This is a genomic window from Xenorhabdus santafensis, assembly GCF_033949405.1.
Taxonomy (GTDB): Bacteria; Pseudomonadota; Gammaproteobacteria; order Enterobacterales; family Enterobacteriaceae; genus Xenorhabdus; species Xenorhabdus santafensis.
Genome location: NZ_VCDN01000027.1, coordinates 1 through 57,671, shown reverse-complemented (window position 1 = coordinate 57,671; position 57,671 = coordinate 1). Strand labels below are relative to the sequence as shown.

The 57,671-nt window shown below is 43.8% G+C and carries 45 protein-coding genes and 1 tRNA gene (1 of these 46 running past the window's edge); 26 read left to right on the top strand and 20 right to left on the bottom strand.

The window, feature by feature from the left end:
* On the bottom strand, positions 1-1,071 hold the 5' portion of the coding sequence (locus tag FE392_RS08380) for a tyrosine-type recombinase/integrase (RefSeq protein ID WP_319929778.1). It extends 144 nt beyond the left edge of the window; 1,071 of the gene's 1,215 nt are visible here — the first part of the coding sequence; the start codon lies at positions 1,069-1,071; its stop codon lies off the left edge, out of view.
* 151 nt (positions 1,072-1,222) lie between these two features.
* Positions 1,223-1,317, bottom strand: a tRNA-Sec gene (locus FE392_RS08375).
* A 227-nt stretch (positions 1,318-1,544) separates the two neighbouring features.
* Here FE392_RS08375 and prlC point away from each other — a divergent pair.
* The gene (gene prlC / locus FE392_RS08370) at positions 1,545-3,587 is read left to right on the top strand and encodes an oligopeptidase A (protein WP_319929777.1); all 2,043 of its coding nucleotides are present in this window, start codon (positions 1,545-1,547) and stop codon (positions 3,585-3,587) included.
* Positions 3,588-3,592: 5 nt separating this feature from the next.
* On the top strand, positions 3,593-4,336 hold the full coding sequence (gene rsmJ / locus FE392_RS08365; RefSeq protein ID WP_319929776.1) for a 16S rRNA (guanine(1516)-N(2))-methyltransferase RsmJ: 744 nt from the start codon (positions 3,593-3,595) through the stop codon (positions 4,334-4,336).
* Between the two features lie 52 nt (positions 4,337-4,388).
* Here rsmJ and FE392_RS08360 read toward each other — a convergent pair whose 3' ends face one another.
* Genes FE392_RS08360 through FE392_RS08350 form a run of 3 tightly spaced genes read right to left on the bottom strand, consistent with a single transcriptional unit; the run spans position 4,389 to position 6,432 of the window.
* On the bottom strand, positions 4,389-5,069 hold the full coding sequence (locus tag FE392_RS08360; protein ID WP_319929775.1) for a hypothetical protein: 681 nt from the start codon (positions 5,067-5,069) through the stop codon (positions 4,389-4,391).
* Positions 5,069-5,794: a hypothetical protein gene (locus FE392_RS08355; protein ID WP_319929774.1), complete on the bottom strand. Its 726-nt coding sequence runs from the start codon at positions 5,792-5,794 to the stop codon at positions 5,069-5,071. Before FE392_RS08355 ends, FE392_RS08360 begins: the two co-directional genes overlap by 1 nt.
* A complete protein-coding gene (locus FE392_RS08350) occupies positions 5,791-6,432 on the bottom strand; it encodes an ABC transporter ATP-binding protein (protein WP_319929773.1) in 642 nt (213 codons plus the stop codon). The genes FE392_RS08355 and FE392_RS08350 overlap by 4 nt, the downstream gene beginning before the upstream one ends.
* A gap of 243 nt (positions 6,433-6,675) precedes the next feature.
* On the opposite strand from FE392_RS08350, the gene FE392_RS08345 reads away from it, so the two are divergent.
* Positions 6,676-6,915, top strand: a complete 240-nt coding sequence (locus FE392_RS08345) for a hypothetical protein (protein ID WP_319929772.1) — start codon at positions 6,676-6,678, stop codon at positions 6,913-6,915.
* A gap of 270 nt (positions 6,916-7,185) precedes the next feature.
* Here FE392_RS08345 and gdhA read toward each other — a convergent pair whose 3' ends face one another.
* Entirely contained in the window at positions 7,186-8,529 is a 1,344-nt protein-coding gene (gdhA, locus tag FE392_RS08340; protein WP_319929771.1) for an NADP-specific glutamate dehydrogenase, read from the bottom strand.
* Positions 8,530-8,801: 272 nt separating this feature from the next.
* Positions 8,802-9,233 (bottom strand): universal stress protein UspA, encoded by a 432-nt coding sequence (gene uspA / locus FE392_RS08335; protein WP_092509913.1) that lies wholly within the window; start codon positions 9,231-9,233, stop codon positions 8,802-8,804.
* Between the two features lie 668 nt (positions 9,234-9,901).
* Here uspA and uspB point away from each other — a divergent pair.
* A complete protein-coding gene (gene uspB, locus FE392_RS08330) occupies positions 9,902-10,231 on the top strand; it encodes a universal stress protein UspB (protein WP_319929770.1) in 330 nt (109 codons plus the stop codon).
* Between the two features lie 119 nt (positions 10,232-10,350).
* Here the strand turns inward: uspB and pitA are convergent, their stop codons facing one another.
* Positions 10,351-11,841 (bottom strand): inorganic phosphate transporter PitA, encoded by a 1,491-nt coding sequence (pitA, locus tag FE392_RS08325; RefSeq protein ID WP_319929769.1) that lies wholly within the window; start codon positions 11,839-11,841, stop codon positions 10,351-10,353.
* Positions 11,842-12,139: 298 nt separating this feature from the next.
* On the opposite strand from pitA, the gene FE392_RS08320 reads away from it, so the two are divergent.
* On the top strand, positions 12,140-13,342 hold the full coding sequence (locus tag FE392_RS08320; protein WP_319929768.1) for a BaiN/RdsA family NAD(P)/FAD-dependent oxidoreductase: 1,203 nt from the start codon (positions 12,140-12,142) through the stop codon (positions 13,340-13,342).
* 86 nt (positions 13,343-13,428) lie between these two features.
* Here FE392_RS08320 and FE392_RS08315 read toward each other — a convergent pair whose 3' ends face one another.
* Genes FE392_RS08315 through FE392_RS08305 form a run of 3 tightly spaced genes read right to left on the bottom strand, consistent with a single transcriptional unit; the run spans position 13,429 to position 15,015 of the window.
* Positions 13,429-13,683: a hypothetical protein gene (locus FE392_RS08315; protein ID WP_319929767.1), complete on the bottom strand. Its 255-nt coding sequence runs from the start codon at positions 13,681-13,683 to the stop codon at positions 13,429-13,431.
* 17 nt (positions 13,684-13,700) lie between these two features.
* Positions 13,701-13,844 carry a hypothetical protein gene (locus FE392_RS08310; RefSeq protein ID WP_319929766.1) on the bottom strand — a complete coding sequence of 48 codons (144 nt, stop codon included), beginning with the start codon at positions 13,842-13,844 and terminating at the stop codon, positions 13,701-13,703.
* A complete protein-coding gene (locus tag FE392_RS08305) occupies positions 13,819-15,015 on the bottom strand; it encodes an MFS transporter (RefSeq protein WP_319929765.1) in 1,197 nt (398 codons plus the stop codon). The genes FE392_RS08310 and FE392_RS08305 overlap by 26 nt, the downstream gene beginning before the upstream one ends.
* Before the next feature lie 950 nt (positions 15,016-15,965).
* Here FE392_RS08305 and FE392_RS08300 point away from each other — a divergent pair.
* The 5 genes from FE392_RS08300 to FE392_RS08280 all read left to right on the top strand — a co-directional run bounded on the left by FE392_RS08300 (position 15,966) and on the right by FE392_RS08280 (position 22,718).
* Positions 15,966-17,096: a LuxE/PaaK family acyltransferase gene (locus FE392_RS08300; protein ID WP_319929764.1), complete on the top strand. Its 1,131-nt coding sequence runs from the start codon at positions 15,966-15,968 to the stop codon at positions 17,094-17,096.
* A gap of 1 nt (position 17,097) precedes the next feature.
* A complete protein-coding gene (locus FE392_RS08295; protein ID WP_319929763.1) occupies positions 17,098-19,509 on the top strand; it encodes an acyl-CoA reductase in 2,412 nt (803 codons plus the stop codon).
* A 15-nt stretch (positions 19,510-19,524) separates the two neighbouring features.
* Positions 19,525-20,769, top strand: coding sequence for a phenylacetate--CoA ligase family protein (locus FE392_RS08290; protein ID WP_319929762.1), 1,245 nt, complete (start codon positions 19,525-19,527; stop codon positions 20,767-20,769).
* Between the two features lie 11 nt (positions 20,770-20,780).
* A complete protein-coding gene (locus FE392_RS08285) occupies positions 20,781-21,710 on the top strand; it encodes a GNAT family N-acetyltransferase (RefSeq protein ID WP_319929761.1) in 930 nt (309 codons plus the stop codon).
* A 312-nt stretch (positions 21,711-22,022) separates the two neighbouring features.
* Complete coding sequence (locus FE392_RS08280; protein WP_319929760.1) at positions 22,023-22,718, top strand: pirin family protein; 696 nt, start codon at positions 22,023-22,025, stop codon at positions 22,716-22,718.
* 70 nt (positions 22,719-22,788) lie between these two features.
* Here FE392_RS08280 and pckA read toward each other — a convergent pair whose 3' ends face one another.
* The 4 genes from pckA to FE392_RS08260 all read right to left on the bottom strand — a co-directional run bounded on the left by pckA (position 22,789) and on the right by FE392_RS08260 (position 28,213).
* Positions 22,789-24,408 (bottom strand): phosphoenolpyruvate carboxykinase (ATP), encoded by a 1,620-nt coding sequence (gene pckA, locus FE392_RS08275; RefSeq protein ID WP_319929759.1) that lies wholly within the window; start codon positions 24,406-24,408, stop codon positions 22,789-22,791.
* A 259-nt stretch (positions 24,409-24,667) separates the two neighbouring features.
* Entirely contained in the window at positions 24,668-25,540 is an 873-nt protein-coding gene (gene hslO / locus FE392_RS08270; protein WP_319929758.1) for an Hsp33 family molecular chaperone HslO, read from the bottom strand.
* A 59-nt stretch (positions 25,541-25,599) separates the two neighbouring features.
* The gene (gene hslR / locus FE392_RS08265) at positions 25,600-26,019 is read right to left on the bottom strand and encodes a ribosome-associated heat shock protein Hsp15 (RefSeq protein WP_319929757.1); all 420 of its coding nucleotides are present in this window, start codon (positions 26,017-26,019) and stop codon (positions 25,600-25,602) included.
* 88 nt (positions 26,020-26,107) lie between these two features.
* Entirely contained in the window at positions 26,108-28,213 is a 2,106-nt protein-coding gene (locus FE392_RS08260; protein ID WP_319929756.1) for an IgaA/UmoB family intracellular growth attenuator, read from the bottom strand.
* Between the two features lie 356 nt (positions 28,214-28,569).
* Here FE392_RS08260 and nudE point away from each other — a divergent pair, with 356 nt between their 5' ends.
* Positions 28,570-29,133 carry an ADP compounds hydrolase NudE gene (gene nudE / locus FE392_RS08255; RefSeq protein ID WP_319929755.1) on the top strand — a complete coding sequence of 188 codons (564 nt, stop codon included), beginning with the start codon at positions 28,570-28,572 and terminating at the stop codon, positions 29,131-29,133.
* A gap of 454 nt (positions 29,134-29,587) precedes the next feature.
* The gene (locus tag FE392_RS08250) at positions 29,588-36,778 is read left to right on the top strand and encodes a Tc toxin subunit A-related protein (RefSeq protein ID WP_319929754.1); all 7,191 of its coding nucleotides are present in this window, start codon (positions 29,588-29,590) and stop codon (positions 36,776-36,778) included.
* 118 nt (positions 36,779-36,896) lie between these two features.
* Here the strand turns inward: FE392_RS08250 and mrcA are convergent, their stop codons facing one another.
* Positions 36,897-39,428 carry a peptidoglycan glycosyltransferase/peptidoglycan DD-transpeptidase MrcA gene (gene mrcA, locus FE392_RS08245; protein ID WP_319929753.1) on the bottom strand — a complete coding sequence of 844 codons (2,532 nt, stop codon included), beginning with the start codon at positions 39,426-39,428 and terminating at the stop codon, positions 36,897-36,899.
* A 190-nt stretch (positions 39,429-39,618) separates the two neighbouring features.
* Between mrcA and pilM the strand changes: the two genes are divergently transcribed.
* From pilM to trpS, 11 genes are all read left to right on the top strand, one after another.
* On the top strand, positions 39,619-40,467 hold the full coding sequence (pilM, locus tag FE392_RS08240) for a pilus assembly protein PilM (RefSeq protein ID WP_319929752.1): 849 nt from the start codon (positions 39,619-39,621) through the stop codon (positions 40,465-40,467).
* Positions 40,467-41,015, top strand: coding sequence for a PilN domain-containing protein (locus FE392_RS08235; RefSeq protein ID WP_319929751.1), 549 nt, complete (start codon positions 40,467-40,469; stop codon positions 41,013-41,015). Before pilM ends, FE392_RS08235 begins: the two co-directional genes overlap by 1 nt.
* Positions 41,005-41,646, top strand: a complete 642-nt coding sequence (locus FE392_RS08230) for a hypothetical protein (RefSeq protein WP_319929750.1) — start codon at positions 41,005-41,007, stop codon at positions 41,644-41,646. Before FE392_RS08235 ends, FE392_RS08230 begins: the two co-directional genes overlap by 11 nt.
* Entirely contained in the window at positions 41,643-42,752 is a 1,110-nt protein-coding gene (gene pilQ, locus FE392_RS08225; protein ID WP_319929749.1) for a type IV pilus secretin PilQ, read from the top strand. The genes FE392_RS08230 and pilQ overlap by 4 nt, the downstream gene beginning before the upstream one ends.
* Positions 42,753-43,328: 576 nt before the next feature.
* A complete protein-coding gene (gene aroK, locus FE392_RS08220) occupies positions 43,329-43,850 on the top strand; it encodes a shikimate kinase AroK (protein ID WP_038237472.1) in 522 nt (173 codons plus the stop codon).
* A 45-nt stretch (positions 43,851-43,895) separates the two neighbouring features.
* The gene (aroB, locus tag FE392_RS08215) at positions 43,896-44,993 is read left to right on the top strand and encodes a 3-dehydroquinate synthase (RefSeq protein ID WP_319929748.1); all 1,098 of its coding nucleotides are present in this window, start codon (positions 43,896-43,898) and stop codon (positions 44,991-44,993) included.
* 151 nt (positions 44,994-45,144) lie between these two features.
* Positions 45,145-46,125 carry an SPOR domain-containing protein gene (locus FE392_RS08210; RefSeq protein ID WP_319929747.1) on the top strand — a complete coding sequence of 327 codons (981 nt, stop codon included), beginning with the start codon at positions 45,145-45,147 and terminating at the stop codon, positions 46,123-46,125.
* Between the two features lie 85 nt (positions 46,126-46,210).
* A complete protein-coding gene (gene dam / locus FE392_RS08205; protein ID WP_319929746.1) occupies positions 46,211-47,029 on the top strand; it encodes an adenine-specific DNA-methyltransferase in 819 nt (272 codons plus the stop codon).
* A 60-nt stretch (positions 47,030-47,089) separates the two neighbouring features.
* The gene (gene rpe, locus FE392_RS08200) at positions 47,090-47,764 is read left to right on the top strand and encodes a ribulose-phosphate 3-epimerase (protein WP_319929744.1); all 675 of its coding nucleotides are present in this window, start codon (positions 47,090-47,092) and stop codon (positions 47,762-47,764) included.
* Positions 47,764-48,486, top strand: a complete 723-nt coding sequence (locus FE392_RS08195) for a phosphoglycolate phosphatase (protein ID WP_319929743.1) — start codon at positions 47,764-47,766, stop codon at positions 48,484-48,486. Before rpe ends, FE392_RS08195 begins: the two co-directional genes overlap by 1 nt.
* A gap of 4 nt (positions 48,487-48,490) precedes the next feature.
* Entirely contained in the window at positions 48,491-49,528 is a 1,038-nt protein-coding gene (trpS, locus tag FE392_RS08190) for a tryptophan--tRNA ligase (RefSeq protein WP_319929742.1), read from the top strand.
* A gap of 79 nt (positions 49,529-49,607) precedes the next feature.
* On the opposite strand, the gene FE392_RS08185 is transcribed toward trpS, so the two are convergent.
* The 4 genes from FE392_RS08185 to sodA form a co-directional block, all read right to left on the bottom strand.
* Positions 49,608-50,834 carry a glycosyltransferase gene (locus FE392_RS08185; protein WP_319929741.1) on the bottom strand — a complete coding sequence of 409 codons (1,227 nt, stop codon included), beginning with the start codon at positions 50,832-50,834 and terminating at the stop codon, positions 49,608-49,610.
* 179 nt (positions 50,835-51,013) lie between these two features.
* A complete protein-coding gene (gene yiiM / locus FE392_RS08180; protein WP_319929740.1) occupies positions 51,014-51,685 on the bottom strand; it encodes a 6-hydroxyaminopurine reductase in 672 nt (223 codons plus the stop codon).
* 114 nt (positions 51,686-51,799) lie between these two features.
* Positions 51,800-52,213 carry an Exc2 family lipoprotein gene (locus FE392_RS08175; RefSeq protein ID WP_319929739.1) on the bottom strand — a complete coding sequence of 138 codons (414 nt, stop codon included), beginning with the start codon at positions 52,211-52,213 and terminating at the stop codon, positions 51,800-51,802.
* A 122-nt stretch (positions 52,214-52,335) separates the two neighbouring features.
* Positions 52,336-52,962 carry a superoxide dismutase [Mn] gene (sodA, locus tag FE392_RS08170; protein ID WP_319929738.1) on the bottom strand — a complete coding sequence of 209 codons (627 nt, stop codon included), beginning with the start codon at positions 52,960-52,962 and terminating at the stop codon, positions 52,336-52,338.
* A gap of 372 nt (positions 52,963-53,334) precedes the next feature.
* On the opposite strand from sodA, the gene acs reads away from it, so the two are divergent.
* From acs to actP, 3 genes are all read left to right on the top strand, one after another.
* Positions 53,335-55,290, top strand: a complete 1,956-nt coding sequence (gene acs / locus FE392_RS08165) for an acetate--CoA ligase (protein ID WP_319929737.1) — start codon at positions 53,335-53,337, stop codon at positions 55,288-55,290.
* Positions 55,291-55,472: 182 nt separating this feature from the next.
* Entirely contained in the window at positions 55,473-55,784 is a 312-nt protein-coding gene (locus FE392_RS08160; RefSeq protein ID WP_319929736.1) for a DUF485 domain-containing protein, read from the top strand.
* Positions 55,781-57,442: a cation/acetate symporter ActP gene (actP, locus tag FE392_RS08155; RefSeq protein WP_319929735.1), complete on the top strand. Its 1,662-nt coding sequence runs from the start codon at positions 55,781-55,783 to the stop codon at positions 57,440-57,442. Before FE392_RS08160 ends, actP begins: the two co-directional genes overlap by 4 nt.
* The last annotated feature ends 229 nt before the right edge of the window (positions 57,443-57,671 follow it).

Genomic DNA, 57,671 nt, shown 5'->3' with positions numbered 1-57,671 from the left:
AACATGGGCAAGCTGAGTTTCAATCCAAGCAGTGTTATAGCCTTGTTCATGTAAGATAGTGCTCATGGTATGGCGGAAGCCGTGGCCTGTAAGCCTTCCTTTGTATCCCAAAAGCTCTATTACCTGATTGATACTTTCTTTACTTATCGGTTTGCTGCGATTATTTCGGCCAATAAACACCAACGGATAATCACCTGTAATCAGCTTCAAGGCTTTAAGCAATACAACACATTGCTGAGATAATGGAACAATATGAGGCCGTTTCATTTTCATAATATGCTCAGGGATTTCCCAAATAGCATTATCAAGATCGATATCTTCCCATCTCGCATAACGCAATTCCTGCGTTCTGACTCCTGTAAGCATAATAATTCGTGTCGCTGTTTTTGTGATTACACTACCTGTATAAGCCGATAAATCTTTCAAGAAAAAAGGTAATTCCTGTGCGGTCAAAAAAGGGAAATGCTGTTTTTTAGGCGAAGCCAGTGCACTGGCAAGATCGGGAGCGGGGTTATATTCCGCACGTCCCGTAACAATGGCATATTTAAAAACCTCGCCACTACGTTGACGAACTTTCCGCATTTTTTCTAATGCACCTCTGACTTCCAATTTTTTCAGTACTTCAAGTAATTCCAAAGGTTTAATTTCTGATATGGGACGATGGCCGATATAAGGGAAAATATCCTTTTCAAAGGTATCAATAATTTCATCACGATAACGCAATGACCATCTGTCAGCCTTAGATTTATGCCACTCTCTCGTGATGGCTTCGAATGTATTATTTAGTTTGTGTTGGCTGGCTAATTTCTTCTGCTTTTTATCAATACTTGGATTTTGTCCCTCTGCAATCAGTTTCTTGGCTTCTTCACGTTTCTTTCTTGCCTCAGCCAAAGAAACCTCAGGATAAACGCCCAATGCAAGTAGCTTCTCTTTGTGATTAATTCGGTACTTCAATCGCCAATATTTTGAACCACTTTGCTTAACCAACAGATACAAACCACCGCCATCAGATAACTTATAGTCTTTTCCCTTTGACTTACAGGTATCTACTTGACGAGCAGTTAATTTCATTTGGGGTACATTTTTATACCCCTATATGAGATGCCCCCAATTGATAATGGATTTCAATAGATTCAGTTAGACCAAAAAAGACTAACAACCCACTCAATCACCTGAAATTAATGGTTTTTATTGAAAGAAAAAGACGACTCTGGACAACTTATGGCGGAAGATCACAGGAGTCGAACCTGCCGAGGGCCGCTGGCGGCCCCATCTGGATTTGAAGCCCAGCCGCCCCACCGGGGACGATGATCTTCCATTAAGGAAATTAATGAGGGACAGGGATTATAGCGCGTCTCGCGAGATATCTAAACTTCTCTGTTACTTCACAGATATCTGATATAAAAAGAGCTGAATTACTCGCATAAAAGTGCGGCATTAGCATTGAACTCACTGTATCTTATCCCCATCTATCGTCAACAACCCATTGGGATATCAATGGCTGGTTTCAGCCTATACCCTACTACACATATAAGGCGCTCATTATGACTAACCCGTTACTGACACCTTCTGCATTGCCTAAGTTCTCTGCAATTGAACCAAAATATGTCGTGCCTGCTGTGAAAGAGACGTTAGCCAACTACCGTCAAGTAATTGAGAAGATTTTGTCAGAAAACTCCACTTTTACTTGGGATAATCTATGCCAGCCAATTTCTGAAGAGAAAGATAAACTTTCCCGTGTCTGGTCTCCTGTCGATCATTTGAATGCAGTCAAGAATAGCCCTGAGCTGCGCGAAGCCTATGAGCAAAGTCTTCCTCTGCTTTCTGAGTTCGATACTTGGGTCGGGCAGCACAAAGGGTTATATCAAGCCTATAAGTCATTGAAAGCAAGTGAGGCTTTCGAAACGCTTTCCCAACCACAAAAAAAGGTGGTTGAAAATACGCTGCGTGATTTTGAGTTGACGGGTATTGGCCTGCCAGAAGAAAAGCAAAAACGTTACGGCGAAATTACTGCCCGTTTATCTGAATTGGGTGCGAAATTCGGCAATAACGTGCTGGATGCCACAATGGGATGGACAAAGCTGATTACTGATGAGTGTGATCTGGACGGTCTGCCAGAAAGTGCTAAAGCCGCAGCCAAAGCTGCCGCAGAAGCCAAGGGGCAGGACGGGTGGCTGTTCACGCTGAATGCGCCAAGCTATTTGCCTGTCATGACTTATGCAGATGATAGCGACCTGCGCGAAGAAATGTATTACGCCTATACAACCCGTGCGTCCGATCAAGGGCCTGATGCCGGGAAATGGGATAATAGTGAAATCATGGCAGAGCTACTCGCTTTGCGTCATGAACTCGCTCAATTGCTGGGATTCAAGAACTATGCAGAAAAATCCCTCGCGACCAAAATGGCTAAAACACCTCAGCAAGTGCTCGATTTCCTGAATGATTTGGCTAAACGCGCCCATCAACAAGGCAAAGATGAGCTGGATGATTTGGCTGAGTTTGCGGAATCACATTACTGGGCTGATGAGCTGGAAGCATGGGATCTGGCTTATTATGGCGAAAAGAAAAAACAGCATGATTTCTCCATCAATGATGAAGAGCTGCGCCCTTATTTCCCTGAACAACGTGTATTGGAAGGGTTGTTTGAGGTCGTTCATCGTATTTATGGCATCACCGCCAAAGAACGCCAAGGGGTAGATACATGGCACCCTGATGTGCGTTTCTTCGACCTGTTTGACGATAAGCAGACATTGCGCGGCAGCTTCTATTTAGATCTCTATGCCCGTGAGAACAAGCGCGGCGGTGCATGGATGAATAGTTATGTCGAAAGAATGCGCCACGCTTCCGGTGAAATGCAAACCCCAGTTGCTTATCTGACATGTAACTTCAATAAACCCGTCGGCGATCAACCTGCTTTGTTCACACACAGTGAAGTCACAACACTGTTCCATGAATTTGGTCACGGATTGCATCAAATGCTGACTCAGATTGAAACGCTGGACGTTTCCGGTATCAACGGCGTGCCGTGGGATGCGGTGGAATGCCCAAGTCAGTTTATGGAAAACTGGTGTTGGGAGCCTGAAGCGCTGGAATTTATCTCAGGCCACTATCAAACCAAAGAACCTCTGCCGAAAGAGATGCTGGATAATATGCTGGCAGCCAAAAATTATCAGGCCGCGATGCGTATTCTGCGCCAGCTTGAGTTTGGTTTGTTTGATTTCCGTCTGCATGCGGAATATGACCCGGCTAAGGGTGCACAAATTCTGGAAACACTCCGCTCAGTGAAGAAACAGGTTTCTGTTATATCATCGCCTGATTGGGGCCGCTTCCCGCACTCCTTCAGCCATATTTTCAATGGTGGCTATGCAGCAGGTTATTACAGCTATCTGTGGGCTGATGTTCTGGCTGCTGATGCCTATTCCCGCTTCTCTGAAGAAGGAATTTTCAACCGCGCAACGGGCCAGTCGTTCCTCGACAATATTTTGTCCCGTGGCGGCTCAGAGGATCCAATGACGCTGTTTGTACGTTTCCGTGGCCGCGAACCAAAACTGGATGCTATGCTGAAGAGCTATGGCATCGGTGGATAAAACTTGTGAAGATTTGTTTGATTTGTGAAGAAGGCGCTGACAGCAGCGCCTTATCGTTATTGGCTGAACGCTGGGGTTTGCTTCACGATGAAGATTCAGTGATGGCTCTGGTTTTGACTCCCGAGCGGCTGGAATTGCGTAAGCGCGATGAACCCAAGCTGGGCGGGATTTATGTTGATTTTGTTGCCGGAACGATGGCTCACCGCCGCCGCTTTGGTGGTGGCCGAGGTGAGGCAGTTGCCAAGGCTGTCGGCATCAAAAAAGATTATTTGCCCACAGTGGTGGATGCAACGGCTGGATTAGGCCGCGATGCTTTTGTGTTGGCCAGCATTGGCTGCCAAGTCAGAATGCTGGAACGTCATCCGGTGGTCGCAGCATTGCTGGATGATGGCCTGCAACGCGGCTATCAGGATGAGGAGATCGGCAGTTGGCTAAAAGAGCGCATGACGCTGATCCATGCATCAAGTATTACGGCGTTGACGGACATCAATCCGCCACCGGATGTGGTTTACCTTGATCCCATGTATCCGCACAAACAAAAAAGTGCACTGGTCAAAAAAGAGATGCGGGTTTTCCAATCGCTGGTAGGCGCCGATGAAGATGCGGACAGTTTGCTGGAACCCGCCCGCGCGCTGGCGAAACGTCGGGTTGTGGTGAAACGGCCGGATTATGCCGAACCGCTGGCAGGCGTTAAAGCCTCGGCCTCCATTACAACCAAAAATCACCGTTTCGACATTTATCCTTGCTGAGCGAATCTCTGTTATCGATTCAAAAAATAGCTCTGTATCTGCTTATATGGAGCTATTTTCTAAAATACATTCGACCAGCAGGCTGGCATCCCTTATAAATTAAAAACACTGCAATAGTCAGATAACAAGCTAATTTCAATAACTCAATAATAAAATCGTTCATGGATGAAACGTGTTGAGGAAAAATGAGGGATAGAAATGGTGATAACCCACTATTTATTGGTATCGCTATACCTGGCATCATAGAGAGTAGCCAAATACTCAAGTGATTAATATTATTTAATGACTTTTCAGAATTGAAACCATAAGACAAAGCAAAGCCAATACCAAGTAACCCCATTACCACCATTAAGAGTAAAATATGGGCGACACCGTATAAACTTTCACCCAAAATAATAAATAACAAGATAGAAAAAAGAGTAATTGGCAGCATTATCATCACAAAATAGAGGGTTCTTGAAAGGATTAATTTATGTGGTTTTGAATGCATATAGGGATAAATACCCGCATAGATCTCGATATCCCAAGATAACAAACCAGAAATAAAAGATTGAGATGCAAATAAATAAGGGTATTTATCTAAAAAGACATTGATGAAAGTATCTTGTTTTTCGGCAAACACCATAATTAAAATAACAACACTGAGCGGGACGTGAATAAACGCCATGATGAGGTATTCTTTAATAGTGACTTGTCTCAAATAGTTTTTGAAAACCAAAGCACTTATTCTCATCAACTCATCCTCATTCTACCATCTTGCAAATATTCCTCTAATTTATGACTTATTTTCTTATTCAACCAATACACACCAGAAAGCCAAACAAAGAGAGTTAAAAAAAAGAAAGAAACGTTGGTATAAGTAATATCTTGCAGTAGCCAATATGAAGGAAATAGCATTGATAATGCATTGAAATAAGGAATATTGAACAAATCCAATCCAATAATAAACATTATGTAGCCAAACCACGGTAACGCCAAGGCAGGTTGTTTCCATAAGTTAATGAAAAAAGAGATAACAAAACAAAAAACACAGGCAAACAACAATTCGCCAATCATATAGAAAATAATTTCAACATGAAAATTAACGTCACGCATCAAATAGCCAAGAAAAGGAATAATAATGGCAGGTAAGCTGATAAGGCCGTTGGCGGCTGATTTTAATAAAATTATTTTATAAAATGGCGTTCCTGATGAAATAACATACGAAATAGTTTCAAATTTAAATTCATTTGATATGTTGGACATGGCAGAAAACAGTAATATGCCAATGCACGTAAATAATCCTGCCCTTATGGTAAAAAATAATGCACTATTATTTTCGCCATTATACAGATAACAACTAATTGCAAAAATAACACTTTGCAGGCTAATCCCTATCAAGAACGATGAGGTGACAATCCGTTCTTTCCATTGGATTTTCGTAAAAAAGACAAGTTCGCTTATAAAATTGTTTTTCATTGATTATTAATTCCATGCTTTAACAATTTAATCTCTTGGTGACGATGATTTGCGATAAAATCTTTATTATGAGAAACACAGATGACCATACCATTATTGGCACAATGTGCCTTTATTTTAGAACTTAAAAAAGCTATTCCTTCACTATCCAGGCCATTGGTAGGCTCATCTAAAATCCATAATGGATAATATAGCTGACATGCCCTTGCTAAATGTAACCGTTGGCGCATTCCCAATGAATAATTAGCATAAGGTTTATCAATATCAGGTTCTTTAAGCCCGGTATCCAAAGCTAATTTTTTGGCTTCCTTCGCTGTTAACTTATTGCCTTTTAAAAAAGAAAACAAAACGAGATTGTCTATTGCATTTAAACGAGGATAAAAACCGGATGGAGCACCAAAAGAAATGCCTATTTGCCTTCGATACCAAAACAGATCGCTATACACGTCCTTGCCACGAAAAAATATCTGACCACTTGATGGTTTAAGTACCGTTGACAGTATATTGAGTAATATTGATTTCCCACTTCCGTTTTCACCGGTGATTGCAAGAAATTCCCCATCTTTTAATGCAAAAGATAGAGAATTAATAACATTGAGATTTCCATTGTTATAATAAACATCGGTAACTTCAAGCATCCTTTATCCTTTTATATTAAATAGCCACTTTTACTATCAAATTTACCTTATTTTTTGAGACATATCCGTCAACCAATATCCAATTGTCCCCCTTACCGACAATGAACAACATACATTAAATGCGCTTCTTAGCTCCTTAAGGGCAGTAACAAGGTATATTTTCTAGCATCATTGCACCCGAGCTACTTTATAAAGTTTGGCATTGTTTTTCGGCTGCAGGCTGCATATAGATCTGTTGAGTTAATGTTTAAGGACGAATATGACTTCGGCCATTTTACCACGGCTATTAGTGCTACTGCTGTAGCTTCCGGTGTTTTTGTGGTTGGTGTAGCGGTTGCTTACGGTTTAATGTGGTTAGATAATGAATTTAAAATCAGTGAAACTATAATTAGAAAATTAAAGAAAAATAAGGTGAAACCTCCTGCTGCACCTTATCATCCTGACCAATTCTTCAACATGTGGGGTAGGTATTCTCGTGGGTAATGAAAATATTCCATCCTGAATAAAGATATTTATTTTTTCATTGATTTTCATGGGTATTTCTGTATTTGGTGGACTTTAATCTATAATTGATTACACCAATTTATTAACTAGACAAAAAGCTCTTGTTTTATTTGATTCAGCCCATTTTGTATGTATTTTTCTATATTATTATTTAAATATCTTTTAACTCAAAAACAGGTTAAGAATATGTCTTTGTGTAAATAAGCATAGCATTTTGCTATGCCTATTTCGGACTTCTGATAAACCGAATTACACAACACCCTGCGATAACATCGCATCGGCGACTTTAACAAAGCCTGCGATGTTTGCACCTTGCACGTAATTGATCTGTTTGCCCTCTCCGCCATATTCTACGCAAGCGTGGTGGATATCGAGCATAATGTGATGCAGGCGAATATCCACTTTTTCCGCTTTCCAGCTCAGGCGCGCTGCGTTTTGCGCCATCTCCAGACCAGATGTTGCCACGCCTCCCGCATTAGCCGCTTTACCCGGCGCAAACAAAACGCCCGCTTCGACGAATGCATCCGTAGCAGCAATGGTTGCCGGCATGTTGGCACCTTCGGCAACAGCTTTCACCCCGTTTTTAATGAGTATTTTCGCAGCTTCCAAATCCAACTCATTCTGAGTCGCGCAAGGCAGGGCGATATCAACCGGAATTTCCCACGGGCTTTGATCCTTGAGGAAAGTTAAACCGCGCTCTTTGGCATATTCTTCCACTCGCCCGTAACGCTGGTTTTTAATCTCTTCAAGATGGGCAAGTTTTTCCGGCGTGAAGCCGTCTTCATCCAATACAGTACCGCCAGAGTCTGATGCTGTAATCACCTTCGCGCCGAGTTCCATGCATTTTTCGATGGTATATTGGGCGACGTTTCCTGCACCAGATACTGAAACTCGCATTCCTTCAAGCCCCATGCCATGACGTTTAAGCATTTCATGGGTGAAATAAACCAGCCCATATCCGGTCGCTTCAGGGCGAATTAAGCTGCCACCAAAAGAAAGCCCCTTTCCCGTGAAAACACATGATGTATCGTTGGACAGTTTTTTCATCATGCCCGCCATAAAACCAACTTCACGCCCTCCCACGCCAATATCACCCGCCGGTACATCCGTATCTGACCCCAAATGGCGGTAAAGCTCAGTCATCAAAGCCTGACAGAACCGCATGACTTCCCCGTGGCTTTTGCCTTTGGGATCGAAGTCAGAGCCGCCTTTCGCGCCTCCCATTGGCAACGTAGTCAACGCATTTTTCAATGTCTGCTCAAAGCCCAAGAATTTCAGGATAGAAAGATTTACAGAAGGGTGAAAACGCATTCCCCCTTTAAATGGCCCAATGGCCGAACTGAATTGTACCCGCCATGCGCGGTTAACTTGTACCTTGCCTTGATCATCAACCCAACAGACCCGAAATTGAATCACTCGTTCCGGCTCAACCAAGCGTTCCAACAATCCTTGCTCACGATATTGCGGATTTTGCTCAAGAAAAGGCCAGAGAGAAGTAAATACTTCACGCACTGCCTGTAAGTATTCTGGTTGATGTGGATGATGATATTGGATTGAATCTAGAAACGAGACTAAAGATGATGAAACATTCATTTAAAGCTTCCTTCTGTCATACAGATGTGATGACCCTCGACTATTTTCATATTATTTTTTTATCGAAAATGTGAGGTGATTACGGTTTGCTTTCTGAATATATCACTATTTTATGCTTAAATTTCAACAACTATTTTTTATTAATTTTCTCAAAAATAGTTTTGACAATTTCTAAGTCAGTTTCATCATCTTTGTTACAGGCAAAAAAATCACCTGCATAAGCAGGCGATTTTATAGAATAAATAATCAACCGAAGATTATTCTTCGTCGTATCATTCTTCATCACGTAAAGGGACGATCAACATATCAACATGAACGGTGTTAATAAGCTGGCGGGCTGAAGACATCAACTTGCTCCAAAAATCTTGATGGTGACCACATACGACTAAATCCATATCGTATTGCTTGATGGCATCAACAAGAACTTGAGCTAAATCACCACTACCACTTAACGTTTCTTGAACAGGATAACCTGCGCTGGCAGACAACTCTTTCAAAGAGTTACGGGTCTCATCCGCGATACGTTCCTGCATATCACCAAGATTAACGTCAATCAGGCCGGTATAAAGATCTGAGTAGTTAACATCAACATGGATCAGGGAAACTTTGGCGTTGTACGGTTTAGCCATTGAGACAGCTTTTTCCACCAATATCCGACTTTCTGGGGATAAATCAACCGCAACAAGAATATGTTTGTAAGCCATAAGAACTCCTTCCATAACGTCGATTAAAATAGACTGGCAACATTAAACGCCATGATTTGATATTTATACTATAACGTCTCAAGCACTCTCTTGAGTGTTGTTTTGATCACAACTTATTGTTTTACTTCTTTAACCGGTTGAAATTCCTCATGTCACCGACAAAATTTATTACGCGGTTTAACTGAACAAAGCCTAAATGACGCGCCAATTTTCACTTGAACATAAATACGCAGGACGCTGTATTTCTGCCTAATATTTAATATAGTGACTATTCAAATAGGAATTTTTCCAATTGATTTATACCCAATGGATTTCGAGTTGCATCGCGGCGACAAGGGAATTCATCCCGAGGAACATAGAGAACCGTATGTTTATAAAAACGGTGACAGGGGTGAATGGGCACAGCCAACAAAGAGACAACTTGAAAGATGAAGGGTACACACTTCTTGGCGGCGGTTGCAACCGCCACAACTAGGAGAATAATTACGCCAGTGTCAGGCCCCATTGATGGCATTTCACTGTTACCTATTAACCTTCAACGATAAAGGGTGAATGCAGAAAGGTTGCTGAGACAACAGTAGTCATGAAAAAGTGACTATTTATGACGAGGTTACTCTTCATGACAAATGACTATTGCCTTACAAACGGGATGTATTCATATAGGAAGTATGTTTAATACTATGGCATTCTTTTGGGCCATTGGCCTCATCTGCATTGTGAACATGCTACGCTACTTCTCTTCACTCCGAGTGCTCCTGTCACTTTTACGCCAGTCTGATCCCATGTTGTATCAATCCGTTGGTGGCAACGGTTTTTTCACGGCCAGTGGTCAATTCAGCAAACAAATTCGGTTAGTGCGCTATATCAATTCACAAAGTTATATCAATCATCACGATCCCGATGTCGTTTCTCAGTGCGAAAGGTTAAGGAGGCAATTTATATTGACGGGAATATTATGTGGAGTCGTTGTGCTGTCTCTTATCGTCAATGTCATTTAAACAAACAGACTGACAGAATATGTTGATAATCCAGGAAGTTAACGTGGAAAGAAGGCAAATGAAAATACAAAAGGGTTGGCTTGCAATCATGCAATAACCAACCCTTTTTTATTACGTTATTAGATCAATTTCAGGGCAAACCAGTACAGCAGGCCTGACAATCCGATAGAAATAGGCAGCGTCAGTACCCACGCCAGCATGATGTTTTTGATGGTCTTGCTTTGAACACCACCGCCATCAACCAGCATTGTACCTGCAACCGCAGAAGAGAGTACCTGCGTTGTAGACACGGGCATCCCCGTGTAACTGGCAACACCAATGGAAACCGCCGCAGTAACCTGAGCAGAAACACCTTGGGCATAAGTCATGCCTTTTTTGCCAATCTTCTCACCGATGGTGACAGCTACACGCTTCCAACCCACCATCGTTCCCAAAGATAAAGCGAATGCCACCGCAACAATGATCCACAACGGCGCATATTCCACCGTATTCAATAGATCTTTACGCAGCGTATTCAGGAAACGGGAGTTTTCAAGGCTGGTTTCCGGCAACTTAGCCACGGCACTTGCTGTATCTGTGATGCACATCAGCATACGACGCATGCTGTTACGTTGATCTGGCGTCAACTCGCTGTAATTCTGGATATTTCCCAGCATGGATTCAGCGCTATTCAAAACCTGCTCAGCACGTGAACTATCACAATGGAATTCCATATCCAATTGATTCTCCACTCCAGGAGCCGCTGGGTTCAATTCAATTGCATGAGCCAGCGCGGGAGCATTCTGAGCATAATACTGTTTCAAATGAACAATGGCATCTCGGGTACGGGCAATATCATAGCTGGTTGAATTCATGTTGACGACGAAGCCCGCAGGCGCGACACCAATCAGAACCAACATGATCAGACCAATACCTTTCTGGCCGTCGTTTGCACCGTGGGAGAAACTCACCCCAACAGCGGAAAGGATCAGCGCTGTACGTGTCCAGAATGGAGGTTTACGTTTACCATCCTGTTTTTCACGCTCAGCAGGTGTCATGTGAATGCGACGACGTTTCTTTGTGCTGCTCCAATAACGACGCAACAAAAATACCATCGCTCCGGCAATCACCAGACCAACCAGAGGAGACAGGATCAAGGACATGAAAATCTGTATCATCTTCGGAATATTCAGCGCATCCACCACAGAAGAGCTGGTTACTATCGCATTGGTCAGGCCAATACCGATAATTGAACCAATCAACGTATGGGAGCTGGATGCTGGAATGCCGAAATACCATGTGCCTAAATTCCAGATAATTGCCGCCAGCAGCATGGAAAAGACCATAGCTAACCCGTGAGAGGAACTGACATTCAGCAGAAGATCCGTAGGCAACAGATGCACAATCGCGTAAGCGACACTCAATCCACCAAGGAGAACACCCAAAAAGTTAAAAACGCCAGCCATAACAACGGCAAGCTGCGAGCGCATCGCCCGGGTATAGATAACAGTTGCTACTGCGTTTGCGGTATCATGAAACCCATTGATGGCTTCATAGAAAAGCACGAACAACAGAGCAAGTACTAACATAAGGCCGGTATAAAATTCCAGGCCAGTAAACAGATGTAGCATAAACGTTAAGCCAGTTAGTAGGACATGAACGCGCGCATTATCAGTGACAAACGTTAGCGGGAAAAGAGAAATATGACCTTTTTTTGATTTAATGACAATATGCGGTCAGCAAAATATTTGCATTTGTCAATAATATCAATTGATTATCTTCTTTTGATGTTTTGATATTTTTTTAATGAAAAATTACTTTTCAGTGTGAAAAGTTAAACTAAGTATGCATTTTTCTCCGTAGTTCGTGAACGCTGCCCCCACTATGCAGTCATTTCCTACAAAAAACTCGGCTAAAAGAGACTAATTAATGGAAAAATTTGATGTAATTATTATCGGTGCTGGCGCTGCCGGTCTGTTTTGTGCGGCTCAGGCGGGGCAAGCGGGGTTAAACGCTCTGGTATTGGATAATGGCAAAAAAGCGGGCCGCAAGATTTTGATGTCCGGTGGCGGGCGCTGCAATTTCACCAATATGTATACCGAACCCGCGGCTTATCTTTCTGCCAATCCTCATTTTTGTAAGTCAGCACTTGCTCGCTATACACAGTGGGATTTTATCGATCTGGTGCAGCGCCATAATATTCCTTATCACGAAAAGACGTTGGGGCAGCTTTTCTGTGACGATTCGGCACAACAAATTTTGGATCTGTTGTTGAAAGAGTGCGAAAAAGGACAGGTGACGATTCGATTGCGCAATGAAGTCACGCATGTTGAAAAGAAAGAGACAGGCTTTGTCATTACCGCAGCAGGAAAAGAAGTAAGCACACACTCACTGGTAGTGGCATCCGGTGGGTTATCCATGCCGGGCTTAGGAGCTTCTCCCCTTGGTTATCGCATCGCAGAACAATTTGGGCTTAATATCCTGCCGACGCGTGCGGCACTCGTTCCTTTTACCCTGCATAAACCGCTACTGGAGCAGCTACAAGTCCTTTCCGGTGTTGCCGTTCCTTCTGTTGTCACAGCAAAAGATGGCACTGTATTCAGGGAAAATATCCTGTTTACCCACCGTGGCCTTTCTGGCCCAGCCGTTTTGCAGATCTCCAGCTATTGGCAGCCCGGAGAATATGTGAGTATTAACTTACTTCCTGATGCAGATTTGGAGGGCTTTCTGGAACAAGAGCGGAGTTCTCATCCAAATCAGAGCTTGAAAAACACGCTGGCAAAACTATTGCCGAAACGTTTAATTGAATGTTTGCAATCTCTCGGGCAATTACCGGAAATATCGCTCAAGCAATTGAACTCTGCCCAGCAAAAAGAGCTGATCACCACCCTGCAATGTTGGCAGGTACAACCAAATGGCACCGAAGGCTACCGCACAGCAGAAGTAACTCTGGGTGGAGTGAATACCAATGAGCTATCTTCCAAGACAATGGAAGCGCATAAAGTGAAGGGGTTGTATTTTATTGGTGAAGTGGTTGATGTTACCGGCTGGCTCGGTGGTTATAACTTCCAATGGGCCTGGAGTTCGGCATGGGCTTGCGCACAAGCATTGGCGTCTGAGAAGCAAAAATAAAGCCGCGGGATGCTCACTTTGACAGATGGAGTTAGTGAGGACTAACACCATCTGTCTGCACGCTGAGAAGTATGTTGAAAATAACGTTACCCTTGAGACAACGCTTTTACAAAACCGGATAAGCGCATTGTTCTTTTACACTCAGTCTGTAGCGATTTCAGAGTTTCAGAATCTGGTGAATGTATGAACCGGGAAAAATTCCTCAGCATGGTCGCGTGTTGCCGCTCCGGCAAAGAGAGCTTAATACTTTCACGATCGACCAAAGGCTTCATGCCGTGTTCAATCTCAAGGCACATATCTGGCGATAGGTTGCCATAAACAAATGAGCCACAATAAGGCATAACAAAGTCATTCAGGATTAACCTGCCAAGAGTGCCGGAAATTTCACATCGTTGTTTAACAACGGAACCACTCCTATAAAGGTAATATTATCCTCTGTATGGCTACTGACGTTCATTTCCACAATCGCATTAATTTCACTCATTTTTTGCGGATCTTGCATAATATTCACGCCTTTGTTTAGAGAAATAAAATACATAGAAAAATGCCATCAATAGAACAAACAAACTAATGCTGGTCAGTTTAAAAGTCACATCCAGAGAGTACAGGCTGGCAATATAGCCGCCTATCATTGGCATCAGTATAGCGACCACTGAAGACAGTAACTGAATCGTCCCTGTTGCTTTTCCTACATTTTGATATCCAATAATTTCCCGGACACCAAGCCTTATGGCAAAAAAAGTAACGCCAGACGATATCCCTATCAGAATTATGCCAAAATAGAACACATAAACAGCTATCAAGTCGGGATTCAGGAATCCGAATATAAAAAATGCAATTGAGTTAATCAGCATTGAAGCCATTAATATAATGACTGGGCGTAGCTTTTTATTTAATAAGGACGCCAGCTTTGTGCCAATAATGCCCCCCACGCCAAGTAATGATATAATTATGCCGATGCTGTTTTCGCTCTCACCGGCATATTTAAAAAACAGCCCTAGCATGTCATTACTCAGGTAGAAGGCAAAATTAGCAATCGTGTATCCAGCCACCAGATAAAAAAGATCTTTGCTCGCTCTCATTTCATTAAAGAACGAGTATTTGGTTCCCGATTTTCCAGAAGCATCAGCACCCTGAGCATGCATGCCATCCTGCAACCTGAGATCTATCTGTGAGGTTAAGATACTGAGGAGGTTCAGGGCCGATGAAAAAATGATGATAGTCCAAACCCCTATTAAATTATAGAGATATACCACTGCCAGAGGGACTAATACCCTGCTGATATTAATCAAATAGCCATAAATTTCAAAAAACCTTTTTGAGTCATCATCATTTTTATTAAGCTTGATATTAGAAATACTCAAACCGCATCTTGACCCGGTTTTTATGAAAGCGATTGCGAACAAGCCATAAATATTTCCTGTCAGAAACAACAATGGCGTGGTGATGGTATTTATTGTAAAAAGAAGGGTTCTCCATTGATGAATGTTGCCTTTATCAAACAACTTACCAAAAAAATGGCTGGAAAATAAAAATGGCAAGGCAAAACAGGCTCCAAGCCCGCCCATTTCTACAGGGGTGGCGTTATAAAGATAGATAGCAACTATGCTCAAGAAAGCATAATCAAGATAAGTATCAAATTCATTAGCTGCTATACCAATATATTTCAACATAACAATTCCCCAAGTTGCTAAAGTAAACAGGATAAGCTGCCTAATTAACTTATGCCTGTTAATTTACACCAGTGGTTGATAATCCATAAATCCTCCTGTTTGGATGTTGATTTTTAATTATCCCTCCTAAAATGGATTTAAACATAATATCACCCAAAATTAATGTAAATAGATTGCCCATTAAATGTTTCTGATATGTGACTTAGGTTTTGGTTTATTGACTTTTCCCATAAATAAAAAATTTATGCATTCTGATGTAGTTGAAATACAGTTTAATCTAGCTTTTTAGGGCTGAATTATATTAATTTCACTATTTAGGCTGATAGTTATAGATATTACTTATTTTTTATTTCCATATGATTTATAGCTTTTAACATACATCAATAATAAATTCATTTATCTAACAACCAAGTTTTAATTTTATAACCTGATTAATACAAATAAATAAAAAAACGCCAACAATAAGATTTTATTGATTTACATTAACCATAGGTTATTAATTTAACGCTAATTTCTTCTGTAAAAACAAAAAGGTAATCCATACCTTCCCTGACATAATAAATAATAAAAATATATATTAAAAAATGATACTCATAATCTCCTTATTCCGCACAAAACATTAGCAAAATGATTTGATTGTTACCATGCGGTTTGGAATAATGCGCACCGCAAATACCAAACTGACATTGACTACAAAAATAGAAAAATTCGATATCAAATATCGAAATATGGCAAATGTATTAAATTACAGCCTTAATTACTGTCAGTAATGCCAACATCATCCTCCAACAATGCTCAAAAATTAAGTGTAAATAAGTCATTTGTTTATTAGCCATAATAATAAATAAATCTTGTTAAAACTTATTACACCCCTATACGCACAAACAAACTAATTAAATTTATTTTAAATAAGAATTTGACATAGTTGTTACTTAATAATGAGTATTAATATGCAAAATTTACCTCACGTCAAAGCACTGTGTTCCATCGCACATCCTTACCGTGCTTGTGCCGAATATGATGCATTATTTGATGCCGCCATGCGTGAACTGACGCTGTACCACTGTGAACATACCCCTGGTTATGAGCAGTGGTTAATGGAACATGGGTTGGATAAGCAGACAATAATGGAAGTGGATGATTGGTCAAGCCTGCCGCTTTTATTTGCCAATTACTTCAAGCGCAATCTGATCCTCAGTGACAGTGCAAAAGATGCCCTGGAATTGACGTCGTCCGGAACAACCGGCCAGAAAAGCCGCATGCGCTACGACTCTGAAAGTATTACCGCAGCCCAATATATGGTGGACTGCATTTTCGACTATTATGGCTGGAATATACCGGATCAACCGTGCAATTATTTGTTGCTCAGTTATGAGCCTGCCGGTGCTGTCACGCTCGGAACAGCCTACACCGATCAGTTCCTCTGCAAATATGCCCCCGTCAATCGGGCTTACTATGCTTTGCGTCATAATGGGCAAGGCAACGAATTTGATCCTTTCGGTACGATTACCGCGCTCCAGCAATTTGCGCAGGAAGGGTTACCCGTACGTATTTTCGGTTTCCCGGCCTTTTTGTGGTTTACCCTGCAAAGAATGGAGCAAATGGGGCTGCCTGCACTGAAATTGCACCCAGAATCACTGGTTTTTCTCGGCGGAGGTTGGAAGACACACGCCGATAAATCCATTCCCAAAAAAGAACTGTATCAACGCCTGACAGAGCAATTGGGTATCCCTGATATTCGCTGCCGTGATGGTTACGGCTCAGTAGAACATCCCGTGCCTTATGTGGAATGCTCTCACCATAATTTTCACGTGCCTGTTTATGCACGGGCTTATGCACGCCACACCGCCGATTTATCGCGCCAGCCTTATGGGCAACCGGGCTTTTTGCATTTTACTTCGCCTTTTATCACCTCCTGCCCGGCTCACAGCATTGTCACGAGCGATCTGGCAGTGATGCATCCCGCTGAAAGCTGCGGCTGTGAACTGAATACGGATTGGTTTGAGTTGCTTGGCCGTGCCGGCACCAGCAAAGGCCGTAGTTGTGCGATTGCCGCTTCAGAATTGATTAAGAGATCTTGATATGTCTTCCACAAATACTGTTTCCATAGAACAATTGTCCGTAGAGCAAAGAATCGCAAAATTACGTGAGCAACTGCCAGCATTGTTGGCTCGTCCCCATACAGCCGAGCAGGTGCTGGATTGTGCACAGGGTTTTGCCGATTATCTGTCCAATCTGGATTTTCATCCGTTGTTGGATGCAAAAGCCCGCGAAGCGCTCAGCGCATTCTGCCAACGTGAAGCACTGGAAGCTAAACTGGAGCGGGAGCTGGGCCAAAATGCCTTTTCTCTGCGCCGATTCGATTATGACCAGAATCGATATGAAACGTGGAAACCTTTAGGGTTAGTCGTCCACATTACCCCTTCCAACGCAGAATTGCTGCCTTTTATGGCAGTGATAGAAAGTCTGTTGGTCGGCAATATCAACTGGCTGCGCCCCAGCAGCAGCGATAATGGATTTAGTGCGCAACTTCTGGAAGCATTTTTGGCCCACGATATTTCCGGCAATTTAGCTGATCGGGTAGCGGTATTAGCCTTGCCTGTTACACAACTGGCCGAGTTGATGAGCCAGGCTGATGCCGTTTCTGCTTGGGGCAGCAATGCCGCGCTGGAGTCTATCCGCGCTCAATTGCCATCGGGTTGCCGCTGGATAGATTGGGGCCATCGCATCAGTTTTGGCTGGTTAAACCCCAACACTATCGATGATGCCCAGTTGGATGCCTTGGCTGATGATGTTTGTCTGTATGATCAACAAGCTTGTTCCAGCCCGCAATGTTTGCTGGTCGATAGTGAAGATCCAGAAGTACTGCAACATATCGGGCAACGTATGGCCGCAGCATTGCAACGCCGCGCTGGATTGCATCCGGCACTCAAACCGGATGTTCAGGAAGCCGCAGAAATTACGACTCAAACGGCTTTCCAGCAGCTCGATTTTGCTTTTACTCAGGTACAAGGTGAAGTCTGGCAAGCTGAGGGATGGCGGGTAATATGGCGACATGAAGAAGAACTGGCCGCTTCCCCGCTTTTCCGTACATTGCAGGTGCGCCCGGCACCCCGTCAGCGTTTGTGTGCCATTTTGCAACCTTGGCGCAACCATCTGCAAAGCTGCGCCTTGATGACCCATCAGGACGATATCGTCGAAATGAGTCATGCCCTGTTCGCTGCGGGTGTCAGCCGCATTTCCCCGGCAGGCCAAATGCATGGCGGTTATAGTGGTGAGCCACATGATGGTGTTTATGCGCTGGCACGTCTGGCCAAGCGAGTTTCTGTCAGTCTTGCTCCCGACTTAATGACGGGTTGCGCTCACCTTGATGTTCCGCCAGCCCGACCACAGGGATTGGAAAATCTTCCTGTGATGAATAAGACGGATTTTCAGGCCTTGGTTCCAAATGAAAAATCCCGCCTGTTTTTCCGCAGTGGCGGCAGCAGTGGCACACCCAAGCTCGCAGCCTATAGCTATCAGGATTATCACCGACAAATGCAGGCAGCAGCCGATGGTGTGTTCTCATCGGGGCTTGAACCTTCAACGGATCGGGTCATGAACCTGCTGTACGGCGGAAAACTGTATGGCGGAATGATGAGCTTTTTCACCATTCTGGATAAATTGAATGTTGCCCAATATCCAATGGGCGGGCCAGCCGACAATGATTTCAGTGAAATTGCCGACATCATCGTCAACCAGCGCATTAATACATTGGTGGGCATGCCAAGTACATTGCATCGCCTATTCCTGAATGAAGAAGCCAAACTGCGTGAGTACGGTGGCATCCGTAAGCTGTTTTTGGGTGGTGAACACCTGAATATGAACCAGCGAACTTTCCTGACCGGCTTTGGCATTTCTTTGATTCGCTCAACGATCTACGGTTCGGTGGATGCAGGCCCAGTAGGCCATGCATGTGCTGCCAGTGAGGATGGTGTTTTCCATTTAATGGCCGATACCCAATGGCTGGAAATTCTCAATATTGAAAACGATCAAACCGTGGCTGAGGGTGAAACAGGCCGCCTGATCTTTACTTCTTTGCATCGCAAAGCCCAGCCGGTTCAACGCTACGATTTGGGCGATCTCGGCCATTGGATAGATGAGCCTTGTTCTTGCGGCCTGTCGGCACCCCGCTTCCGCCTTAAGGGACGTCATGGATCTCTGTTACGTATAGGCAGCATTTTTGTCAATCTGGCCGATTTTTCTGAGCAGCTAAAGTTACCGGTACAGTGGATTATCGATCATGACGATCACGGTGTTGATTGCGTGCAATTGTTGGTTGATCACGCTGATCCGGACGCTGTCCGCCAGCACTTATTGCAAGACGATAAACTCGCCGAAGTTGTTGAAGGTCGCTTGCTGGGCCTGCATGTTATTTCTACTTCAGCCGCTGATTTTCGCCGCAATTCACACAGCGGAAAAACCCCTTTGTTCATTGATTTGCGTAAATATTAATTGAGTGAAATTAAGATGATGACCAGAACGACATTAATTGATTTGTTCCATCATGCGCGCGAGCATTCTGCTTATTATAAGGATCTCTACAAATCCATTCCGCAGAATTGGACGTTGGAAGATTTACCCCTCGTTGAGCCCGGTCATTACTGGGCACATTCCAGCGAATTGCAAACGTGGCCGGTTTTAACTGCCCCATTGGAAGGTGGCCATGTCTATAAAACCGGCGGTTCCACCAGCGACGGGCGGCTGTCCGTTTTCAGCCAGCAAGAGTGGAAAGCGTTTATTGGCAGCTTTGGCCAAGGGATTGCCCATCAATTGAAACAAGGTGATCGGGTAGCAAATCTATTTTTTGCCGGCGACCTTTATACCAGTTTTATCTTCATTCATGGCGCACTGTCGAATGTGCCTTTTCCGATTCTGGAGTTTCCTTTCACCTGCAAAGTGGAAGACGAGCTGCTGGTCAATAATATTCGGCACCACAACATCAATGTATTGGCGGGTGTGCCAGTGCAATTAATCCGCTTTGCCCACTATCTGAAAGATACCGGACAAACGTTGCCAATGGTGGAGACCATTCTTTATGGCGGGGAAAGTCTGTTTGATTCCCAGTCCGCCATTATACAGCAGGTATTTCCTCACGCTCGTTTGGGCTCGATCGGCTGTGCCAGCGTGGATGCCGGCTTGATAGGCTTTGCTGATACCGAATGCAGGCAGGGTGAACACCGAGTATTTGATAACGACACGATTATTGAGATCTTGGATGAAGTCACTCACGAGCCAATCACAACGCAGGGGCGCAAGGGCTTATTGGTTGTTACCAACCTGCAACGCCAGCTTATGCCGATAATTCGCTATCCTACTGGCGATCTGGCGTGCTGGAGCGAATCCGATCAGGCTGGACGTAAATTCGCCCTGCAAGGGCGCGCTAATCTGGGCTACCGTATCCGGGTTGGTACGCTTTCATTATTCCCTGACGATTTGGCGAGCCAACTCACGCAGCACTCGGAACTTCTGGCCTGGCAATTAGAGTTATCACAGCAGGCAGGGAAAGACAAAATCAGGTTGTTAGTGGCAAGCCAGCAAACAGTCGATCTCGATAAAATACGCCATACGGTACTGACTGCTTTTCCTAATCTGGGCAAAGAATGCATGGTTCAAAATATGTTGGAAATCTTTCAAACCAACATTGATGGCATGTATACGCATCCACGTTCAGGCAAATTGCAACGAGTTGTGGATCTGCGTAGCTATAATTAAGGTTGAAATCGATGACAATCTCTTCTTCAGCTATTCAGATTCGAAGCTACCAGCCGGGTGATGACAAAAGGATCAGCCAGTTGTTCCGTGAAGTCTATGGTGATTCGTATGTCTATCCTGATATCTATCTACCAAGGTTGATTGATGGTTATCAAGTCACTGGGCAATGGTATTCGGCTTTGGCATTCCATCAAGGACAGCTCATTGGCCATGCTTCATTGGTTAAAGATACGGTGCAACAACATTATGCGGAATTGGCGCTTATTGCCGTGGACCCCAATTTTCAGGGCTTCGGCGTGGCGAAGTCCCTTGGGGGTCATCTGTGTCATTATGCCAAAGAGCAAGACTATAATTTATTGACGATAAAGCAGGTTTGTTCACATCCTAAAAGTCAGTTTATTGCCCGAAATTTAGGCTTTTATTCTACCGCCCTGATGCTGGATTATGTCGATTCCCCATTCGGGCTGCCGGAACCTGAAAGTATTGTGCAAGGGATTTTGCCGCTTAAGTCGTTACCGTTGCCTAAACTGAACTGGCCGCAGTCTTGGCAAAGCTGGATTGGTCAGATAAGCCAGCATGTTGGTGAATCCGCATCAAATGAGCAGCAGATATGTCGTCGTTCTTCTGGCTCTGCACCATTTACCATCAAAAAAACCGGGCGACGGCTGGATATTACGCTGTACGATATTTCGTCGGATTTTTTGTCAGAGGTCATTGATTTTCCAACCGGACAGCTCATTTATTTGAAACTGCCTGCGTGTGAAGCATCCCTGAAATGGTGTTCACCGCTCAAGCAGGGTGGATTCCGATTTGCGGGGCTATGCCCGGATAGCCATGACGGTTGGTTTTTGTTGTGGTTAAGGGGCTATCAATTGGCACCTTATCAATTTCACGATACCGGTACGCAATATCTCTATCAGATGGAATTGGGGGTTAATTAATCTGTTTCTTAAAAAAACATCAAATATTGATTAAAAAAACACTTTACAAATGATATTGAGAACCATTATCATTATTAACACTTTCAGTGCACCACCTTCAGGGTTCATGTGAAAGTACGACATTGCTCACATTGCTTCCAGTGTTTATTTTATAGGCCAGCTTGATGCTGGCTTTTTTTTTTTGCCTGCTATCGCCTTATTTCTTACTCACCTGTTTTTTGTTCAAATGTTTTGAACTCCACGGTTAAATTTACAATCTTTTATATTTCACTTCCTTGGCTAAACTACAAAAAAACATTGAGGGATTTTGAAATGATCTTCTTACGTCGAGCCTTAGAGCGGGGTCATGCCAACCACGGTTGGCTGGACAGTTGGCACACGTTTTCATTTGCCAACTATTATGATGCCAATTTCATGGGCTTTTCTGTACTCAGGGTTATCAATGAAGATGTGATTGATGCGGCTCAGGGGTTCGGCATGCACCCGCACAAGGATATGGAAATATTGACCTATGTATTGTCCGGAACCGTAGAGCATCAAGACAGCATGGGGAATAAGGGGCAAATCTCCGCTGGAGAATTTCAGATCATGAGCGCCGGCACCGGCATTCGTCATTCCGAATATAACCCACATCATGATAGCTCGTTGCACCTTTACCAAATCTGGATCATGCCAGAAAAAACCGGTCTGGCTCCACGTTATGAACAACGCCGTTTTGATACTTTCGAAAGCCGCCAATTAATCCTTTCTCCCGATGCCCGCGCAGGTTCGTTAAAAGTTTTTCAGGATATGACATTATGGCGCTGGGTATTAAGGCGTGACGAACACAGTGAATACGTTATTGAAAAATCACGCAATATCTGGGTTCAGGTTGTGAAAGGCGAAATCGTGATTAATGGAACCCTTGCCACCACCAGTGACGGTATTGCCATTTGGGATGAATCCCACCTTCAAATCAGCGCAAACCAAGAAAGTGAGATTTTGATTTTCGACCTGCCATCCCATTAAACACATCGGCGATGGCAAAAAAAAACCCTGTCTGATCAGACAGGGTTTTTTAGCATTCTTTAAAGCGGTATTACAGTTTAGGGCCGGCTTTCACCAATGCCGCTCCCGCAGCCGTATCCGTGTATTTATCGAAATTATCGGTAAAGCGTTGCGCCAAATCTTTTGCTTTCAGCTCCCATTCGGCTTTATCCGCGTATGTGTTGCGAGGATCTAAGATGCCCGTATCAACACCCGGCAATGTCGTCGGAACAGCCAAATCAAAAATCGGCAATTGGATGGTATCTGTATCTTCAATATCACCATTGAGGATAGCATCGATAATCGCACGGGTATCTTTGATGGAAATACGTTTACCCGTACCATTCCAACCTGTGTTGACCAGATAGGCTTTCGCACCGGATGCCTGCATGCGTTTAACCAGAACTTCCGCATATTGTGTCGGGTGCAGTGACAGGAATGCCGCGCCAAAACACGCTGAGAAAGTCGGGGTGGGTTCTGTTACGCCGCGCTCGGTTCCCGCCAGTTTTGCCGTAAAGCCAGACAAGAAATGATACTGCGTTTGCTCTGGCGTCAGTCTGGATACCGGAGGCAATACACCGAAAGCATCTGCCGTCAGGAAAATCACTTTAGTGGCGTGACCTGCTTTTGATATTGGCTTAACGATGTTTTCAATGTGGTAGATAGGATAAGAAACGCGGGTATTTTCTGTTTTGGAGCCATCATTGAAGTCAACGCTGCCATCGGCCAGTACGGTGACATTTTCCAGCAACGCATCACGGCGAATGGCGTGATAAATATCCGGCTCAGCTTCTTTCGACAGGTTGATGGTCTTCGCGTAACAACCCCCTTCGAAGTTAAACACGCCGTCATCATCCCAGCCATGTTCGTCATCACCAATCAATTTACGCTTCGGATCTGTAGAAAGTGTGGTTTTACCCGTCCCCGAAAGGCCGAAGAAGACCGCAACGTCCCCTTTCTCGCCCACGTTGGCGGAACAGTGCATGGAAGCAATGCCTTTCAGTGGCAGCAGGTAGTTCATGATGGAGAACATCCCTTTTTTCATTTCGCCGCCGTACCAGGTACCGCCAATTAATTGCATCCGTTCTGTCAGGTTAAAAGCAACAAAGTTTTCAGAATTCAGACCCTGTTCTTTCCATTGTGGGTTCGTGCATTTTGCACCGTTCATCACAATGAAATCCGGCGTGAAGCCAACCAATTCTTCATCCGATGGGCGGATAAACATGTTTTTCACAAAATGAGCCTGCCAAGCCACTTCTGTGATAAAACGCACTTTCAAGCGGGTATCCGCATTGGCTCCGCAGAAGGCATCCACGATAAACAAACGTTTGCCTGAAAGTTGCTGAGTAACCAATCCCTTAAGATGAGACCAAGTTTCCTGACTGAGCGGTTTGTTATCGTTCTTGCCTTTTCCCTGATCTGCCCACCATACGGTATCGCGTGTCACATCATCGCGGACAATGTATTTATCTTTTGGAGAACGCCCCGTGAAAATACCAGTATCTACTGCAACAGCGCCAAGGCCAGTTAATGTGCCACACTCATACCCTTGAAGAGAGGATTGAGTTTCTTCAGAGAATAACAATTCATAACTTGGGTTATAAATGATTTCACCTGCATCACGAATACCATAAACCGCAAGTTCCTGCTCAGTAATACCTGTAACGCTCATTTGTTGCTCCTGGTCAGTTATACCTTATACCTGTCTCTGCGCGGGATAATAAATAATTATGACTAATTAACAGCGATTGCTATCAAAAAATTGGAATTACATTATTTTTTTTGGACTTTTATGAGACACAGGGCACGAAATGGAAGGAGGATTCATAGTAAAAAGGGCGTTAATTACGCCCTAAAAAGAGTCCTGCACATGGCGGAACAGGAAGAAACAGGGAAAAGGTGCAACCGCCAAAACCTGCAATTACATAAAGTTAGTGCAACTGTGCTGTTTTCGTCGCTTGTATTGCGCTGACATCATTCTCATCAAAAACATAATGCTTGCCGCAGAACTCACAACCCATATCAATCTTGCCATCACTATGCAAAATTTCCTGTAGATCAGCCTCCGGCAGCGTCATGAGGGTATCAATGCAACGCTGTCTGGAACAAGTACAACGGAATGCTACCTGCTGGGGTTCATAGAGTGTCACGTCTTCTTCATGATAAAGACGATGCAGGATCTCTTCTACACCCAGTGTAAACAACTCTTCTCCCTTAATGGTTGCAGTTAGTTGCACCAGATGTTCCAGCAGCTCTTCATTACCGCCTTGCTCACTCGGTAATACCTGCAATAACATGCCTCCGGCTGCCACTTTTCCATCCTGCATGCCCGTGCGGATAAACAGGCGGGTAGGCAACTGTTCGGACTGTTTGAAATAGGCTCCCAGACACTCCTCCAGCGTTTCACCTTCCAGCGCCACGATACCTTGATAGCGCTCACCTTCTGTTGGCGTAATGGTAATGACCATATAACCATTGCCGATCATGTCCCGCAGGCTGCTTGCCGTATCCACATCACCATCAATGCGGGCAGTACCACGCATTTGTTGCTGATTGTTACCGTTAATCACCGCCAATTTAACCGGCCCATCTCCCTGGATTTGTACCGTAATATCACCCTGGAATTTCAATGTCGCCGTCAATAGGCTGGTTGCGACCAACAATTCACCCAATAGCTGCTGTACAGGTTGAGGGAAGCTGTGATTTTCCAGCATCTGCTGGTAGGTTTCACTGACGGAAACAAGTTCCCCTCTGACAGAATGGCCTTCAAACAAAAATCGGTGTAATTGGTCATGCTTGATCATAAATTTCTCTCATTTCACTGAGCCGGTTATATGCCCTTCATATTTCGATGCGAAATCGATTAGGTATTTTCCAACTCATTTAATTTTGTCTGCTTAAATTTAATTAGTGTACGCCGTTCTTTTTTGTTCGGTCGGCGATCAGGATGTGGCATCATCAGCGCATTCATTTTACGGGCCGAGGCCATTTTTTCCCGATTGGCAATACTTTCTGCCGTTTCCTGATAAAGTTGTTGAGCGTCAGCCGCACCACGCCTGTGCTCACTCAACGCCAAGACTATCACTGTTTTCTCATCATTTCCCTGACGCAGTTTGATCTTCGCATTCAACTCAACCAGCTTACTTGGCTTGCTCCGTTGTCCATTATAATGGATTTTTCCCCCTTCAATCATTTCACGGGCGATAGCACGGGTCTTATAAAAACGCGCCGCCCACAACCATTTATCAAGGCGGACAGTCTGAGTTGTGTCTGAATTCAGCATGGTAAGTTCTCTCTCTAGCCCAAATTCAAATTGTTAATCAGCGCAGGCAAGAAACGGACTGAGGGTAACACAGCGCAACAGTTCCCCGCTAATCAATAGGTGTTGTTGAAGAAGATGCGAAACAGTTGTCATAATATTGGGTGATGTATTCAAGGCGCCGCTTGTTTTTGTATTTTTTCATTATTATCAACATAGCATTGATGGTAAATACTACCAACAACATAGCCATCAACAAACAGCTGCCAAGATAGCGAATAAGGGTTGTGGTATCCGGTTCACGGTGCAACATGATATTGAGTGTCCCATTGGGATCCTCAAACAGTTCCGTTACAATGCCGCCCGTTTCAAAAGGCGTTCTCATCAGCAGCTCGGAAATATGCTGTAATTCCAGCCACCGATCCATTGGGGTGTTTTCAAACATATTGTTTATCCGCATCGGATACTCAAGTAATTGCCGGCTCTCATCGCTGCGGAACAACACTCCCCCCGGCAATGGGCTATTCATGGCAGATGCGAATTTGTTGATCTCCGCATAAATAAACTCTTCGGTGGTCGCATCAACCAACTTTTCCAGCGCATCCGCACTACCCGCCCGCATGAGCACCCTATTCCCCTGAACAACTTTCACTTTACTGTCCGCCAGCAACTGATCCCAAGTCGTGGCGCTTCCCAGATTAACCAACGCATTTTTCAAACGGATGCAGTCCGTTTCTTTTGGGCACAATTTGTGTGCTTTCAAAACAATTTTTGCATAATTCTCAACCGGAACCAATCCGGACTTTGCAATCGCTTGATTCAGGCTGGGGCTGCCCCTGCCTTTGCGTCTGGACGAATGCAACTGTTCATAGACCGTGGTGAGCAGTGCCGATGCATTGTTAATGATATCGGACTCCAACATGGGCAGTGGTGTTTCTTTATTCCAATAAATGCCGCCGCAATTAAATGGGGCAAACAAGGTGACTTTATACTCCGCCAGAAAGTTAGGCGGCTTATAACACATTCCAACACCTTTGACTTTCAGTACATCCCCTTCCTTCAAATCGACACTTTGCAGCTCGGAAACGCTATTGATAACTTTTGTATTGCTGCCATACAGCCAAGCCAAACTGAGCCTCATGGAGAGGCTGGCGGGTTGGTATAAATAAAGCAGCAACATGGTAATCACAGAGAAAATCACCAGCACCAAGTTTTTTCTATAGCGCTGGTACGGGTAGTGTTTTTCTTCTTCATGCAAGGAAAGATAACGCCCCTGCCGAATAACGTTGTTGTTGGTATACATATCTATGTCGGTGTCCTGATCCAAATCGTAGGAAATATAGGGTTCCCAATGAGTTGGATAAACAAGATCAATGCCACCGAGAGAGATATTTTTTCTTTTCTCCGGGGCAAATTCACTGAACACCCCCCAACGTTTCGGTATTCCGTTGAAACAATTAATATTTAATAGTTTCCGGCTAGCAGGCAGCCGGAAATGTGACCAGAAACTGACCAGCATAAACAAGAACGATACCAACATGAACCAGGGCATCATCGAAATCGGTAAGAAAAGAGCCACAAACCATACCAATAGCCCAATCCCCATCAACACGCCTTCCATAATGCCGGCTGCATAGCGCAGCCTGTATTCTTCCGGCGTTTCCTTGCGGACATGCCGTAATTTCGCACTGGAATTGCCGTTTTTCTGAATGGAAGCCTGTTCCGTTTTTGCTGTAACGCGCGCAGAAAATAGATTTTGCTGATAGTCTTTCAAAAAATGGCCATTGACAGCGATAACCATCGGCATGGGAGTTGTCTGGATAATCTCAATGGTATTTTTTGGCTTTATAAACGGTTCAAGCCACACCGGGAAGTGTATTTCTGTATCATCAATATAATAGCGCCAGTGCTGTAACTCTTCCTTGACCGCAGAGAAGCGGGTAATGGCATGATTAATGGTATAAACATTATCATTTTTGATAGGCAATACCGGGTAGCCTGACAAGGGTCTATTGTCCAATTTAACCAGTTGACTTACGTTTCTCAGGTAATGTTCAATAGATTGAAGTTCATCGGTATTCAGTTTACGCCGACTTGTTTTAGCTATTGATGATAGATAACGCGCGTTATCAAGTCGCCTCCATCTGAAAATCAGAAAGGAAGCCATTATAATCAGGCTAATGATAAAAATAGCCAATATAATGACTAAAGAGCTCATTTTTTCCCCACGCCCATGACAGCAATACAGAGATCAGCAGAATAACAATCTCGTGAAAAATCCAGAATAAGGCTATTCCTATTCTTGCCTTGTACTTTTAATTCCATTAAGAAAAGGCGTCATAAAATTTCTCATACCTTTCCATAAAATACTGTTTTATTGCAAGGGTAAGATAGCAACAAAAATACATTCAAGCGATAATCGCTATCATTTACTAACATAATCAGCCATATTAAAGCCAAATTTGTATTTGGGCTGAATTCCACTACTCACATTAAATGATACAAGTTATTTTAACTAATTTAGCTCATTATTATTTTTAACTATCCAACACATAACTACCTTCAGGGGCAAGCATGACTGATTTTAAAAAACCCAAAATACTAAATGTGAATGATATTGCCCGCTCACGTTTGTTCAACATCCAATCTGTTGATCTTGAATTCAGCAATGGTGTAAAACGCGTTTATGAACGAATGAAACCGTCAAATCGTGAAGCAGTATTAATCATTCCTGTCATTGGGGATGAATTGGTGCTTATTCACGAATATGCCGTTGGGATTGAACAATATGAACTAGGTTTTCCAAAAGGTGCTATTGATGCTGGGGAAAGTGTTTTTGAGGCAGCCAACCGTGAACTGAAAGAAGAAGTTGGTTTCGGAGCTGGAAAGTTAGAGCTGTTGACAAAATTAACCATGGCACCTTCTTATTTTTCCAGCAAAATGAATATCGTGATTGCTCAGGATCTTTATCCAGAACTTTTGGAAGGAGACGAGCCTGAGCCATTGGTACAAATACGTTGGCCTATTTCTGACATGATGTCGTTATTAGATCATTCCGATTTCAATGAGGCCAGAAATGTCAGCGCCCTATTTTTGGCACAACGATATTTTCAAGCAAAAAATAATGAGAGAGGTTAGTTATCTCATATTGCAATAAACGGGTATGGGCATAATTAATATCGATATTCATTTTATACCCGTTTTAAATGTACGTTTTAAAGTATCAGGTACGATAAAATAACCATGTAAAATAAAGGATATTTCTGTTAACAAAAATAATTTAGTTGATAAAAAATAATAATTGAACATATTTACAATGTTTTTGAAATTAATTCATATCCCTCGCCTATCTCGCCCATTTTTATAAAAACACTCACAGTATTTTGTGCCACCTTCCGTAACCACCTTGAAACAAAATAATTTTTTAAAAAACGATTAGAAGCTGAATATATTTTAGGCTGGATAACCATCATTACATCGCAATAGTCTAACCATGCTTATCTGGCAGCAACACATAACTCACTGTTATCGATTGGATATAGAAATATTGCTTTCTCTTTTCCCATTTTTTCGATTTAAAAGGTGATCATGTATGGCTAACACAAATAATGAAACCATTAGCTACAAAAATCTCTTTGATGATAATCCAGACCTCTATTGCTTCCCCGGACTACCTGAAGCCAACGATGGCCCACTGGCCTATTTGGTTGATTTGTATCAGCAAGTCAGAATGTTTGAAAGTAAAGCCAGTGCAGATGGCACCGGATTTCTCAACCAGCGGCGCCCCGATATTGAAAAACTGCTGCTGGATAGTACGAACCTAAATAAAACCGTCAATCTATTGCCCCTTGTCATTGAAGTGCTCGCCGAAAAAGCGAAGAAACATATCAACCAGCAACAACCCTTGACCAATTCACTCGCCGACATCCAATACCCGCTCTCCTTACCGTTTTATTTTCCATTAAAACAAACAATGGCGGTATTGGCTGAAAAAGAGATCCCATTGCTGGAATTGATCCAACAAGCCGATAGCAAATATCCCAATTTTATTGATGGCAATTTGAGTGCCGATTCACTGCAAACAGCGATGATGGTCAGCAGCATGCTGGCACCGAAACTTCAAATGTTGTTACTGGAAAAATCGCAAAGCGATCAACAAGATTTCTTCGAGAAATATTTTGGCATCAAGGGCGATGCAGCCAAAGCAGCTGAATCGCTGTCCCGCCTTACTGTATTTACCCGGCAAACAGGGCTGAGCTCCCAAGAGGCAGAGAAACTATTTGCGGTTAACGGAATATCCGGCAATAACAAAGTGACACACAGTACTGTCAAGTACTCCAGCAATGTCGCCAAGCCTGCCAATGCCGGAACAGAATTCCCTTCCGGTGCTGATTACGTCGCGTCATACATCAACGCTGGGAAGTCACCGGCGCTCTATCTGGAAAAAACAGAAGACAAAGAAACGGCCAAAGATGTCATTCAACTTAAAAATGCCAGTAACGATAATTTTGACCGTATCCAACGCTTCCTGCATATCCAAAAGGCGCTGAAACTCAACGCTGAACAGCTTGATCTGTTATTGGCAACCGCACGGAAGGCAGAAAAACAGACTGATTATGTGATTACTGAAGCCACACTGCGCACTTTAGGCGTATTCCTGCATTTCCAGCAAGAGTACGGCGCTACCGCAGAACAATTTGCTGCGTTTATCGGCCATATCAGCCCCTATTCTCTTGAAGATCAACGCTCTTTCTTTGACCGGTTGTTCAATGCCTCCGGGTTGTCACAGCAAGCCGCTTCGTCCTCGGTTCTGGTTCTGGATAACCAGCCATTTAAACTCGATGCCACCGAGGGGGCAGATGCATTAACCGTCAATCAATTATGCGCCGGATTGAATATTGATGATGCCACCTGCCAAGAGCTGCTGAAGTTAATCGTCAAAACACAAAACCCATCGCAAAAAGATGCCGATCCGAAACGCTCACTGGATATCGTTTCTGCCCTTTATAGACTGGTTGCATTGCCTCGATTGCTGAAATTATCCGTTAATGAGGGAATGGAGCTGTTATTGCTCCTGAATCGTGATCACCCTGACTATCTGCAACAACTGGCGGGTATTCCTACGCTGGCTAAAGATGCCGAACTCGTTGATATTCTTGATATCCTGATCGCCTTCATGAACGCCACACACTGGGTTAAGCTGCACAAATTAGCCCCTTCAGTCCTTAACTTTTTGCTAACCCCAGCGTCCTTGGGCAGCGGTATCACGGCAGAGATTGAAAATATTGACTGGCTCAACAAAATCAGGGCTGTCATGCCAGATATCAGTAGTGCTCTGCTCAGCGAAGATAAAATTGCTTCTGAAATGCAGAAGTTTAAAGCCAAAAAAACACCCGTTGTCTGGATGACAGCGCTCGCTGAATTAGTGGATGCAACAACCGGTATTGTTCTGGTTGAAGAGACAGGAAAGGCATTAACCGACAAAGTGAGTGAAATTCTCAAACAATTAGCCGATGACGCTGATTGGAAAGAATACAATGACACGTGGACTAAGGCGTTAACATCTCTCTTTATCAAGGCGTTTATTGCCCAGCAGGATCTGTACATTAATGCCATCAGCCATGCTTTCGATATCGAAAGTTCCCTCTCCAAGCCATTACTGCAATGGACAGGGAGCTCCCAAGCTGATTTCCTGCTTAATACCCTTGCTCTGGCTCAGCGTTCTGACGATCAGGAACGGAAAAATCAAGCGGTTGTCCTTTGGTATAACCTCAGTCGGTATGCTGCGATTTGTGTTTTATTCAAGTTGACAGAAAAAAGCATAGCGGCACTGATTAAGAATCCAGACTGGTTTAATGTGAAAATGGGTGAAGATAACACCCCTGCGGTTGATTTAATCCTCATTCACCGCCTTAGTCGTTACAGTGATTGGCTGAATTTATTGCCTGAAAATAAAACTGAGGATGATGCGCTATATTACCTTCGCCAAGCCAACCAAATTGGGCAAGATCCACCAGCGCCAAATGTCTGGACAGCCGAAAAGGCGGCGACCAATCTGGCTGAATTAATGGGTTGGTCAGATAAAGAAATTCTCAGGGTAGCCAACGGCTTTGAGCAAAATGTGGCACAAAATATCGTTGATATCAGCATTGTCATGCGCCTCAAGGTTCTGGCAGAAAAAAGTGAAATATCTGCCCAACCCTTGCTGGATGTCGCTAAGCTGACAGCACAATCCAGTTATGACGAGTGGTATCAAGTCAGTAGCGCCTTATTTGCCGCCACTTCTGTCGAAATACAACCGAAACTGGAAGGTGCCTTGAATGAAAGCTGGCGGGATGCATTAGTCGATTATTTATTGAAACGCTGGGCGACATCTGATGACACATTGCCAAGCATTACGACCATCGACGATCTTGCAAATTATTTCCTGACCGACCTGCAAGTCACCTCCAGCGTCAGTACCAGTAAAGTAGCGTTCGCGATTGCCAGTTTGCAGCGCTATCTGTTCCGCCTATTTTCCCGTTTGGAAATGGACTATGGCGTCCAAACTATCAGCAATGAACGCATTGAGCATTGGAATCGCAACCTTAGCCAATATGCCCATTGGCAGGCATGGAGAAAACAGAGCAATTTTCCTGAAAGCTTCATAGATCCAACCTCCCGGTTACGTAAAACCCGTGCCTTTACCGATTTAGAACACGATTTAGGTCAGACCAGATTAAACAACAATGTGATTCAAACTGCCATTCTGCGCTATTTAACCGAATTTGAACGCATCAGCAATTTGCAATCGATAAGTGGCTACATTGATGGTACTGACCCGAAAAACGATCGCTACCACTTTATCGGTAAAAACAATGCCGAGCCGGTGGAATACTACTGGCGTACTCTCGATATCAAAATGCGCGATACCAATGATGTCATCAGCCCGTTGGCATGGAGTGAATGGGAAAAAATAACACTCTCGGTATCGGGAACCTTACTGGCGCTGCGCCCAATTGTGATTTCTGGCCGGCAATATGCCATCTGGGTTGAACGGGAATCCAGCCCATTGATGGGATTGGATCAAAAACCGTCAGATTACCGCGCGGTCAATCTAAAATTTGCCTATAAGCAAAACAATGGTGAATGGAGTGCACCAAATACCCTCTATCGGCTGGATGGTACTGATGCCAATGGTGAATACCCCGTAAACCCAAATGGCGACCGTATTCCCGATAAAGACAATCCTTATCTGAAAAATGAAAAATACAAGCCCGGCTTGATCTCAATGGTGATGGTGGATGATCAACGGGAGAATGACCCGTGGATGGGGGTTTTGCTGTATGACTCAACCAAAGAATATCCCAGTAGTTGGCAGAAAAATAAAGATTATTTTCTGGAGTTGCGTGACTTGCTGCTGGTAGATAAGAAAACACTGCCTCTCTCGCAGGAAACTGCCCTGATTTCAGACTGGCACCGGTTATTCAAAAACCCGGAAACGCTACAACTTGATTATGCCGGTACCGAAAAGTTTGTCGAGGTTACGTCAGTTGATGATGACCCCCAGCCTATTTTGAATTTGACTGCAAAATTAGATAAGGCAAAAAACCAACTGATTTTGACCGGGACAAATACGCTGATCAAAAGAAACCCAAAAGGGAAAGGTACAACGTTTAAAAACTCTGATATCAGTAGATTGTTGTCAATATTACCCTCCGAGAATTTTGAGAGAAGCATCCCTATTGATGAAAATACAAACCCGCCTATTGTCGGAACACTTTCTATCAAAGTGCCCGCCAGTCAAACCAGCCTGAAGAAGTTTGAACTTACGTGGGAAGGTGATACCCCAACAACAACAGTCAGTGTGAATTGTGATGGGATCAGTCTGTTTACTGTATCGCCTAACGAATGGAAAAAAAACACAGTCACTAAGTTTGCCGATCTCATGTGGTTTAATGGCACCTTCACCCAACTAAGCAGGCAATGGAATCCAGCAGCAAGTAAGTTGAGTGTCGGTATTGGAGAACAGAAAAAAACTGTTGGGGGCTGGGGACTTCTGGTCAGTCCTCAATGGGAATATACAAAATCAAAATTAACGCTACGGGTTATGTTTCCAAGTGATATTTCCCCCAGCACCAAAGACGTCGAGCTGGATGGTAATGCCACCACAGGAGAAATCCCCATCTCCCTTGAGACGAATTTCAATGATCGCTATCACGTTAATTTATACTCAACATTAGAAACCGCTTATTCTAATTCTAGCAAAAAAATAGAGTTCACAGGGACAGTAGCCAATCGCTACAAGGTCAGCATAAGAGAAAACGACAAGATCCCTGTCATCACCTTACGCAGAAATGATAAACAAGCTCAATATCTGGATATCGGGAGCCTGAAGTTCAAATCTACCTCCGCCATTCGGTTGAATACCCTGTTTGGTAAACAATTAGTTGCCCGCGCCACTCAATCCATTGAACGGGTGCTGGCTTGGGATACGCAATCCTTGCCCGAACCGGAGCTGGATGACAAAACGTCACCGACAAAAGTCGATTTCCACGGTGCCAATGGGCAATATTTCTGGGAATTATTCTTCCATCTGCCTTTCTTGGTTACCTATCGGCTTAGAGAGGAGCAACGTTTTTACGATGCCAGACGCTGGTTGCTTAATCATCTGTTTGATCCCTACGGCTCAATACGCATGTGGAATTCCCGCCCCGTTATTGAAAGCGGCAGCAATCTGCGCCCTTCGGCTAAAGGATACGATCCAGATACCATTGCTTACAGCCAGCCGATTTTTTACCAGAAAGCCCTCTTCCATTTTCAGATCAAGCTCTGGATACAAGAAGGGGATAATCTGTATCGCCAACTCAGCAGAGACAGCCTGAATGAAGCCAATTTATGCTATCAACAAGCCCTGCAATTGCTGGGTGCATTGCCGGAAAGTTTAAACATCACACGCTGGCATCCCATCACACTTGAGAGAATCAAGGAAGATTTCCTCCCGGATGTGCAGTCAACCAACATTAACCATTTTGTGTCACCTTTCAATGCCCAGTTAATTGAATACCAACAGACACTCAAAAGCCGCCTCTATAACCTGCGTCACGGCCTGACGCTGGATGGAAAAGTGCAGCCATTGCCACTCTATTCAAGTATCGGGAATGACAGCAGCCTGATACAACGCAATCGTGGCAATACGCTCACCCAATTGAATCAGATACCCCAACAGATTCCACCTTATCGTTTCCCATCCATGTTAAAACGTGCCAATGAAGCCGTAAAACAACTCATACAAATGGGGCACAGGCTATTTAGTGCAATAGAAAAAGAAACCGATGCAGAACAGGGCGTTCTGGAGCAATCGCAGGCACTCCGGCTGTCTGCTTTTACCATTGAATTGCAGCAGGAAGCAGTCCAGATTGCCCAGCTTGGCAAAGCCACTCTGGAAGAAAGCAAAAAGATGGCCCAAGAGAGATATGAACATTATCACCGACTCTACGAGGAAAATCTTTCCCCTCTGGAGATAACATCGCTTGCCCTCAAGACTACCTCAAGTGTCACTAAAATGGCCGCAGCCCCTTTCTTTCTTGCCGCTGCGGTTGCAGATACCTTACCTAACATTTACGGGTTAGCATTTGGTGGCGCCAAATATGGAGAAATCGTCCGAAGTGCGGCCATTGTTTCTCAAATCACCTCTGAAGAATTAGCGGTTATTTCCGAGAAACTCGAAGACGGAGCAGCATACGAACGTCGGCGCCAAGAGTGGGAAATTGAGTATAAACAGGCACAAAGTGAAATTAATATTATCGACCGTCAGTTACAGGAACAAGAATTACTGATAAAAAGCGCCAATATCGCCCTGCGGGAAGCAAAGGCACAGCAAGACGCAGCCCGTGAATTGTATGAATTTATGACAACAGGCTTCTTGATTGTGCCGACTTATCAGTGGCTGATGGGGCGTCTCGCTGCCTTGTATGCCCCGGCTTATGATGCTGTTCTTTCCCTGTGCCTGATGGCAGAAGCAAGTTGGCGCTATGAAGTCGGGGATTATCAGCACGGCAGCTTTATGAAGACTACGGCATGGAATGATTCTTATCGGGGCCTGCTGGCGGGAGAATCATTGCAATTGGATTTGCTGCAAATGGAAAATGCATGGTTGCAACGCAATGAACGCCGCATGAATATCAAGAAAACCGTCTCGTTGGGTGAATTGCTGACCGTCAAAGAATTACGGAGTCAAATTGAGCAGAAGCAAATGGTCAGCTTTACACTGAATTCCAAGCTGTTTGACACCAATTATCCCGGGCATTATCTGCGTCAGATTAAACGCATATCCGTATCGATTTCACTGAGTAATTGGACTATCACGCCGGGCGCTTCCTCAGAAATCAGTGCCATACTGACCCAGACAGGCAGCTCGACACTGACCAATGCAGATATTGAAGGCGTCAACTGGCTGTATGATCCCGACAGAAAAACAGGCAACAACCAAAATATTGTGACCAATTTGCGTGCCCAGCAGCAAATCGCCCTCTCTTCCCTGAGTGAAGATGATGGCAGCGCTGCCAAGGATAATTGGTTATACACTCTGATGTTTGATGATGACCGTTATCTGCCATTTGAAGGGACGGGAGCCATATCGACATGGACATTGGAATTTCCGGATAAGAAAGTCATCGATAAGATATTCAAAAACACACCGTACATATGGCGGCTGGACGATATCAACATTCACATCCACTATACCGCCGTGGACGGAGGCAAACAATTTGCCAAAGCCGTAAAAGAAAAACTCAATAAATAATCGCTACATATTGATATCGTGACATATTGCTAAATAAGCGATGACAAAAAGCCCCGTCAGATACTGGCGGGGCTTTTATCGTTCAACAACTTACATGATGCTGCTATTTCACGCTCAATCAGAACAATTCGTGGCTTTCACCATTTTCAGTCACCGTAGTTCCCACATCCGGCGTTGCATATTCCGTCGGCTGAGTGCCTTCAATGAAATATTCTTTGCGGGTATTGCCGCCGCCATTGGATAGTTTACCGGTTGACCTATCTATCGTGACCGAAACAATGCCTTCAGGAACTTCCATCATTTTCTCAGGAACGCCTTCCAGAGCTTCTTTCATGAAATCATCCCAGATGGGCTGGGCTGTTTTAGCTCCACCTTCGCCTTTCAATACCGGTGTGCGCCCCAGACTTTTGCTGTGCTCATCGAAACCAATCCAGACTGTCGCAACCATATCAGGGCCATAACCGGAGAACCACGCATCTTTCGAGCTATTGGTTGTTCCCGTTTTCCCGCCAATATCACGACGTTTTAAATCACGGGCAGCCCGCCATCCTGTCCCCATCCAGCCCGGTTCACCAAAAACATTGGTATTCAGAGCATCATGGATCAGAAATGCCAATGGCGTACTGATAACATGAGGAGCATATTGTTGGTCGTCAAAGTTCGTATTTTCTGAAACGCTTTCCAAATCGGACTGAGGTGGCACAGCCGGATCTTGCGGAACATCAGAATGGGCTACATTTTCAATAGAGTCTTCAGACAATTCTATGGAACGTGTTGTGTCACCGTAAATTACGGGAATGTTTGTACATTGCGGGCAAGCAATTTTAGGCTTGGCTTCAAACAGGATTTTTCCTTCATCGTTCTCGATTTTACTGATGAAATACGGGTCGACCAAATAGCCGCCATTTGCCATCACCGCATAACCCCGAACCAACTGCATCGGTGTAAACGAAGGAGAACCCAGTGCCAGAGATTCCGTACGAACAACATTCTCACCCGGCAGGCCAAAGCGTTTCAGATAATCAGACGCATAATCCACGCCCATGGCACGCATGGCACGAACCATCACCACGTTCTTCGATTGCCCTAAACCTTGGCGCAGACGAATTGGTCCATCATAAGTCGGGGGTGAATTCTTCGGACGCCAATCCGTTCCTGCACCCGCATCCCAACGACTGATCGGTGCATCATTCAGCAATGACGCCAATGTCAGCCCTTTATCCATCGCAGCGGTATACAGGAATGGCTTGATGTTGGAACCAACCTGCCGCAAAGATTGCGTCACGCGGTTAAATTTACTCAATTCAAAATCAAACCCGCCCACCAGTGCGTCTACGGCACCATTCATCGGATTGATGGCAACCAATGCCGCATTGACTTCAGGGATCTGCGACAACCACCAGATATCATTGACTTTTCTGATCCAGATTTGTTCTCCTGCCCGGATGACTTCATTGACACTGCGCGGTGGCACACCTTGCAAACTATCCGTCTTGAATGGGCGAGCCCAACGAACACCTGCCATAGTCAGCTCAACCTTGCTGCCATCCACCAGCATGACTTCTGCCTGACTGGCACTGGATTTCATCACCACCGCTGGCACCAAGGGGCCATACTTCGGCAACGTTTTCAGCTTATCGATAATCTGCGTTTGGCTCCACGCAGGTTGGCGGGCTTTCCACAATACCTCTTGTGCACCGCGATAACCGTGGCGGACATCGTAGTCAATCACATTGGTACGGACAGCATGCATCGCTGCCAACTGGGTCTTCCGCGTAATGGTGGTATAAACCTTATAGCCATCGGTATACGCATTTTCCCCATAACGGTTAATCATCTCCTGACGAACCATTTCGGTCAGGTAAGGGGCTGAGAAAGCAATGTGCGGCACATGGTAACGGGCAACCAATTTCTCTTCTCTGGCTTCATCATACTGACGGTGAGTGATATACCCCTCTTCCAGCATCCGCCCCAATACCACATTGCGGCGGTTAATGGCCCGGTCATAAGAATAAAGCGGGTTCAGTGTTGAAGGCGCTTTCGGCAATCCGGCAATCATTGCCATTTCACTCAGCGTCAATTCATTGACCGACTTGCCAAAATAGACATGGGCGGCCGCTCCAACGCCATAAGCACGGTAACCGAGGTAGATCTTGTTGAGATATAACTCAAGAATTTCATCCTTGGTTAACAGTTGCTCAATTTTAATCGCCAAAAATGCTTCTTTCGCCTTACGGATCAGCGTTTTTTCCGGGCTAAGGAAAAAGTTTCTCGCAAGCTGTTGAGTAATGGTACTTGCGCCTTGGGAAGCCTGACCGGATGTCATTACGACGGAAACGGCACGTATGACGCCAATGGGATCAACACCGTGGTGTTCATAAAAACGGCTATCTTCCGTGGCAATAAAGGCTTTTACCATCAAGGGGGGCATTTCTGACAAGGCCAGGGGCAAACGACGTTTTTCACCATATTGGTCAATTAATTCGCCATCAGCACTGAATACCTGCATTGGAGTCTGTAATCGGACATCCTTTAACGTCGCGACATCGGGTAACTGTGGCTCGATGTATTTGTATAAACCAAAAATCGAGGCTGTTCCCAATAAAATGCAAACAACGACAAGGATCAAAAAATACTTTATGAACTTCACCTGAAATTTCTCACGCCATGTTAATCGGGCAGTTTATAAACGATCAGTACATAGTATAAAGGACTGTATAAGGGATTCAGTATAAAGGCTATACAGTGCTATGGATATGATCTTTCATGAAGGATCGTTTTTCGCTAACAACTCATATTTCACTAACAACTCATAAATAGTAGATAAGGAAATCTTCTACATGTATCTGTCTAAATGGTATATCGGACTGGATATCCAGGATCATTACATTTGTGCTCTTGCTGCCACCAAACGCCGAAATGGCTGGCAACTGCGGAATTGTTGGCAATATCACTTATCAAACGAAATTATCTCAGGAGGGCGGCTGCAACATCCTGAAAAATTACTGCGCATTTTAATACAATGGCGGCAAACTTTACCTAGAAATATTAGCTTAAGATTGGCACTCCCTGTACAGCAAACCTTACAGAAACAGGTCTCCTTGCCCGGTCAGACAGCATTGCAAGAGCCTGAACTCGGCTGGTTTGTTCATGCCAATGCTGAAAAGCAATTTCCCGCCAGTGATCTTGCATTGGACTATCGCGTTCATGGCCGGCAAGTGTGCATCAGCGCCACCCGCCAACGAGATCTCAACCTCTGGCTGAAATTATTGGAGGATATCAATTTACTCCCTGATGCCATTGATATTGCGCCCTGTGCATTACGTTATGCCGCCAGACAAGCCGCTATTCCTGATAATAGTTGGTTGATCCACAAACGCACAACAGACTGGTTATGGGTATCACCTGCCAACCACGCTTTCAGCTATGGGTTGATAGCATTACAACCTCATCTCCATCTGGAGAACATTATCAGCCAATTGCCGGTTACGTCTGAAACAGAAGGCTATGCGGTTTATTACAGCCCGGAACATTCTGCAAAAGAACAATGTGTCAGCCAAGATCTAACCAGTTCGGTAAACTCATGGCAACTTTTGACTGCATTCCGCCATTATCAGCCCCCACTGCCGGAAAAAATGAATGCGTTCATTATCGCCGCAGGTCTTGCTATCAGACCGGATGATCATTGATGCATCAAGTCAATTTTTTACCGTGGCGCCAGAAAAAGCTGAAGCTCCGATACCAGAAATGGGGGGCGCTGCTTGGTCTGCAAATTCTGTTATGGGCACTATTTTTGGTGTTACTCGCCATGCAGCAGGCAAACAAAATCGAGCAATATCACCAACAATTCGTGCATGTTAAACACCAATTGGCGCAATTACAGCAATCTATCAAAAAAACAGAGCAGGCTGTACAACAACACTATGATTTGGCGCAACGATTAAGGAAAAAGCAGGTTTTCATGGAGCAGAATCAACGGTATTTGCAGTTATTCCGTCAACTTCCTCATCTTTTGCCAGCAAAAAGCTGGCTGGCCGCATTTAATGATGACAGCGGGCAATTAATTTTTACTGCCTACAGCCAAAACCATACGGAAATATCTGACTTTATGGATAACTTGGCAAATGACCCGAGCCTTATCAATGTACAACTAAAAAAAATGGTCACAATTGAAGATCAGGTCAAAGTGTTTACCATTGATGCAGATTGGCTGGCGGGAGGAACCCGTGGGCAATAATTACCTCGAATGGTTTCATCGGCCGGTCTGGCAACAATTTTTAGCGCAGCAGTTGATTATCATCCTGCTGCTCTCGGGGTTTTATTTCTTTATCTGGCAAGAACGCCAGCATGAAGCCCATGCTCTCCAAGGCCGCATTGCAGAACAACAAAATGATGTGGTGCTGTCACAACAGCGTATTGCCAAATTGCCCTCCATGCCTGACATCCAACAAAAGGTTCAGCAAATAACCACCATGCTCAGCCAAGGCAGTTTCATTCCGGTATCTACAGAAATGGGAACCACAAAAAATACATCCATACTCAAGAGGCTGCATCAGCCACTCGCACACTCTGGCAGTCAGCTAATGGAATGGAAAACTTACAGAGAAAATAACCACGTTCTTTGGCATATCGTACTGTCGCTGGACTATGGTCAGTTTCTCCATTTTTTGAATGAAATTCAGCTATTGCAACCACCGTTACTGATTAAACATCTCACAATCACGCCCAATGAGGAGAAATTAACTGTCCGCATCGCTCTATCAGAAGCGGCTGAATCAAATAGAGAGCCGTTTGGTACACCTTCATCTGATTCAGCATTGACGGAAACATACCCACCAGCAAATTCTTTGCATGGGGGGAAACCATGAACAAACCCTCATTTATCCTGCTGATCAGTTTGTTATTGCCAATGTCTGGCGTTGCCATAGAAAGCGGCATCAATGACATTGAAGGCGATATCAATCACATTGATGACAATTCCGCTTTTGAACTGCCTGTAAGGAATCCGTTTCTTCCTCCCGTAGCCCCAATTGAAGATGAAACTGATTTTCCCCCAACAGATCAAAATGAGCAGGAGCAAGAAATCGAATATCAGGCAATCCCTCTGAAATATGCCGATGCCGGTCAAGTTGCGGAACAATTGCAGAAAAATAGTCCGGCCCTGTTAACAAAATGGGGAAAGGTTGAACACGATCCTTCTACAAACAGCCTGATATTGGAAGATAAGTTTGATGCGATTACCCGTATCAAAATCTGGCTGAAAGAGATTGATACACCACAGCAACAAGTGCAAATTACAGCGCATATTGTTACCAGCAGCAGAGAAGCATTGCATGAATTAGGCATTCATTGGGGGGTAACTTCCGATCCGCTAAATCAGGTGCTGGGATTAAACCGCCTGAATCTGCATCAGCCAGCGGGCAATCAACGCCATCGGCTGGTTCTGAATACCGCCCGCATTCATGCCAGCCTGCTGGAAATGGAACTCAGTGCCCTGGAACAGGAAAATCAACTCGATATTATTGCCAGCCCGAGGTTAACGGCTTCACACCAGCAACCTGCCAGTATCAAACAAGGTTCTGATATTCCATACATCGTTCAAAACAAGGACAAAACATCGATCCAGTTTAAAGAAGCCGTATTGGGCATGGAAGTGACGCCACATATATTGAAAGGAGGGAAAATTCGGCTCGCACTGAAAATCAGCCAAAATGCCCCCGGTTTTCCTATCAGTCAGGGAGGAAATGAGAATCTGGCTATCGATAAACAGGAAATTGCGACTCAGGTTACGGTCAGAAATGGGGAAACCCTCATTTTGGGCGGCATCTTTCAACAGAAAAAAATAATTAGCCAGCAAAAAGTCCCTTATCTATCAGACATTCCTTTGATAGGTATATTGTTTAATCAAAATGGAGAACAACATAGCCGGAGGGAACTCGTAATTTTTATTACACCTCAATTGACCGATATTTAATCAATAAAAAAATACCGCATAAATATCAATCAGTTGATTAAAGTAACTGTGCTTTTTTTATCTGATAGCCCGCGATTTTACTTTATCCAGTCTGTTTATGGATTTGACGCTGAGAGTAATTTAGCATACAAGGATTACCTAATTGAGTGAGCAGGTCGGACTATAGCCAGTAAATTTTAAGTTTCAGCAAAGCTGCAACTTTAAAAATGACGGGTATATACCCAATGAATTTCAAGTTGCATCTCGGCGGTAAAGGAATTCATTCCCGGGAGCATAGATAACTATGTGACTGGGGTGAATGAGTGCAGCCAACAAAGAGGCAACTTGAAAAACGAAGGGTATAACATCATAAGTAAGAGTCTATGGATAATAGGCTTTCAGTCAGCCAGCAAATGCATGAGCCAAGCACAAAGGCTCGTGCCAGATTTATATAGTTGCAATACAGGTTGATGTACTGAGATAATTTTCCTATCTGATCTCACATTCTCACTCATGAGGTTTCAGTTTAGGTCCCGCGGCTAATCTGATTGGCGGGGCGGGTTATCATTAACAAATAGTCTTAGTAATACCAAAAACATGGCAGAGAAACGCAATATCTTTCTGGTTGGGCCTATGGGTGCCGGCAAAAGCACTATTGGTCGTCAGTTAGCTCAGCAACTCAATATGGAGTTTTACGACTCTGATCAAGAAATTGAGCGACGTACCGGAGCTGACGTGGGCTGGGTATTTGATGTGGAAGGCGAAGAAGGCTTCCGCGACCGCGAAGAAAAAATAATAAACGAACTGACTGAAAAACAAGGCATCGTACTGGCTACTGGAGGGGGTTCCGTTAAATCAAAAGAAACCCGCAATCGCCTGTCCGCCCGTGGTGTGGTCGTCTATTTAGAAACAACCATCGAAAAACAGTTAGCTCGTACCCAGCGCGATAAAAAACGCCCTTTACTTCAGGTTGACGCACCAGCACGTGAAGTTTTAGAAAATTTGGCTGATGAGCGCAATCCTCTTTATGAGGAAATTGCCGACGTGACTATCCGTACGGATGAGCAAAGCGCCAAAGTCGTCGCTAATCAAATTATTGAATTATTGGAAAAAAACTGATTATAGCAAGTTCGCACTGCAGCAAACGATAAGGCGAAAGCTGATATGGAACAAGTGACTGTTACGTTAGGTGAAAGAAGTTACCCGATTACCATAGCCGAAGGGCTATTTTCCAGCAATGAGGCGTTCAAGCCCCTGCAGGCTGGTCAACAGGTCATGATAGTGACCAACGAAACGTTGGCTCCCCTGTATCTTGAACAGGTAAAAACCACATTGCAGGGAATGGGGCTTCGAGTAAATGAAGTTATCTTGCCTGACGGTGAGCAGTACAAGTCACTTTTTGTGCTCAACGATATTTTTTCCGCACTATTGGAAGATAATCATGGTCGTGACACAACTCTTATCGCTCTCGGTGGTGGTGTAATCGGTGATATGACGGGGTTTGCCGCTGCCAGCTATCAACGCGGCACTCGTTTCATCCAAGTTCCCACCACATTACTTTCTCAGGTTGACTCTTCTGTCGGCGGAAAAACAGGGGTCAACCACCCTCTCGGCAAAAACATGATCGGCGCTTTTTATCAGCCAGCTTCTGTTGTTGTCGATCTCGATTGCTTAAAAACGTTACCTGCACAAGAGTTATATGCAGGGCTGGCTGAAGTCATCAAGTATGGCATCATACTGGATGGTGAATTCTTCCGCTGGCTTGAAGACAATATAGACAAATTACTGGCTCTCGATAATCAAGCGATGTCCTATTGCATACGTCGCTGCTGTGAACTGAAGGCAATGGTTGTCGCGGCGGATGAGCAGGAACGCAGTGGCATGCGGGCGTTATTGAACCTTGGCCACACTTTCGGGCATGCGATTGAGGCTGAAATGGGTTACGGTGTCTGGCTGCATGGCCAGGCTGTCGCTGCCGGTATGGTCATGGCGGCACGGGCTTCTGAGCTTGTCGGCACATTCTCGCAACAGGATACCTTGCGTATCATCCATCTGTTGGAACGCGCCAAACTGCCTGTCAACGGCCCTGAGGCAATGGCTCCGGATGCTTATTTACCCCATATGATGCGTGATAAAAAAGTCTCTGCGGGAAAATTGCATCTGGTGCTGCCTACAGCGATAGGAGAAGCAAAGCTCCGTTCCGATATCGAACAGGGCGTGATACTGGAAGCGATTCGCCTATGTTATCCAACCACCAGCTAACTACGCGGTTATCTGAATAATAAATCATTATCTGGCTGTTATACTATAAAATAGCTACATTATCAGATAGAACTTCATGAAGTTTTAGTTAGGTCAGACTGCCAAACCTCTTAAATAACAATTGGCAGAATTATCTCTGTGGGGAAGGCATATGGACGAATTAAAACCAGAAAACAAACAAAAAACAGACAACGAATTTAAACCTGATACTTCTGATCGCCGACCCCCGCGGTCTAAAAACCAATCCTCCCGGCCTAAACTGGCGGTATCTCGTCAGCAAATGATGATCGGTGTTGGCATATTAGTGCTGCTGCTTTTGATTATAGCCATCAGTTCAGCCTTAAAATCCCCCACTGATCATGAGAAGCAACAATCTTCCAATGCAACCGAAAAAAGTATCGACCTTTCTGGTTCTTCTACTTTATCGACCAACGAGCAAGAGGGCAGTGTTCAAGGTAATGGACAGGAAAACTCGTCTGTGCCTACGGCGGCTGCACCTAAGACTCATGAAATCAGTCCCCCGCCCTCTATTGGCAGTGCACCAAGTAGCGATCTTGCGCCTGCAACCGGAAATGAGGCTGGCCGTTATCACCAGCGCATAGAAGTGCCCGGTGATATTTCTGATGCCCTGAACCAACAACAAAGTAATATTAATAATTCAGTGCAGAAACATCTGGCGCCATCTCAGACTAAACCTATCGAGCAAACTAAACCGATAGAACAGAAAAGGACTGAGAAGACACCACCGAGAATAATCGAAAATAAAGGAAGAGAAGAAAGCCAGCCGAAGGCAGAAAACAGGCATGTCACAAGCCCTCAGCAGGCCAACAGAAAGAATGTGGCTGATGCAGGCGGTGATTTGCTGAAAGCCCCAGCAAACCGGTTCACACTCCAACTAAGCAGCGCAAGCCGCTCTGATACCTTGATTGCGTTTGCAAAAAAACATAACCTTATCAATTATAAGGTTTATGAGACCAAACGCGATGGTAAAACGTGGTTTATCTTGATTCAAGGTAACTATCTTACTGTTTCTGATGCTAAAAAGGCCATATCTTCATTCCCTGCGGAGATTCAGGCCAAAAAACCGTGGGTCAGAAAACTACAACAAGTTCAGCAAGATCTGAAAAAATAAAACTATTTTTATTAGGCGCTGATATGCTGTCCTAAACAGAGTACAATCTGCGGCTCTGAAATTATTGAATAACTAATTTGACGGCATGAAAAAAAAACGCGCTTTCTTAAAATGGGCCGGTGGAAAATACCCCTTGGTGGATGATATTAAGCGTCATCTGCCAGCGGGCGATTGCTTGATTGAGCCATTTGTTGGCGCAGGCTCGGTATTTTTGAATACCGATTATGATTCTTACATCTTGTCAGACATCAACAGTGATCTGATCAATCTGTACAACACTGTAAAATTTCGTGCAGATGAATTTATTAGTCATGCCCGTCCACTATTTACATCGGAGTTCAACACCTCCGAAAATTTTTATCGCCTGAGAGAAGAGTTCAACAAAAGCCAGGACCCCTTTCGGCGCAGCTTGTTGTTTCTTTACCTGAACCGACACTGTTATAACGGTCTGTGCCGCTATAATTCACGGGGGCAATTTAATGTTCCTTTCGGGCGTTACAAAAAACCTTACTTTCCAGAAGATGAGCTTTATTGGTTTGCTGAAAAGTCCAAAAAAGCGACTTTTATCTGCCAGCATTACGAAAACACGTTAAATAACGCCCCAAAAGGTTCGGTTGTTTACTGTGATCCCCCGTATGCCCCGCTTTCGGCCACGGCGAATTTTACTGCCTACCATACAAATAACTTTAATCTTCAGGATCAAGAAAATCTGGCGCAGATAGCCTATTATCTATCATCCCAACTAAGTATTCCGGTGCTTATCTCCAATCATGACACACCGATGACCCGGGAATGGTATCACCACGCTTCCCTTTACATTGTTAAAGCCCGCCGGACAATAAGTAGAAATATTCTTGCCCGAAGTAAGGTTGATGAGCTTTTAGCGTTATACTGCCAAAAGTGATTGAGGTTTCCAGCCCGTGAAATAATAACGGGGATAAACAATGAATTGGAGAAGATAATAATGAAGAAAGACTTTCTGATCGCCCCATCCATTCTATCCGCAGATTTTGCCCGATTAGGTGAAGATACAGCTCAAGTTTTGGCAGCAGGTGCTGATGTTGTTCATTTTGATGTTATGGATAACCACTATGTGCCAAATCTGACCATTGGGCCGATGGTTTGTCAGGCGTTGCGCGATTATGGCATCACCGCGCCAATTGATGTCCATCTGATGGTAAAACCGGTTGATCGCATTATCCCTGATTTCGCCAAGGCTGGAGCAACATATATTACTTTCCATCCTGAAGCGAGCGAGCATGTTGATCGAACTTTACAGCTCATCAAAGAGCATGGCTGTAAGGCGGGATTGGTTTTCAATCCAGCAACTCCGCTCAGCTACCTTGATTATGTATTGGATAAATTGGATGTAATCCTGTTGATGTCCGTCAATCCCGGTTTTGGTGGCCAGTCTTTCATTCCGGAAACACTGAATAAACTACGTCAGGTACGTAATATTATTGATAACAGCGGATATGATATCCGGCTTGAAGTTGATGGGGGGATCAAGCCCAACAATATCGCTGAAGCGGCTCAGGCTGGCGCAGATATGTTCGTCGCTGGCTCTGCTATTTTCAGTCAGCCAGATTATAAAGCGGTAATTGATGAGATGCGCCGCGAATTATCAAAGGTTGCGTGATGACAAATAAACATGTGAAAACGATCCGTGCCATCGCATTTGATTTAGATGGCACTCTGGTTGACAGTGCCGGCGGCTTGGCAGATGCGTTGGATCAGGCCTTAGTTGCCAAAGGGTTCCCTGCTGCCGGCAAAGAACGCCTTGCTGTCTGGGTTGGCAACGGTGCAGATGTGATGGTTGAGCGTGCATTGAAATGGGCTGGAGCAGACGCCTCCCCCGAACTGCACAGTGAAATTCGCAAACTGTTTGATCAATTCTATGCAGTCAGCGTCACTACGGGCAGCCAGTTATTTCCCCACGTAAAAGAGACCTTGGCAGAGCTGGCAGCACACGGCTTGCCGATGGCAATAGTCACAAACAAGCCAACCCCTTTTATTGCCCCATTGCTGGAATCATTAGGTATCAGTGAATATTTTTCATTAGTGTTGGGTGGCGATGATGTCAAAGAGAAAAAACCACATCCTGCCCCTCTCTATCTGACAATGGGTATGTTTGGTTTACATAAAGAAGAATTGCTTTTCGTTGGTGATTCCCGTAATGATATTTTAGCGGCACAAGCGGCTGGTTGCCCTTGTGTTGGGCTGACGTATGGATATAACTACGGAGAATCGATAGCATTAAGCCATCCCAATTATGTCTTGGATCATTTCCCGGATTTACTCCCAACGATTGGATTATCCACTTTGAAACAATTATCTACTTCGAAAAAACAGGAAGCGTAACAAAATGAATGAACCCACTGTAAACAAAACAAACTCCCAAAAACCTATTGTATTCAGCGGCGCGCAGCCTTCCGGTGAATTAACCATCGGTAACTACATGGGGGCGTTACGTCAGTGGGTTAAAATGCAAGACGATTATGATTGCATCTACTGCATCGTCAATCAGCATGCCATTACTGTACGCCAAGATGCCAATGAACTAAAAAAACGCACATTGGATACATTGGCGCTTTACCTCGCCTGTGGCATTGATCCAAAGAAAAGCACTATCTTCGTTCAGTCGCATGTACCACAGCACACTCAGTTGTCTTGGGTATTGAACTGTTACGCTTATTTCGGTGAGCTGAGCCGTATGACTCAGTTTAAAGATAAATCAGCCCGCTATGCAGAAAACATCAATGCAGGTCTGTTTGACTATCCGGTTTTGATGGCAGCGGATATTTTGCTCTATCAGGCGAATCAAGTCCCAGTAGGCGGTGACCAGAAACAGCACCTTGAATTAACCCGCGATTTAGCTTTGCGTTTTAATGCATTATATGGCGATATCTTCACTGTGCCGGAACCTTTTATCCCACAGGGCGGTAGTGCCCGCGTCATGTCATTGCAAGATCCGGTCAAGAAAATGTCGAAATCGGATGATAACCGCAATAATGTGATTGCCCTGCTGGAAGACCCTAAATCCGTGGCTAAGAAAATCAAACGCGCAGTTACCGATTCTGAAGAGCCGCCTCGTGTTCGTTATGATCTGGAAAACAAACCTGGCGTTTCCAACCTGCTGGATATTCTTTCTAGCGTCACCGGCAAAGCTATTCCTGAGTTGGAAGCTGAGTTTGAAGGCAAAATGTACGGCCATTTGAAAGGTGCTGTCGCCGACGCAGTATGTGAAATGCTGGCTGATCTTCAGGAGCGTTATCATCATTTCCGTAATGATGAAGCGTTACTCAACCAAATCATGGTAGAAGGCGCAGCCAAGGCACAGGCTCGTGCTCAAGCGACTTTAGATAAAGTCTATAATGCGGTAGGTTTGATTGCGCACCCATAAGTAAACGATCATCAATAATGCCAAAGGGTATCAATTTACTCTTTGGCATTTATTTTTTGCCGATTTTTGTAACACGACATTACCATTTCTTCATAAATTGCTTTATTTTCTGGTCATACATACTAGTAAAACCAGACCTAGAAGGGAATTCTGCATCATCAGTATGCCCAATATCTTTTTTTTCTACTGTTCCCCAATTCGATTTGTCTGCATTAACCTTTCTAAATAAACGATTGTCATTTTCTTCAATTCTAAATTTCGCAGAAGGCCTCTTCTCATTAGGTAACCTATCTTTATCAATATCACGTAAATATTTTTCATATAATTTTGGCCCGGTATTCTCTATAGTAATATCTGAACGAAAATCTGGAATTACTCTTGAAGCAGACCATGTGTCTTTATTTCCATGTGGATATTTGTCATATGGATTATTTGGAAAACCATTTTGATTATTTGATTTATTTTGTATGGGTTTGGAAGGATCAGCTAGATTTATTAATTGAATCTGCTTGCCTGGATTAATAGGATTTGATGGATAATGCGAATTAATATTTCTTGGTTTATTTGATGGCCTTAAAGTTTTATTTAAATCATAATAATTTTTATTTATATTGAATTTTTTTTGAGAAAGTCTTAAAAGAGCCAATATCTTTTTTGATTTAGGTGGGGCTGCAATTATAGCATTTCCACCAAAACTATTATATACCCACGCTTTATTTTCTAGAGCACCCGTTGGTTCTTTACCCGCTGTTATGTCACCAAAAGCAATATCTAAAGGAGCGCAATTATCTTTAAACTTAGCTTTTGTGGTTTTTAATAAATCTGAAATAGGGTCTTTCGAATTCAATTTCAATTCCACATCAACATCTAAATAAATTCCTCCTTCAACATATAAAATGACAAGGCGTGCTATATCACTCGCCAGCGCATAATTCTTATAATATCCATGGATATTACGATAAAATAATGACTCCAAAATTAAAAAATTTATTTCTTGTGGTTCACTAGTTAATGCGGCTCCTATTAATATTAATGGATCTTTATTAAGTAATTCAAATGCATCCTTTATATTCCTAATGAGCACCTCATTAGAACCATACCTAATTTTATCAAATTCACATCCAAATATCTCTCCAAAACTTTTGGTCATAGATCTAAATGTATTCAAAAATAATGAATTATTATTTGTCCACAAATGAACTTCAAAACCAGGATTTGCTAATTTCATTTTTATGATATTTTCCATAAACTTTTCTGGTATATTATTTCCCACCCAGAAATAATGTATTTTTTTTGGAATATTCATAACCCAACCTTTACATTTTAAAATAATTACTAAATTAGATTCATTCTTAATGAATGCGATACGCGAAAGAAACAGGACAAATTCTCTTTCGCATAAATAATAACTAGGTAGCAGGAGTAGCCAGTGAGTTAACTATGCAGTAACTTGAAAGGTAAAAGGTATATCATTTGTGAGCTAAATTATTTCCCAAATAAACGGCGATTGAAGTCCTCAATTCTTCCACCCGATATACGCTTTTGCATCGTTAGATTCCAACTGGCAGATAAACCTGCGGCTCCCATTAAGCGACGATATTGCTCTTCATCAAATGGGCTATGAAAAGCAATGGAAATAGCTTCCTTGACAGAAACGTCACTATTGCGACTTAATAACTTTAGCGGTTCACCAGCGTTGACCAAACCTGGTGAGATAACTCGGTATAACCAGCCACAACGCCCACTGTTTTGCATAATTGCAGCAAAATCACGGACGTTTGTCACAAAGTTGAGTTTATAACATGGAGAACGTGGTTGAGTGACCTGAATCAAGGCTTCACTCCACTGGTATATATCCCCGATATAAACATTCTCTTCTGTCATTCCTTCAGTTGATATGTTTTCACCAAAAAGTGGAGGGGATAATAATTCCGTTGATTCAGGAAATTGCCTTTTCCAAAAATGATAATGTTCCATAGGATAATGGCAAAGTGCACGATCAGGGCCGCCATGAAAACGGCTCTCTGCCTGTTCATCACCTTCCAGGCCAAGAGAGGTCAACTGTAAGAGGCCATTAACCAACAATTTATTAATGGCGCTGGCGCCCCATTTTTCAGAAGAAGTTATTTTGCCTCTATATGCCTGTAGGTAATACATCACTGTTCCCCTCTCAATAGACGAGTACAAATATTACTCTGACAGGATAGAGGCAGCAAGTTTCGCTTTTATTTTATGTTACAGAGGGAGCATTTTCTCTCTGTGCAGGAAATGTTACTCCCGACCTTCATAACCATCCATATAAGAGGCAGATATGGCTTCAGACATAGCCTTGGTCCATTTTGGCGTAACACTCTCATTGTAAACTTTACCCGCAAACGTTGATCGTTTCGGAATAGTATTCAGAAATTCATCACTGGTTAAGTAACGCACGCGTTGTTGTGCATCTTCCTGCGTCATTCCAGAGACCCTGTCTTTTTTGCCCAGTTGCCAGAATTGCTCGAAAAAAGGGATGAGACGTTGGGTGCTATTGTATTTATGCGTATAGAAATTAGGATCAAAATCGTCATAAGAAGCATAAATAAAATTTCTGGCATTACGTTCAGCACTCGTATTTATCTGGGCACATCCGAACATCAGAGAGGATACTATAAGGGTTGTTGCTATCATGATTATATTTTTCTTCATTATATTGTATTGCACCTTTTATTTTGAAAGATAAGAGATGCTAAATAATAAAGAAAATAATGAGAAATAAAAATGCCGATCACGATAATGACCAGCATTTCAGTAACAAGCTGTTAAATTAATTATTTAATTTTTTCTTCATAACGCTTTGTTGCTTCATCCCAATTTACAACATGCCAGAATGCCTTGATGTAGTCAGGACGGCGGTTTTGGTACTTCAGGTAATAAGCATGCTCCCATACATCCAAGCCAACAATTGGATAACCGGAAGCACCCGCAATTTCCTCACCCATTAATGGGCTATCCTGATTCGCAGTTGATACAACAGCAAGCTTCCCATCATCTTTCAGTACCAGCCATGCCCAACCAGAACCAAAACGGGTTGCAGCCGCCTGTTCAAATTTCTCTTTAAAGCTATCAATACTTCCAAAATCACGCTCAATAGCGGCTTTCAAATCGCCCTTTAATTCTGTTCCCAGTTTTAACCCTTTCCAGAACAGGCTGTGGTTTGAATGCCCACCAGCATTATTGCGAACAAAATTACGCTTATCTGCCGGAAGTTTATCAAGCTGCTTAATTAGGGAATCAATATCCAGTTTATTTAATTCAGGAAAAGCTTCCAGAGCCGTATTCGTATTAGTGACATAGGTTTGATGGTGTTTGGTGTGATGTATTTCCATCGTTTGCTTATCGAAATGAGGCTCTAGGGCATCGTACGCATAAGGCAGAGAAGGCAGTGAATAGCTCATGTCATATCTCCAATTGTTTAAAATGTATCAATCTCACCTCGTGTGAGCAGTCCATTTATTATAGTGAACTGAATGATAATGAAAATAATTATCAATTCCCATAGCATTACTATGGATTCCCTTATGCATCTTAAACTCTTACTAAATCAGATATAAAATCCAAACAAAAACAGCTGATTGAGTTTTATAATCCAACATTTAGTTTTTTGTTGTTATTTTATTTCACAAAAACACACCGCATTAAATGATCATGCCATGAAATTCATTCTCTTTATTGCGTGATCTTCCGCGCAAAAAAGAAACAAAAATTCCACTTGCACTTTAGTTAACCTTGTTTTGACATAGTATTAACAATTGCAAGGAGATAAAAATATGACACAAATAATCAAGCATCTGATTCCTGCTGATATCGCAGATACTGCCCTGATAAGCAAACAACAATATCTACAAGATTACCAATGGTCACTACAAGATCCTGACGGTTTCTGGGGTGAAAAAGGTAAGGTTGTAGATTGGATCAAACCCTATACCAGAGTCAAAAATACGTCTTTCGATCCCGGGCACATCAACATCCGCTGGTTTGAAGATGGTACTCTGAATCTAAGTGCCAATTGCCTTGATCGTCATTTAGAAGAGCGTGGCAATCAAACAGCCATTATCTGGGAAGGGGATAATCCAACAGAATCCCGCCATGTTACGTATCGTGAGTTGCACCGTGACGTCTGCCAGTTCGCCAATGTCTTAAAAAATTTGGGGATCAAAAAAGGTGATGTCGTCGCTATCTATATGCCCATGGTGCCAGAAACCGCAGTTGCCATGTTGGCTTGTGCCCGCATCGGAGCTATTCACTCCGTGATTTTTGGTGGCTTCTCACCAGATGCCATTGCTGGCCGGGTTATCGACTCTAATGCCAAACTTATTATTACCGCAGATGAAGGCTTACGCGCAGGCCGTACCATTCCACTGAAAAAAAATGTCGATGAGGCATTAAATAATTCCGCCGCCACCTGCGTTTCTAATGTGGTTGTCTTCAAACGTACAGGTAATACTCCCAATTGGCATGACGGGCGTGATTTATGGTGGCATGAACTGACTGAAAATGTCAGTTCTGATTTCCCCGTTGAAGAGATGAATGCTGAAGATCCGTTGTTCATTCTTTATACTTCAGGCTCAACGGGAAAACCCAAAGGAGTCCTGCATACAACCGGCGGTTATCTGGTCTATGCATCTTTAACGTTCAAATACACGTTTGATTATCATCCTGGGGAGATTTATTGGTGCACGGCTGATGTCGGTTGGGTAACCGGGCATAGCTACCTGTTATACGGGCCACTTTCTTGTGGTGCAACAACGCTGATGTTTGAAGGTGTCCCCAACTATCCTGACGTAAATAGGCTTTGCCAAATTATCGATAAACATCAGGTCAATATTCTTTATACGGCGCCAACGGCCATCAGAGCACTCATGGCTGAAGGCGACAAGGCCATAGAAGGCACACAACGAACCTCCTTGCGTATCATGGGCTCTGTCGGTGAACCCATCAACCCAGAAGCATGGGAATGGTATTACAAAAAAATAGGTAACAGTAAATGCCCGATTGTTGATACTTGGTGGCAAACTGAAACCGGCGGGTTCATGATTACACCATTACCAGGTGCAACCGACCTCAAAGCCGGATCCGCAACTTTGCCATTCTTCGGCATTAGGCCAGCATTAGTGGATAATTCTGGTGAGATCTTAGAAGGGGAGCATGAAGGCAACCTTGTCATCACCGATTCCTGGCCCGCACAAGCCCGCACGTTATACGGCGATCATGAACGTTTCGAACAGACCTACTTTTCAACTTTTAAAGGAATGTATTTTAGTGGTGATGGTGCCCGACGTGATGAAGATGGTTATTACTGGATCACCGGTCGGGTTGATGACGTCCTGAATATTTCAGGCCATCGTCTGGGAACAGCAGAAATTGAGTCAGCCCTAGTTGCTCATCCTAAAATTGCGGAAGCAGCTGTCGTTGGTATTCCCCATCATATCAAGGGGCAAGCCGTTTACGCCTACGTCACGCTGGTTCATGGCGAAGAACCTACCCCGGATCTATATACCGAAGTCAGAAATTGGGTTCGCAAAGAAATCGGGCCGATAGCAACGCCTGATATCCTCCATTGGACAGATTCTCTGCCCAAAACTCGTTCCGGGAAAATTATGCGACGCATTTTGCGCAAAATTGCTTCTGGGGATACCAGTAACTTAGGAGATACCTCTACTCTGGCCGATCCGGGAGTTGTTGAAAAACTGCTGGAAGAAAAACAATCCATAAAAATGTCGTAAACCATTTCGTAAAACATATAGGCCGCCGCAAGGCGGCTTGAATAACGTATCACCAAAAATACAGAACTGTGTAGGGGATATGGCCAATAGTCATGGATTCTCTCGGTGACGGCTATCCCTTGTCCAGCACTTAATGATGTGACCCAAGGTGTGTCGTTTAAAATCAACAAGGAGATACCCTGATGAATGCCGACATTTATCAAGAGATTGAAAATAATCCCCGCTTTAAGGAATTGATCAAGAAACGAGGGCATTTTGCATGGCTGCTATCCATCATTATGTTAGTGCTTTATGTTGGTTTTATTTTCCTTATTGCTTTTGCCCCTCAATGGCTTGGAACTCCGATTAACGAAGGTAGCAGCATCACCCGAGGCATTCCTGTAGGTGTAGGGATTATCTTTGTTTCTTTTATATTGACGGGCATCTATGTTATTCGGGCGAATGGTGAGTTTGATCGTCTGGTATCAACTATTCTCAATGAGGTGAGAAAATGAAAAGAATTGTATTGTCTGCAATACCTCTATTTTCCGCCCTCTTTCCCATGCTGGCTCAAGCAGAAGCTATTTCAGGTAATGTAGAAAAACAGCCTTTGAATATTCAGGCTATTGTCATGTTCCTGTTATTCGTCGGGTTCACACTTTTTATTACTTATTGGGCTTCGAAGCGAACCATTTCACGATCAGATTATTACACTGCTGGTGGCCGAATTACCGGGTTCCAAAATGGTATGGCGATTGCCGGTGACTATATGTCAGCGGCCTCTTTTCTGGGAATTTCAGCATTAGTTTATACCTCCGGCTATGACGGGCTGATTTATTCGATTGGTTTCCTTGTCGGTTGGCCAATCATTCTATTTCTCATTGCCGAACGGTTAAGAAATCTGGGGCGCTATACATTTGCCGATGTTGCTTCTTACCGCTTGAAACAGCAGCCAATCCGCTCCTTATCAGCCGTAGGTTCACTGGTTGTTGTCGCGCTATATCTGATAGCGCAAATGGTCGGAGCCGGAAAACTTATCGAGTTATTATTTGGTTTGAATTACCACATTGCTGTTGTTCTGGTAGGCATTCTAATGGTGCTTTATGTGCTATTTGGCGGGATGCTGGCAACTACATGGGTTCAAATAATCAAGGCAATTCTGCTGCTGGCAGGGGCAACTTTTATGGCTTTAATGGTCATGAAAGCCGTTAACTTCAATTTTAATACTCTGTTTAAAGAAGCGATTGCGGTGCATTCACTCGGTCCCTCGATCATGAAACCCGGCGGATTGGTATCCGATCCTATTTCTGCGCTCTCTTTAGGGTTGGCATTAATGTTTGGAACCGCCGGGTTACCACATATCATCATGCGGTTTTTTACCGTCAGTGACGCTAAAGAAGCACGCAAAAGCGTTTTCTATGCCACCGGTTTTATCGGTTATTTTTATATCCTGACGTTCATTATTGGATTCGGAGCGATTTTATTGGTCAGCGCTAATCCCGCATACAAAGATGCAAGCGGTGCACTGCTCGGCGGCACGAATATGGCTGCTGTTCATCTCGCCAACGCCGTTGGCGGTGATTTTTTCCTTGGATTTATCTCTGCGGTTGCTTTTGCCACTATTTTGGCTGTTGTCGCCGGATTGACGCTGGCAGGTGCTTCAGCAGTATCACATGACCTCTATGCTAATGTGATTAAAAAGGGTCAAGCAAGTGAGCAAGATGAGTTAAGAGTTTCCAAAATTACGGTTGTTATTCTGGGGATTGTGGCTATCGGCCTGGGTATTTTATTTGAAAAACAAAATATTGCCTTTATGGTTGGTCTGGCTTTCTCCATTGCCGCAAGCTGTAATTTCCCTATTATTTTACTGTCGATGTATTGGAGCAAGCTGACGACACGAGGGGCTATGATTGGCGGAGGATTAGGATTACTGACTGCGGTTGTGCTCATGATCCTTGGCCCTACAATCTGGGTCAGTATTCTTGGTCATGAAAAGCCAATTTATCCTTATGAATATCCAGCTCTTTTTTCTATGTCTGTGGCATTTATTGGAGCGTGGCTATTTTCAATAACAGATACATCGGCACAGGGACAGCAGGAAAGAGAAATGTTCAGGAGCCAGTTTATTCGTTCACAGACAGGAATTGGAATTGAACAAGGGAAAGCTCATTAATTTTTTGAATACGAATGCTGTAAATACAGGGGCAATAAAAGGACTTTATGTTTTATGTGTAGCCGCCCGTCAGGAACCGGCTGGCGTTGGAAGAATATTGCTTATGTTACCGCTGGCGAGATCACTGGCTACAGTTTCTAGTGATAGCCAGCCATGAAACCAGTACATGAAGTGATTTTTTTAAATTTGCCAAATGCAAAAAAGCCATCCGTTACCGGATGGCTTTCTC

What these genes read in the sequence shown, in the direction of transcription:
- prlC (WP_319929777.1), top strand. Translation starts at nt 1,545, where the DNA reads ATGACTAACCCGTTACTGACACCTTCTGCATTGCCTAAGTTCTCTGCA.
- FE392_RS08360 (WP_319929775.1), bottom strand. Translation starts at nt 5,069, where the DNA reads ATGAGAATAAGTGCTTTGGTTTTCAAAAACTATTTGAGACAAGTCACT.
- FE392_RS08355 (WP_319929774.1), bottom strand. Translation starts at nt 5,794, where the DNA reads ATGAAAAACAATTTTATAAGCGAACTTGTCTTTTTTACGAAAATCCAA.
- FE392_RS08350 (WP_319929773.1), bottom strand. Translation starts at nt 6,432, where the DNA reads ATGCTTGAAGTTACCGATGTTTATTATAACAATGGAAATCTCAATGTT.
- FE392_RS08345 (WP_319929772.1), top strand. Translation starts at nt 6,676, where the DNA reads ATGTTTAAGGACGAATATGACTTCGGCCATTTTACCACGGCTATTAGT.
- gdhA (WP_319929771.1), bottom strand. Translation starts at nt 8,529, where the DNA reads ATGAATGTTTCATCATCTTTAGTCTCGTTTCTAGATTCAATCCAATAT.
- uspA (WP_092509913.1), bottom strand. Translation starts at nt 9,233, where the DNA reads ATGGCTTACAAACATATTCTTGTTGCGGTTGATTTATCCCCAGAAAGT.
- uspB (WP_319929770.1), top strand. Translation starts at nt 9,902, where the DNA reads ATGTTTAATACTATGGCATTCTTTTGGGCCATTGGCCTCATCTGCATT.
- pitA (WP_319929769.1), bottom strand. Translation starts at nt 11,841, where the DNA reads ATGCTACATCTGTTTACTGGCCTGGAATTTTATACCGGCCTTATGTTA.
- FE392_RS08320 (WP_319929768.1), top strand. Translation starts at nt 12,140, where the DNA reads ATGGAAAAATTTGATGTAATTATTATCGGTGCTGGCGCTGCCGGTCTG.
- FE392_RS08315 (WP_319929767.1), bottom strand. Translation starts at nt 13,683, where the DNA reads ATGCCTTATTGTGGCTCATTTGTTTATGGCAACCTATCGCCAGATATG.
- FE392_RS08310 (WP_319929766.1), bottom strand. Translation starts at nt 13,844, where the DNA reads ATGCAAGATCCGCAAAAAATGAGTGAAATTAATGCGATTGTGGAAATG.
- FE392_RS08305 (WP_319929765.1), bottom strand. Translation starts at nt 15,015, where the DNA reads ATGTTGAAATATATTGGTATAGCAGCTAATGAATTTGATACTTATCTT.
- FE392_RS08300 (WP_319929764.1), top strand. Translation starts at nt 15,966, where the DNA reads ATGCAAAATTTACCTCACGTCAAAGCACTGTGTTCCATCGCACATCCT.
- FE392_RS08295 (WP_319929763.1), top strand. Translation starts at nt 17,098, where the DNA reads ATGTCTTCCACAAATACTGTTTCCATAGAACAATTGTCCGTAGAGCAA.
- FE392_RS08290 (WP_319929762.1), top strand. Translation starts at nt 19,525, where the DNA reads ATGATGACCAGAACGACATTAATTGATTTGTTCCATCATGCGCGCGAG.
- FE392_RS08285 (WP_319929761.1), top strand. Translation starts at nt 20,781, where the DNA reads ATGACAATCTCTTCTTCAGCTATTCAGATTCGAAGCTACCAGCCGGGT.
- FE392_RS08280 (WP_319929760.1), top strand. Translation starts at nt 22,023, where the DNA reads ATGATCTTCTTACGTCGAGCCTTAGAGCGGGGTCATGCCAACCACGGT.
- pckA (WP_319929759.1), bottom strand. Translation starts at nt 24,408, where the DNA reads ATGAGCGTTACAGGTATTACTGAGCAGGAACTTGCGGTTTATGGTATT.
- hslO (WP_319929758.1), bottom strand. Translation starts at nt 25,540, where the DNA reads ATGATCAAGCATGACCAATTACACCGATTTTTGTTTGAAGGCCATTCT.
- hslR (WP_319929757.1), bottom strand. Translation starts at nt 26,019, where the DNA reads ATGCTGAATTCAGACACAACTCAGACTGTCCGCCTTGATAAATGGTTG.
- FE392_RS08260 (WP_319929756.1), bottom strand. Translation starts at nt 28,213, where the DNA reads ATGAGCTCTTTAGTCATTATATTGGCTATTTTTATCATTAGCCTGATT.
- nudE (WP_319929755.1), top strand. Translation starts at nt 28,570, where the DNA reads ATGACTGATTTTAAAAAACCCAAAATACTAAATGTGAATGATATTGCC.
- FE392_RS08250 (WP_319929754.1), top strand. Translation starts at nt 29,588, where the DNA reads ATGGCTAACACAAATAATGAAACCATTAGCTACAAAAATCTCTTTGAT.
- pilM (WP_319929752.1), top strand. Translation starts at nt 39,619, where the DNA reads ATGTATCTGTCTAAATGGTATATCGGACTGGATATCCAGGATCATTAC.
- FE392_RS08235 (WP_319929751.1), top strand. Translation starts at nt 40,467, where the DNA reads ATGCATCAAGTCAATTTTTTACCGTGGCGCCAGAAAAAGCTGAAGCTC.
- pilQ (WP_319929749.1), top strand. Translation starts at nt 41,643, where the DNA reads ATGAACAAACCCTCATTTATCCTGCTGATCAGTTTGTTATTGCCAATG.
- aroK (WP_038237472.1), top strand. Translation starts at nt 43,329, where the DNA reads ATGGCAGAGAAACGCAATATCTTTCTGGTTGGGCCTATGGGTGCCGGC.
- aroB (WP_319929748.1), top strand. Translation starts at nt 43,896, where the DNA reads ATGGAACAAGTGACTGTTACGTTAGGTGAAAGAAGTTACCCGATTACC.
- FE392_RS08210 (WP_319929747.1), top strand. Translation starts at nt 45,145, where the DNA reads ATGGACGAATTAAAACCAGAAAACAAACAAAAAACAGACAACGAATTT.
- dam (WP_319929746.1), top strand. Translation starts at nt 46,211, where the DNA reads ATGAAAAAAAAACGCGCTTTCTTAAAATGGGCCGGTGGAAAATACCCC.
- rpe (WP_319929744.1), top strand. Translation starts at nt 47,090, where the DNA reads ATGAAGAAAGACTTTCTGATCGCCCCATCCATTCTATCCGCAGATTTT.
- FE392_RS08195 (WP_319929743.1), top strand. Translation starts at nt 47,764, where the DNA reads ATGACAAATAAACATGTGAAAACGATCCGTGCCATCGCATTTGATTTA.
- trpS (WP_319929742.1), top strand. Translation starts at nt 48,491, where the DNA reads ATGAATGAACCCACTGTAAACAAAACAAACTCCCAAAAACCTATTGTA.
- FE392_RS08185 (WP_319929741.1), bottom strand. Translation starts at nt 50,834, where the DNA reads ATGAATATTCCAAAAAAAATACATTATTTCTGGGTGGGAAATAATATA.
- yiiM (WP_319929740.1), bottom strand. Translation starts at nt 51,685, where the DNA reads ATGTATTACCTACAGGCATATAGAGGCAAAATAACTTCTTCTGAAAAA.
- FE392_RS08175 (WP_319929739.1), bottom strand. Translation starts at nt 52,213, where the DNA reads ATGAAGAAAAATATAATCATGATAGCAACAACCCTTATAGTATCCTCT.
- sodA (WP_319929738.1), bottom strand. Translation starts at nt 52,962, where the DNA reads ATGAGCTATTCACTGCCTTCTCTGCCTTATGCGTACGATGCCCTAGAG.
- acs (WP_319929737.1), top strand. Translation starts at nt 53,335, where the DNA reads ATGACACAAATAATCAAGCATCTGATTCCTGCTGATATCGCAGATACT.
- FE392_RS08160 (WP_319929736.1), top strand. Translation starts at nt 55,473, where the DNA reads ATGAATGCCGACATTTATCAAGAGATTGAAAATAATCCCCGCTTTAAG.
- actP (WP_319929735.1), top strand. Translation starts at nt 55,781, where the DNA reads ATGAAAAGAATTGTATTGTCTGCAATACCTCTATTTTCCGCCCTCTTT.